Consider the following 41477-nt stretch of genomic DNA (forward strand, 5'->3'; position numbering starts at 1 on the left):
TTTCTCGGCGAGTTCGTCGCAAATCGCTCCACGCTACTTGCGTGAAATTGCAATGCAATCACCGCATCGCGTCGCGGAGTTGTGGAGCACTCGTTTTCTTCAACTGAGTGGTCCGTTTATCCCTTTGTTTGTCGAAAACGCCCTTCCCCCGGCTTCTCGAAAGATCTTTTGGGGAACCCCAATTTGGAAGATTGGTTTCACTTTCTTCTTCTTAATGATCTCTCTGGCACTTCTTTACGGGCTTAGATTTCTGCTTAACCGTCGCGTTGCTTCGGGACAAATGCCAGAGTCGACACGGAAGTTCGTTTTTGCTGGCGCTGTTCTTGTGATCTTACTCGCGCTAAACAATTTCTTTAACAACCAACTCTTTTTGACAGGTTCTTTCGCTCTAACGGAGACCTTCTTTGCTACAATCACGATCTATGCAGCTGCGGCCTTAACCTTCTGGCGGTTTATGTCGCTCTTAAGCGACAGGGTAGCCGAGAAAAAAACGTCCATCGTGCGTCAGTATGATGAAAGTATGATGCGGTTGCTCAACCATATTATCGCTCTTGTTGGAGCCACATGGATTCTCGCCTATGGTGCGCAAACCCTCGGGTTCCCGCTCTTAAGCATTATCGCAGGACTTGGCGTTGGCGGGCTTGCAGTCGCGCTCGCGATCCGCCCGACCCTTGAGAACCTGATCAGCGGCTTTGTGATCTATATGGAAAAGGCTGTGAAGGTTGGTGATTATTGCTCGTTCCTCGACAAGGAAGGAACAATTGAAAGCATTGGAGTACGATCAACCCACGTTCGTGGCTTGGACCGAACCACGATAGCCATTCCGAATTCAAAGTTTGTTAATATGGAGCTCGTCAACTGGGCCCGTTGTGATGAAATGATGATCCGGACAACGCTCGGCTTGCGACTTGAAACGGATACCGACCAGTTGAGGTACGTTCTCGCCGAAATTCGTTCAATGATGTATGCACACCCACGTATCACTTCAGATACAGCGCGGGTAAGGTTTATTGGTTATGGAGACTCATCTCTGAATATTGAAATCCGTGTTTACGCTCAAACCCGCGAGTGGAACGCATTTTATGCAATTCAGGAAGATGTCTTGTTCAGAACGAAGGAAATTGTCGAAGCTTCGGGTACTGGCTTCGCGTTTCCCAGCCAAACTGTTTACATGTCTCAGGACGGAGGGCTTGATGCGGCAAAGTCGAAGCATGCTGTTGAACAGGTTGAACAGTGGCGCGGCCGACGTGATCTTCCATTCCCGGATTTTTCAACTGCCGAACGCGACAGGCTTGAGGGCACGTTACGTTACCCCCCAAGAGGATCTCCGGAATTTGATGGCCCGGATGATGAGAAGAGCAGTGTTGAGGAACCGTTGTCCGTTGAAGAGCCTGAAGCTGAAGAGACAAGCAACGGCGAGGATAGTGCACCTAACGATGAAGAAAATAGCCCACTCCCTCAAACGCGAGATGACAAACCCTCATGAACGAGCGCCGTGGGAAGTCCTACTTTCAAACTCCCATTTGGTCTCAGGAACTTAGCTACAAACAACCGGAAACCAATTGAACCTTCAAATAATCGGCTCAGGAGATTGATGTTATGAGCGATGACGTGGAATCTCGCACCACCAGTTCTTTGATCGCCTCGCTCGTAACCGTCGGCGGAATGGTGGCACTGATATTCGCATCAGTTTTACTGTTCGGTGAAAAGGCCGAAGATGGTCCATTACAGATTGCCATGACACTTGGTCTCACACTTGCACTTGTGATCGCCATCACGACTGGCAATTCCGCCGAAGACCTCGCGGCGGTCATGTCCGATAGTATCAATTCAGCTCTGGGAACAATTTTTGTGCTGATTGCGGTGGGTGCTCTAATTGGAGCACTTTTTATGTCTGGGACGATTGCTTCAGTGATTTATTTCGGAGCTCAATACGGTTCGCCGCGCTTTCTGTACATAATCGTCTTTGTGGTCGCATCTGGTCTTTCGTATGCAATTGGAAGTTCATTCACCACGATAGCCGCTGTGGGTTTGCCGTTTGTGGCTCTCGCACCAGCTATGCAAGTTTCTCCACTGGTCACAGCAGCCGCTGCCGTTTGTGGAGCGTTTACGGGTGATAGCCTAGGTCGAATTTCGGATACCTTCATTCTCACGGCATCGGTGGTGGGTGCCGAAGCTAAGGACCACGCACGCGCGCTACGTACTGTCCTTGCGCCTGGCTGGATTGCTAGCGCAGTGCTTTTCCTTTTTCTTGGTTGGCGACACGGTATGTCTGACAATTATGACAGTGCTCAAATACTCCAGGCTATTGACGAGCATTTTACCGTGTCTTTCATCTCATTCTTGCCACTCATCTTGGTTCTCGTGCTGTCGGCGCGGACGACCGCGTTCTTGTCGCTGATGGCAGGAGCAATAACTGCGGCAGTACTCGCTGCATTTACACAGCAGGATCTGATTGACGCATTAATGATCGACGAGGGCCTTGGAGCGTTAGGAGGCTGGGGTAAGCTTTCACTTGAAGTATTGGGCAACGGTTTTTTAAACAGCGGGAGTGCAACACTCGATTCCACGTTCGTAGGCGGTGGCGTTGTGTCCATGTTGCCGACTATTTGGTTGATACTCGTTGCGGCTGCATTTGGAGCGCTGGTCGAGTTTACCGGGATGCTTAGGCGCTTGCTTGCTCCGCTGCTGGCATGGGCCACTGGCGGCGCACGTCTGATTGTCGCTACAGCAGTAACTGGAATTGGCTTGAACGCGGCTACGGCAGATCCTTACATGTCGATAATACTAAATTCAGCGACCTATCGAGAACGCTATATAAAGGCTCGTCTGGAACCATATGTCGCCTCAGCAGCAATAGCGGGATCAGGGTCCATTTTTCACCATTGATTCCGTGGAACGTTCATGGCGCCTTTGTGGCGGGCACAATGGGCATAGGCGTTCTTTCGATAGCGCCTTACGCCGTCCTGCTCTGGATCACACCCGTCGTTTTGATTGGTATTGGAATTACAAAGTTCAAGCGGGATGAAATCCCAGATTCCGTGACCGCGGAAGAGTCCTATGGTTCCGAACCCAGCGAACTACCGCAGCGGCGAACCTCAACTTAGAGGGCCGAAAATTTTCCGGCTTGGGGTCGCTTTCTGGAACGCGTTGAGACTTCGGCGACTATGCGGCTAACTGCATGATTAAAAAACTTTTCATACAAATGCATATGTGAGATGCCAATGAAAAATGGACTTATGCTATCTGAGAAGGGCAGGGCGGTATCAGTCAAAGCTCTCTCAAGCCAATAAATGATTGGAGCTAAAAACAAAAAACCCGCCGGGTGTGACGGGGTGCCGGCCAGTGGCGAAATTTTGCATCGGTTCAACCCATCGAAAGAGCCGGAATGACTGCCCAGCGGCGCAGTCTTACAAATGACGCACTAAAAACGGAGTCCTGCGTCTGCCCTCAGGCGCAGGGAAAACCAAGAAGCAAAAGCGATTTTGTTGCTATTTTTGTGCGACGGTGTGCAGACTGTCGAACATGAGTGTATGCATGTCAGTCGCTTCGTAACCTTTTTCTGTTAGGAAGCCGAGGGCGTCCACATTCTGCTTGTCACGAATGGGGCTTGCGACCCATTGCTCGTAGGCGGCTTTATCCGTCCAGTTGCACATAACGCAAAGCTGCCCATCGCCTTCATGCGACACCATCAACTCGCCGTGGCGAAAGCCTGGAATGGCATCGGCGCATTCCTCGATAATGTTGCGGTGAATGAATGCTTCTGCGGTTTGCTTTGCCTTCTCCGCAGGCACTTTTATCATGAGAAGTGTCCAAAACGACATTTTAGATCCTTGTTTCCATAATCACGAGGGATAAGCCCGAAGTGGCTCATAAGAATCTGTGTCCAGTCTCATACACGATGCTGACACGGATCCTCCCACTCACGTAACTCAATATGCTTATTTTTCGTTTTAGGCGAGGATTGCGGTTGTGTGCATTGTCCGACTCTCCACAATTTACTTTGATTGCCCGATCCCGAGCATTAACCTTGTTATGGAGATATTTTAGGAGTTTGGGATGACCAAGGAAAAAGTCACGGTTTTCACCGCTAAGAAATTTTGCACGATGGACCCGGGCCGACCTGAGGCTGATGCCGTCGCGGTTTTGAACGGCCGTATCCTTTCGCTCGGAACGATAGATCAGATGCAGCCTTGGCTGTCGCGCTACGACGTGACGGTCGATGAAACTCTGAAAGACAAAATCGTCTTGCCAGGCTTGATCGAGCCGCATTCGCATTGCTGGATGTCCGCAGGCTTCATGGCGGTCGACTACATCGGGCCGCTGCCTTGGCCGGGACGCGAGGGCATGAACCCTGCGCATCCGCACTTTGACGATGTGATCGAATATCTTGGCGAACTCCACGAGACGAAAAAGGAAGGTGAACCCATCATCGCATGGGGCTTTGACCCCGCGAACCAAGGCGGGTCGATTGATCGTGACACGCTCGACAAGATCACGGCCACGCGGCCCATTTACATTTTGGGTTTTGCACCGCATTTCGCCTATCTGAACTCAGCTGCCATCGAAATGGCCAACGTGGCGGATGGTGCAAACCCGACCCACATTTTGCAGTATCCGGACGGGCGCTTGAACGGCGTTTTCACGGAGGTGGAAGGTGTTTCGATTGGCATCGCCCCGATCATGCCAATTATCGCCCAATTGGGTGGCGTGGACGGCTTGAAGTTTTTTGGTCAAATTGCTCTAAAGGCAGGCATTACGACAGTCGCCGACCTTATGTTCGGCGTGATGAACATTGACGCCGAACTGAATGACCACGTAACTGCAACAGAAGACCCGAACCTGCCTATCCGGTTCTGTCTGAAACCGCATGCCATGTCCTTTGTGGGGGCGCATGGGGACAAGGCATCGGACGTTGTTTGGGAGCTCGCCAAGCACGAAAAGGACAACCTGTTTATTGGCGGTGTTAAATTCCTGAGCGACGGGTCGTTCCCACTCATGGGAGCGCTGTTGAACTTTCCCGGCTACCTGGACGGTGGAAATGGTTTCCCGGGCGACGCCACTTATGAAGGCATGGTGCCGTTTTGGAAAGGTGGCCACCAGATCCACTGCCATGCCAATGGCGATCAGGCGGTAGACTTTACTTTGGACTTGCTTGCTCGATTACAGGCAGAACATCCTCGGTTCGATCATCGGTTTACCATCGAGCACTATGCCATGAGCAACCCGATGCAGGCGCGCCGCCTTAAGGCCCTTGGCGGTAACGCCAGTGTGAACAATTACTTCTCGCATTTCCGCGCTCTCCTGCATTCTGAAAATGCCTATGGCCCAGACCGCGCGCAGACCGAAGCCCGCCTTGGAAGTTTGGAAAAAGAGGGCGTGATTTTTGCGCTGCACTCCGATTACCCGCAGGTCGTCGTGCCAATGCATCCTTTGACAGCCGTGTATGCAGCCGTCACTCGTCTGGCCGAAGACGAAAAGACAGTCGTCGCACCTGGCGAGCGGATCAGTGTGGAGCGGGCATTGCGCGCTGTTACTATTGATGCCGCCTACATTCTCAATCTCGAAAACGAAATTGGAAGCCTTGAAGTTGGCAAGTTCGCGGATTTTTGCGTCTTGGAGGAAGACCCGATGGAAGTCGAACCAGATAAAATCAAAGACATTGGTATTTGGGGCACAGTCTTGGGTGGACGCGTTATTGAGGCGCCGAATGACTGAGCGCCCGCATGCTCAAAACACCGCGTCGCGGCATGATCAATTCATGCGAGCGCTTGACCAGAGGCAAACAATTGCTGGCTTGATCTTTGCCGCCATGTCGATGCCTCGCGAATTGGCGGCCCCTGCAAGGTCGCTGCCTTTAACAATCATCGGAGGATTTCTCGGCGCGGGGAAAACCACTCTACTCAATCGGTTACTGGCGGACCCGCAAGGCCGCAAAATCGCTGTTTTGGTGAACGACTTCGGCAAGATCAACATCGATGCGGAACTTATTGCCGAACAAACCGACGACACGATTACTTTGACCAACGGGTGCGCCTGTTGTGCTGTTGCGAGTGACCTGTCCAAATCACTCGTCGACATTGCACAGCGTAGAGATCGCCCAGATGCCATCGTTCTGGAATGTAGCGGCATTTCCGAACCCGGCTCGATTGCTCAGATCGCGCTTGCAAATGAAGCGATCCGGCTTGACGGTATCATCACAGTTGTCGACGCGGAAACACTTGAAGCACGTGCGAGCGACCCTGCGACACGCGAATTATTCAACGCCCAACTCGTGTCAGCGGACATGATTTTGCTGAGCAAACTTGATTTGCTTTCCGATGAAAGCCGCGCTCGAGCAAAGTCGCGCGTCGGGGCTCTGTATGCGGATACGCCAATACTTGAGGCTATTGAAGGCCGGATACCGACAGATGTGGCGCTTGGTATAGACACAGATCAGGACGTCTCCGCTTATGAATCCCCTGCGCCCGTAGCCGGACACGGTTTTGAAACCGTCAGTGTGGAAACCAACGACGCGCTCGACGAAAAAGCTTTGCAGCAATTCTTCTCTGATCTGCCTGATACGATACTCAGGGCAAAGGGATTCGTTTTCATTGCCCAAAAGCCGGATCAGCGTTTGATCTTCCAAAGAGTCGGTTCCAGATGGAGCATGCGAGAGGGCGACTGTTGGACAGAGACAGATCCACACACGCGTCTGGTCTTCATAGGGCCGAAAGGACAAGTCTATGGCGACACACTGCGCGGGGTGTTCTTTCTTGCAAGGCGCAAAAACAAGATAAGCGCTTCTACAGATGTCACTGTGCCCTTAATTCCCGGACGGAGTGTCCTGTGGATAAGTCGTGTGGGATGATCTTGTCTAATTAAGTAGAGAACCCAAAAGAAAGAGCGCTAGCGGTTGAACGGGCCAACGCGCCGCGTCCAAAAATGGAACTTGAGGAGGCGGGGCAGGATGCTGGGACGCGTCGTTACTTCGGTTACTATGCGACTAACTAACTGATAAAAAATATTTTTTCACATGAATCCAGATGTGAGATGCCAATGAACAATGGACTTATGCGATCTGAGAAGGGCAGGGCGTTATCAGTCAAAGCTCCCTCAAGCCAATTAATGATTGGAGCCAAAAACAAAAAACCCGCCGGGTGTGACGGGATTTCGGTGAAAACTTGGATGTCTTTTCACATTGTCAGGCCGGAAACCTCTTTATTTTCTTCGGCCCACCGACGGAATTCACTAACGACCTGCTCAGCGAGGTCTTCGACCGTGCCAGCTTCAACGAATTGAGCGGCGACCCAGTGAACCCCGACTTCTCCGTTCTCGAGCTGGTAATATGTGCGATCACCGTCACTGTTGAAATCGGCAAATGCCTCGATCTCTCGAGCCTCTAGTAGTTCGTAGGCCTTCTCTTCGATTTGGCCGTTCAGTTGAGTGTCGATGTCAGGATCATGTTCCGGCCAAACACCAGCACTGATTGTCGCCGCAAGCGCTCGACCGCTGCCAGGATTGGAATTGGCGAAGGGGGTAACGCCATTGATATTATGTGTTGTGCGCATGTTTGTACTGCTCCATTTTCCTGCGACTTATATTGTAGACTTCATTCAAACTAGTGAATTCCACGTGAGAAGCTGTCATTGTGGGATTCAGGCCAAACCCAGAAAAAATATCAGGCAACAGCTGACAGCGCAGTCGATCTGCAACTGCGATTTCGAAATTGTCCCGATGCGCCTAGGCCGCACTTACGATGTCAATCGGCATTGAACTTTAACCCCTATCGGCATCCAACTTTGACCCTTTTGTGATGAGCAGGCCCGGCGCTGCGTAGTCTCCATTTAACGCAGCGGCGACGGGCCTGCGGGGTTTGAGATTGGCGTTATGCCCGGTTCTTGAAGCGCCAGCTTTCGTTTCCGGTTTCGACGATCTCGCAGTGGTGTGTGAGCCTGTCGAGGAGTGCGGTGGTCATCTTGGCATCACCGAAGACACTTGGCCATTCGCCGAATGCCAGGTTTGTTGTGACAATGATCGAGGTGCGTTCGTAGAGCTTGCTGACAAGATGGAATAGGAGTTGACCACCGGTCTGGGCGAAGGGAGATAACCCAGTTCATCCAAGATCAGGAAGTCGAGCCGTGAGATCAGATCGGCGGTGCGCCCCTGGCGTTCTGCGCGGGCCTCAGCGTCCAATTTGTTCACCAGATCGACCACGTTGAAGAACCGGCCCCGGCGTCCGGCCCGGATGCACGCCCTGGCGATGCTGACGGCGAGATGGGTTTTGCCAGTTCCGGTGCCGCCGATCAGCACAAGGTTGCGCTGGTGATCCAGGAAGTCTCCGGTGGCCAGGTCGCGGATCAGGGTCTCGTTCGCCTCGGCGGTCTCGAAGTCGAACTCTTCCAGTTCCTTTGCCAGGGGCAGTTTGGCGATAGTCATTTGGTATTTGACAGACCGCGCCTGCTTCTCGCGGATCTCGGCGGTCAGCAGGTCACCGATGATCTGCTGCGGCTCGTGCTGCCGTTTGACGGCGGTCGTCAGAACCTCGTCATAGGCGGCTCTCATTCCGTAGAGCTTTAGCTTTCCCATCGCGTCGATCACGTCTGATCGTTCCATTTGTCCGTCTCCTCAAGCTGTCATATCGGTTGCAGTCGGCAATTGGCTCGCTGGCCAGCTTCAACGCATCTGGCGTCGCAATTGTCAGGGGCGGTGGCGGTTCGCGGTGTCGAGCCAGGATGTTCAGGACAACACCGGCGGAATGAACGTTGTGCGATAACGCCTCGGCGCAGGCCGCCTCTACCGCTTCGATCCCATCTGTCAGCACAGCACTCAGGATATCGACCATCTGCCGATCCCCGCCAGGCTGGCGTTCGAGCTTGCGCCGCACGCGGCGGATCGCAATCGGCAGGTCCCACTCCTTGAACGGTGCACCATTACGCAATGCCCCCGGCTTGCGGGCGAGAACTGGTATGTAATGCAGGGGATCGTAGACTGTGTGGTCGCGCCCGAAGGTACGCTCGTGTTGGCCGACAATCCGTCCATCCTGCCAGCATTCCAGCCGATCAGCATAGGCGCGGATCTCGACAGGTCGGCCGACCGCACGCGCATCGACCGAGTATCTGTTCTTGTCGAAGCGCACGAGGCAGGTCTTGGAGACGGAGGCCGGAACCGCGTGGAATCCATCGAACGGGCCGACATAAGGAACGAGGCTGGGACGCTCCTCTTTGAACACCTCCCAGATGGTCTTGTCGCGCATCTCCGGGTGTTTGTTTGCCTTGGCATAGGCCAGGCACCGGTCCTCCAGCCAAGCATTCAGCTCGGTGTAGGATTTGAACTTTGGGCGCGGCACGAAGAAGCGCCGCCGGATCACGCCCACCTGGTTCTCGACCTGTCCCTTCTCCCAGCCTGAAGCCGGGGTGCAGGCGACCGGATCGACCAGATAATGCCCACACATTTTCTGGAACCGCCGGTTATAGGCCCGGTCCTTGCCGACAAAGATCGCATCCACCGCAGTCTTCATGTTGTCATAGATGCCCCGCGCACAGGCCCCGCCGAAGAAGGCGAAGGCCTTGTCATGGGCATCAAAGACCATCTCTTGTGTCTCTCTGGGATAGGCCCGCACAAACGGCATCCGGCTGTGGCTCAGGCGGACATGCGCAACCTTCACCGTCACGGTCGCGCCGTCGAGTATGACAATCTCATGGCTCCAGTCGAACTGATAAGCTTCGCCGGGATCGAAGCTGAGCGGCACATAGGCCGCCGCAGACGCTTCCCGCGTTGCCTTCGACCAACGGGCCGCATAGCGCCGCACCGCATCATAGCTGCCATCATAACCGCGGTTGCGCAGGTCCTCGTAAATCCGAACAAGGGTCAGACGTTGGCGTTTCGGTTGCCGGGCGTTCTCGGCCAAGATCTCATCCAGATCGGAACGCCAGGGATCAATCTTGGGGCGGGGCTGCGTGGACCGGTCATAACTGAATTCCGTCGCTCCGGATCGCACCACTTTGCGCACCGTATTCCGCGATACCCGAAGCTCCCGGCTAATCTGCTTGATCGACTTCCTCTGGATGAAATACGCCCGCCTGATCTTCGCAATCGTCTCCACAACCAACATCCCCAAATCGCTCCCTCAAATCTGCGAGGAAGCTAACGAAACCAAATACCAGGGGGGTCAACTTTGGACGCCGATTACCCCAGTACAGGGGTCAATTTTGCATGCCGGTTCACAGCAAAGCCGCCATTGGCGAGCTGTTCTACTTTTGTCACTGAGATCGAGTAGCAAGCGAAAGCTAGGTACGAGCCAGGGAGAAGCACAGGAAGAAAGTACCCTAAGAATAACGTGCTAAGTTTCTCGATCACGGTGTCTGGCTGTTCAGGCAGGAGACACATGACATGATTGGCAAATAACTTGTGACGGTAAGCGGTGTTACAGGTGCCGACGAAGCCAATGATGGCACCACAGATACACGCGAGAAAGACCTCAGGCTCGACTATCATTTGCCTTATCTCAGGCGGTGTAAGGCGATGCAGCAAGGCTACAAAAATCGCCAGTATGACGACCAAGCTGATTGATTTAGGGTATTTCTTGAAGAACATGTAGCTCACCTCTTAGTGTCAAAAAAGTGAGCTTTGGTCCTTAAAATTGCTTTTCATGGGGTAATAAGATGAGTGAAAGTGGCCTGGACTGGGATGAAATGACCGAGGCGATGGAAATCATGGCCAAAGCAGTCGGCGCTCATGCATCAGTAAAAACAAGTATGGTCGCCTACGGGTTGAATTTCCAGTGCTCCCTGACAACGAGGAGCATGCTAAAGCACTGTATACGTTTGCAGAACTGGTCGAGGCAGCGTCCTGAGCGGCCAATATTGTAGTCGAAAACTTGAAAGTAGAAGCAATAAGATGTCTGACCAGAAAAACAAGAAATTCCAAATAGGTCTGCTGGATGGAGCGGTTGGGTCACCTCCTGATTTCATTTCTGATCAAGATAGCTCTAGTGATGAGATCAAGGCCTACAGTTCGGACATGAGCCCTGAGGAGGTCCATATCTGGGCTGAGAAAGCTCAGCTCAGAATTGATCTCTTGGAAGGTGCGCTGCGTGATGCGCGAGACACTTTTGAGGATGTGGACCGGTCGTCAAATAATCAGGGTGCAGTCAGAACAGCTGCTGGCCGAGGTATCGATGAAATATACCGAGCCCTCAGCGACAGGGTTTGAAGACCGTCGGTCAAGGCTAATAATCTAAATTATGATAAATTTGTGCGAGCCCTATCCGTGCGCTCCAATTGTTCAATCCAGAGACTTTTCCTGACGAGCTTTCCTCGATCTCGTGGGGGTCCGCTACGGCTGAGTGCAGAATGACACCCTAAGGCCGGAGATCACCTGGTTTTCCATCTGTATTCGCCTGTGAGCAGGATATGCGCTGTCCAGAAAGACCGTAACCTCGGTAGGTTTTGCTAGAATGGCCGTATCCGTCGGTTCCTCGCAACAGCGATCTTCCAGGGCCTTGGCAACCGACGCAAGCCGGATCCGGATCGTTGCGTGGTTCTGGGTGGCGCAAGGTGTGAGCTCGTTCAACAGACGCGCGGCTTCCCGAAAACTATGCCGGGCACCCAGCTCGGCTTGAAGCCTCCTAAATTCGGGTGTGGCATTGTCTTTCAAAATCCGCGTGAGCGGAGAATACGCTGCCTTGAAGGCGGGAAAGCCCGGGAAGCCGCACATACACATCCGGACCCGAGGCGCTTCGACAGTCACACGACCGAAATGAGTATCGACACGTCGCTTGCGACGATCATGCACAGGCAAATACGAATGGCAGTGACGGCATACCCGCGCGACTTCGCTGATTTCTTCCACTTGATCCTGGAGAACAGCACGCTGTTCTTCTTTCAAGATCGATTTGCCCTCAGCGAGGCTGATACCAAGGCCGTCTTCCGACGGATCGATAGAACACCGCTCAATGACGCCAATATCATGGGACCGGCACTCGCCCCACCCAAACTCCGTTTCAATCCTGATCCGAACTTTCACACCAAATCCTCCTGCGACAAAGACATCAGGATAGACCGAGATCAATTTAGGTCCCCAAGGTTTTCCACTCCCACCATACTGTACCCTTAATTGCCTTACTGTCGGAACTGTGGATGAGTGTCGGCCTATTGGGGCGGGGGATTTGCGTGGTAAATGAGCGCCTTGCGAAACACCTTGCAGCGGTTCTTCGGCCGATCCTGGTGCTTGAGAAGAGAGGTGAGCCGATCAGCGCGGCGATCGGAGATGCCGCTTGGGAACTGGGCTTGGCGAAAAGCCACACATGGTTGCTTTACCGGCGTCTGAGAGAGAACGATGCACGTGCCACGGCGTTGGAGTTGGACCGTCGCGGGCCGAAACCAGGGTCGAAACGGATTGCCGAAGGCGTCGAAATCATCATCTATGAGAGCTTGCGAAAATACTATCTGATCCGCGAGCGCTCGAGCTTTCTTCGCATCTGGCGCGAGATTCGTGCCGAGTGCGTGGCGAAGGGTTTCAGCCCCCGACCCGGAGAACGGTCAAGGCCCGTCTAGATGCTATGGATCAGCGAGAGGTCTTCCGGAAACGGCGCGGGGCAGAGGAGGCTGACAAGGTCTTTGCTGCGCGTCCGGGCCGCCTTGAAGTTTCAGCCCCGCTGGAAGTCGTTCAGATCGATCATACGACTTCGGACATCACCTTGGTCGATCACGTCAATCGACGTCCACTTGCGCGCCCCTATCTGACGGTGGCCATCGATGTCGCGAGCCGGATCGTCCTCGGGGTCCAGAAAACAGGCTGAAAACGCCATTTTTCATGTAAAGTTCGCGCGAGCCGGACAATATAGTCACTTTTATGCAGTGACCCCATCTTGCGTGGAAGGCCGTTGACCTCCAGCATTCGAGCAAAGAATTTAGTGGCGGCAGGCTTGTTCCGACGGTGTGAACGCATGAAATCGAGAGTTTTGCCGTGTTTGTCGACCGCTCGGTAGAGGTAAACCCATGATCCCTTTACTTTAATATATGTTTCGTCCATTCGCCAGGAGCGGTCGCATGGGCCTTTGCGGCGGCGTGCTGTTTCAGCGATTGCGCAAGAGTACCGTGTCACCCAGCGGTTCAGAGTGGTGTGATCGACGGAAACACCTCGCTCTGCCATGATCTCTTCCAGATCGCGGTAGGAAACGCCGTATCGAACGTAGAAGAATACTGCGAATAGGATCACATCTTTCGGGTACTGTGCACCTTTAAAAGAGATCATGGGCTGGCTTTCGACTTGATAGGACCGACGAGTCATTCACTCGTTAATTCCGAAAGCGTCAATGGCCAAAAGTTTGCAACGGAACCAGATAATCCCGCTCAAAACACGTCGATCATCAACCCTCGGCTTGCCATGGCTCTTCGGAAAGTAAGACAGAAGGTGCGCCATCTGTTCGTCACTCAGCCAGAATAGATTGCTCATGATATACCCCTGAAACTCAGGGGCTTGAATCACGCAGCCGAGATGGCGGCAACCAAATTATTAGGTCCAGAACCTAAGCAGTTGGTTCCGCGAACTGACGAAACGGACAGGTTCCGCGACTTATGAAGGAGCGCAGTCGTGCCATAAATCTGGAGAGCCTTTAGGAAATGGTGGACCTGTCTGCGGCTACACTTTTCCGCTCATCCATGATGAACATTAATCGGTAGACAGATGGAACAAACATCAGGGTCAGTGGTGAAGCGACGATCAAGCCGCCGATCATCAGTGTTGCCATCGGTTCGAACAGGGCGCCGCCATTGAGCGCCATCGGCACGAGACCGAGGGTTGTGGTCAGCGATGTCAGCATCACCGGCGTGACCCTTTTCTTTGCAGCGACCACAATCGCGTCGTCCAGAGCCAATGTTTCGCGTTCAATGTCGATCTGGTCGATCAACACAATTGCGTTGTTGATTATTATGCCCATCAAAGAGATCAGCCCCAGAATCGCAAAAAATGACAGCGGCTGTGAAGCTAGAAATAAAGCTGTAGGTGCACCGATCAGGATCATTGGAACTGTCAGAAACGTCAGCGTAACTCGTCGGACCGAATTGAACTGGAACATAAGTGCAGCAAGCATCACAAGCAAAGCCGCAGGCATGCCCGCCAGCAGCAGCCCGTTGATCTCGGCGCTACGCTCTGTCTCCCCACCCAGGTTGAGACGATATCCCGGCGGTAGTGATAGCTCCGAAAGATCCTCGGCCACCCATGCTTCGACCTCGGCGGCGGACAGATAGGCGCTTTTGCCCGATACCGTGATCTTGCGCATCTGATTTTCCCGGCGCAGCTGAGAGAATTCGAACTTGGGCGCGAAATCCGCGATCTGCGCCAATGAAATCAACCGACCATCCGCCGGGATCGACAGGTTTTCCAGGTCTTCCAGACTGTCCCGGAACGGTTCTTGCGCACGTACAACAATCGGGATGGAATCGGCGCCATCGCGGTACTCGGAATAGGGAACGCCCGAGAAATAGACCTCCATGACTTCCGAGACATCTTTAGAGGTCACGCCAAATTCACGCGCTTTGTCCTGGGCGATCTCAACAGTGAATTTGAGGGTTTTGTTGCCCCAGTCATTCTTGTTCAGAATTGCGCCGGGCACCGTGTCGAACGCATCCTGAACCTTGCGCGCAAGGCCGACCAGAACATCGGCGTTAGGGCCGGTGATTTCAACATCCACAATGCCCGATTCCTCGCCGCCCATGGCAAGGCGCGTGATGCGATAGCTGGCGGCAGGGCGCTGGGTGACCAGATAGTTGCGCGCGCGTTCGGCCGCAGCGACGGCGCTTTCGAAATCCTTGGTGTTGACCACGAAGAAGGCATTGGCCGGGTCAGAATCCGCCGGGTCCAGCGTCAGGAAAACCTGGGGCCGCCGCTGGCCACAAACAGCGTGGTGCTGACGACTTCGGGGTTCTGTTCCGGGTCGCGCAGCCATGCATCGACCGCCAGCGCCTCATCCCGCGTGGCAGTGACCGCTGTGCCGCGTGGCATCTCAAGATAGATCAGGTACTCGGCCCGTTCGGCCAGAGGGAACATCTCACCTTTGAGCGAACCAAAGACAGTCGTGCCCGCAAGGATGATCCCGTAGATCACGCCTGCTACCAAAAGGCCTTTATGCAGCAGGAAACGGGTCAGATTGCCGTAGGAGCGGATCAACCAGGTTTCTTCCGTGGCCTGCGCCTTTTTCGACGGGCGCAGAAGATAGGTCGCCAGATAGGGCAGGATGTAGTGGGCGGTGATCCACGACCCCAGCAGCATAAAGGCGACGACGGCACCCAGCGAGAAGGCGTAATCGCCCTCGGCGCCTTCAAGGATCAGCATCGGGATAAAGGCCGACGCTGTGGTGACCGAGGCCACGGCCAGCGGGATAAAGAACTGGCTGCCAGCTTGTTCAGCGGCGGCTCTTGGGGTCTCACCCGCGTCCAGCCTGCTTTGGATCTCTTCGACCACGACAAGGCCGTTATCAACCAGCAGACCCAACGAAATGATGACCGCCGCGATCGAGACCTGCTCGATCGGAATTCCGGCCTGTGACATCAGGATCAGCGAGAACATCACCGAAAAGGGCACGATGCAGGACACCACAAATGCCGGGCGCAGCCCGAGGAACACCAGCATGACCACAAAGACGGTCAGAAAGGTTTGCCCAACATTTGTCAGCGCGCCGTTGATGGCCTGGGTGACGTTGGTTTCCTGAAAAGTCGAGATCGAGAACTGAATTCCGATGGGTTGCGTCGCTTCGAACTCGGGCAGGCGCTGCTTTAGGTCATCGCCAATGGTCTGGATATCGCGGCTGTTATCCATCTCGACCGACAGCAATAGCGCCGGTTCACCGTTGAAATAGATCGGAGCATCCGGCGGATCGACATAGCCGCGCCGAACGGTCAGCAGGTCCTGCAAACGGACCAGCCCGCTTAACCCAGGAACCTTGGTCAGAACCTCGCGGATGTCCTGAACGGTTTTCAGATCGCCATTGGCCTCAAGCATGATGTTGACGCCATTTGCATCCAGATTGCCCGCAGGAACGATGACGTTCTGGGCGCTCAGGTCCGACAATAGGCGATCCAGTTGTACCCCGACCGAGGCAAGCTTGCGGGTGTCAATCTCCAGCCAGATGCGTTCTTCCTGACGGCCTTCAATGGCAACTTTGGTGATCCCGCTAAGGGTATAGATCTGCTTTTGCAGGTCTTCCACCGCATCCCAAATCTCTTCATAGGTGAACCCTTCGCCAGTAACGGCGATTGTGGCGATGGCCACCGCGTCGAAATCGGTGTTCACAAACGGGCCAATTGTGCCTTGCGGCAACTGACCCATCGAGTCGTTCATCTTGTTGCGGATGTCCTGATAGACCCGCTCAAGCTCGGAATTGGGGACCGAGTCGTAGACCTCGAACTTCAGCTCGGCTTGGCCACGGGTGATCAGCGTGACGATGGTTTCGACTTCTTCGATCTCACGGCCCGCGCGTTCCAGCGGTTCTGCGATCAGCTCTTCGACCCGTTCCGGCGACATGCCGGGATACTGGGCCACCGCAATCGCCGTGCGCAGAGAGATTTCGGGGTCTTCGCGTTTGGGAAGTTGAATATACGAAATTGCCCCAAGCAAAAGCACCCCGATCATGACCAGTACGGTCAGTCGCGACTTTTTAATGCCGAACCGAGTCAGGAACCCCATGGGAAAACCCTCGCCTTACAATTAATTTTTGCTGTCAATAAGTTTGACGGGCTGCCCGTCGCGCAGGAAGGACACCCCGGCCGAGGCCACCCGATCACCGGGCTGCAGCCCTGAAATGACGATCAGAGAGTTATCCCGAAGGCCCGCAACAACGATTTCCTGTTGCCGGATCGTGCCGCTGTCTTCGTCATAGACGAAAGCGACCAGCGTTTCGGTCTGTTCGTTTGCGTCGTGATCAAGGTTGGTCAGGTCCGTGCTGACCGCCGTCAGCGGAACCAGATATCCAACGGCTTCGGGCAGCGGGAATTCAAGCGTTGTTTCAACGGCCATACCGGCCTTGAGGATCGGGTTATTGTCGGTCACGGAAACGACGACCGGATAGGCCGAAACAACGTCGGCCCTGCTGCCGATTTCTGTCACGACGGCCTCAAGCTTGACCCGGGGACGGTCCACCAGTTTGACGATTGCGGGCCCGCCAATTTCGATCTGGCTGGCAGCATCGAAATTGACCGAGAACGAGACCTCGAAACTGTCGCTAGCATAGATCGACGCGACCGGTGTTCCCGCGCTGACTGTGGCAAAGGATCCGCGTCGACCGAGTTGACGTTCCCGGAATAGGGGCGTGAATCGTGGTTTTGGTCAGGTCTTCCTGCGCCGCCTCGACAACCTTCTTCGCCTGTGCCAGCGAGGCTTTTGAGGCCAGGAAATCAGTTTCGGCATTGTCCACCGAGACCTGCGTTACTGCCCCACGGTCCAGCAGGCTGCGCTGCCTTTTCAGTGTCCGTTCGGCATTGGTGAACTGCGCCTCGGCCTGCTCGACGGCGGCTTGTGCGTTTTCAAGCCGAATGCGCAGCAGGGTCGGATCCAGTTCGACCAGCACATCGCCTGTTTCGACCGCTTGACCGATCGACAGGTTCATCTCTTCAAGCGTTCCGCTGACCTCGAAGGACAGGGTCGTGATCGTGGCGGGTTCGAGAACACCGGGATAGTGGCGTGCGGTTGTTGACTGTGTGTCGGTGACCAGAAAGGTCTTTACCCCGCGAACAATGGCGCTTTGGTCCACTTCCTCTTCTTTACAGGCAGACAGAACGGCAAGGGTGAGAATGGGTACAAGTTTGAGGTAGCGCACCATTTTATGAGTGATCCCTTGTTGAGTGTTGTAAGTGAGCAGTTGCAGTTGTTCTGCTCCGGTAAGTTCTATTAGGGCAGGCTGCATTCACCCGGCCGCTTCAGCGCATTGAAACGTCGCAGTTCGAAAACTGCGCTAGCAGAGATGAAAGAGTGCAACATTAACAATTGTAAATTTCTTGAGTTTTCAACTGAAACGGCTTTGTTGCGCGAAGCCGTTGACCGGCCGACTGCCTCTTTCCTCAGACGAAAACCAAGGTGACAGGTTTACCAAAGATCAGGGAATTGTTTATGAGGGTATCCCGAATCTGGGTTTCTGCAACTTACCTTTCAAAGCCTCTCGCCGGAAGCGACTGCCTGAGTGACATGGTACAGTCTATCTGGCGCACGACACGGCGTCGGCGGTCTTATCCGATCCATCGTTGCCAAATATCGCAGTCCACGTATCGCGATGCATTGACGATTTCACTTCGGTCGATGGCTCCGGCACCGAGATCATTTCAAGATCAAATAGTATCGAAAGTGATCCCCGTTTTTATGCAATGGTGTACGAAGACCAGTTGGTGGTCTTTTGCTCCTTAAGGGTTTGACTGCTCATTCTGAAACTTTTTGGTGGGTGGGATTATCCATCGAATGGAGACCACCGGTATAGGAATGGCCGCGCGGAAGAGAAGAGCCATTGTCCGCAGCGTAAAGAGTGTCAGCTCAGAGCGGACCGCGTCAGGCACACTGCCATTTCAAAACGGTTTTTCCTTTGGCGCGACCAGTGCCAAGGTGCTCGTAGCCGTCAATGATATCCGCCATCGATAATTCGCGATCAATTACAGGCTTTATTTGGCCGCTAGCTACCTTAGTCATTATATGCTCGATACCTTCTTCATTGGGCTGCGCGATGGACCAAGCGTATTTTTTACCTGACAGGCCATAGCGAACTTTCTTGCTCAAAACTCGCCCTAGAGCATGCAGCCCGCCGATAACGAGCCCGCTGCGGTCTGTATAGGGCATAAGCTGGTGTACGATGGAAACATAACCGCCACCTTCCTTAACCAGGGCTGCTGTGTCCTTTTCATATGACCCGCCGAGCGTGTCATAGGCAAAGTCTACGTCTTTGACGATTTCGCGATAGTCCTGCGTGCGATAGTTAACAACAACGTCCGCGCCCAGGCCTTTGACCCAGCCAATGTTGGAGGGTCCACAAGTCGTCGAAACTTTCATTCCAAGGGATTTTCCCCATTGTATTGCAAAGCTACCAACGCCACCTGAACCCGCGTGGACAAACAGATGTTTATCGGATGCGTTTTGGGGATCGAGTTTCAGCCGATCCACCAAGGCACTCCAGGTTGTCATGGCAACATACGGAATTGAAGCCAGTTCGGTAGGAGAAACATTGGACGGTGCCGCCGCCAAACAAGTTTCGGTGATTGCAGAGAACTGGGCGTGGGCGCCGGATTCCTTGATATCATTTACCCCAGCGACCTTGTCACCGACTTTGAACTTGATTGCTTCCGGACCCATGGCAACGATTTCTCCCACGATGTCACGACCGGCGATAAAGGGAAATTCTTCCGGCGCGGCCAGGCGCCGCAACCGTGATCCGTAACCCTGTACCATTCTCAGGTCGATAGGGTTTAGCGAGGATGCCAGAATTCGCACAAGAACCTGGTTCCCCTTAGGTTCGGGTATTGTCACCTCTTCGAGGTTAAGAACATTTTTTGGCTCGCCGTAAGAACGGGCAACCCATGCATGCATGGTGTTCATGCTATGAAGTCTCCTACAAGAAAGTTCACGTGTGATTTTTTATGACGTTTGGCACGAGACGGATTCAGGCTTCACGCGAGAAACAGAGGAAAAGGCTGACCATACCAAGTATCCCCGCCCCCCGGTGCGATACCGTGTGAACAACTTCGATGCGCTACAGGCGACGATCCTAATTGTCGCACTGAATGAGATGCCTCTTTCCGGGAACTTTAGCTGCTTCGCATGCTGAATGGGCTCATGCATGTTTTGCTCTTCAGTTTACAAGTGAGTGCAAGTCCAAATAGTCAGATCTAAAATCTCCGACTAAGGGAATATGCCAAATTTCAACCCGACCCGCGTTATCATTTGTTAAGGAAAGCCAACCTTTTTTCTGATTCTGCTGAGTGATACTGGAGTGATCCCCAGATACGATGCCAAATAGTGCAGCGGCACCGTTTCCAAAAGCTCAGGAGAGTGTTCCAAAAGGTGGCGATATCGGTTTTCTGGGTTATCCATAATCCGATTGAGGAAAAGGTTTTGGTAGTCAGTAAGGCGATCAACGAGCGCGCGGAACATGAACTCTCTGAACTCTGTCGAGTGGGCCATCAGTTTATTAAATGTGGTTCGCTCAATAGCTCTGACAACCGTCGGCGTAACGGCCTCGATCCCGAATTTGCTCGGGCGACCGTGAAAAAAGCTTTCAAGCGAAGAAACAATATCATTCTCAAAGAAGAACTGAAGCGTAACATCCGTCCCATCATTGTTATGCCAAATACGTAGGCACCCTTCTTCAACGATGTAGGCAAGATTGCTAATTTCCCCCTGCAAAAGAAGAGTTTCTTTTTTGCCTACTTCAATGCGACGAAGCGATTGGAGATATTTCGTCCGTATATCTGGCGAAATTCGCATTCTTCGCTGTCTTCTTTCAAAGCGTGGGTAGTTACCTATCAACATACGATAAGGAAAGAGAGTTTCAAAGAGGATGATGGCGACGGCCTGCGCCAGATGCAGAATCCACACCGGGCTGCCTGGATCCGCGCAGAAAGCGGCATACAAGCCCGACAAACAACAGATGTTTTGAGAGCTTACAAAATTAAGGCGAAACATTTAGTGCAGATCGGCGTCTGCGGCTGACCGGTATGCTGGTTCCGTCGCGTAGGATACAGGTATAAGCGCTTCCTGAGCGGTGGATTTCCTGGATATGGCTGAAACTGACCCAATGCGATCTGTGACATTGCGCACCGCTGAAATCCTGCAATCGGTCAACACAATCGGAGAACGACATTTTTAACGTCGCTTGTCCGGATGATGTGAACACGCTGATATAGTGGTCCTGCGCTTCGACCCGAACAATATCTTCACCAAGGCGGGTTGGCAAAGTCGGGATTGCTTCTCTGAGACGCGGTCGTTGGACGATTTCCTCTGACTTCTCACCGCTATTGTCACTATTGGCCTGCAGAAGTTTGCCGAACCAGACAGCAAACACACAAAGCGCTGAGGACAGGAATACTGATGGCAGCGCCAGATTGGTGGCTTCGTCAAGCAGGCTGATCACAATACCATTGGAAAGAGAGCCGGAAAGCCGATCTGTTCCCGACATGAGACCAATCAGCAGAGAAAAGGGGCCAGCAACAAAGGTAGAAAAAGCACCGCACAGATTAAAGGCCAGGGCATGCTAAGGCCGGCAAGGATGCTGGCAACGGCGACCCCGATCAAAATTGCACTGCCTGCAAACAGCAGCGCCGACCACATCAGGAATGCCGCCCACATCGGCAAATCTGAATAGGGCCCAGTCTCGAACACTGTCAAAAGAAGACCCATGCTGCCCACGAACCAGCCCACGAAGTGGATGAGCTTCCAAATTGTCAAACCCTCAAACGACACGATTGAAATCAACGCGTTTTGAACGGTCTGAAGTAAAGTGCCGTAGAGTTGAACGGGTTTTGTCATGGAATCGCTGGATCTGGATCAAGAGTCTCAGCGTGAAAATTTAAGTGTTGCGAAACAGGAAAACAACGCACCTAATCGCCAACGGTTGCACACATACCGCTTACGAATACCACAGACCATTCGCGTATATTTGGCGCGTTTTGACGAACTTGCACGTGCACTGAGTATTTGATGCAACTAGCTGACGCCAAGAACTAAACAACTCAACGCGGCGATGGCTGACGACGCGCACTCGCAGGTCTTTGTGCCAAAACAAGGTTAATCTAGATGAAAATTAGTCTTCGAATACCCGGGCTGAGTTTTTGCATTTATCGGGTGGTTCAACTTGGATCTGACCGTTTGTCATTTATGTCGCCAAACCCACCACTTTAGAGTTCTCTACCCCTCGACCGATTGCTTGAGTCTGGACCACGTTCGATGCCGGCACAGAAGATCGGTCAACACAAACGCCCAAAAATTGAATCCCACGCAGAGGAAAGATTCCGTGATCAACTGTCGAGCAGTGTTCCTATCCCCGTTGGCCGTTGCCGCCTTGGCCTCTTCCGGTGCCGCGCAGGACAGCGGTCCGCCAGATGGTTGGCAGATCGGTGTAATCGCCGGTGTCGCAAACAACCCCTATATCGGTGAAGGAACGCAGGTCCAACCCTATCCGCTGGTGACATATAAGACAGGTCCGCTGTCCATCGGTACGTTGGGTCTTGAATATGAAGCTTACAAGGGCAACGGCTATACACTGTCCGTCGGCCTGTTGCCTCGCTTCTCGGGTTTGTTCAACACCGATGCCGACGAGCTTGACGGGATTGACCGTGAGATTACCGGGGATCTGGCACTTATCCTTGGTTATGATCTTGGTGCAGGCTTCAATACCGGCCTGCGCTTCCGTCAGGAAGTCACGGGCGAGCATGATGGTCAGGAAGTGATCTTTGATTTCGGGTATGGCACGCAGATCGGCAAGTCGATGCTGCAACTGCGCGCCGGTGCCGGCTGGCAGAGCGAAGATCTGAGCGGCTATGTCTGGGGGGTTTCCGCGGATGAGGCACGCCCGGGGCGCCCGGAATATGCGCCCGGCGATGTGATCATCCCGTTTGTCGAAGCCCGCATGGTGCGGCCGATCAACGAAAGCTGGTCCCTGATGGGCGGTCTGCGCGCCGACTTCCTGCCCAGCGATGTTTCGAACAGCCCGATCGTGGATGAAGACAATATCTACAGCGCTACATTCGGTGTGATGTTCAATTTCTGATCCCTCGGACCGGGCTTGCCATGTGTTGGCCCGGTCGGTTCCCGACCATACGTGGTTCTGAGCGCAGGTAAATCCGATCGCATAGGGCGACCAGCTTTTGGACCCACATCCTCCGTCCTCAGGCGTACTGTGTACTGTGAGCCAAAAAACGGCGCGCCTGCAATGTGGGGAGGAGCATCAGACGCGCCGCAGGAGAGGCCAGATCAACGCTGATTGCTCTCCCAATCCGGATGGGTCCAGGGTTTGGCATTGGACGGTGCCAGACGCTTGCCAAGGATGTGGTCCGCCGCTTTTTCACCGGTCATGATCGATGGGGCATTCAGGTTGCCGTTGGTAATGCGCGGGAAGATCGAACTGTCGGCCACGCGCAGCCCCTCGACGCCGATCACGCGGCAATCCGGGTCGACAACGGCCATCGGATCATCTGCAGCCCCCATTTTGCAGGTACCGCAGGGGTGGTAGGCGCTTTCGACCTCATGGCGGATGAAATCGTCCAGTTCGTCGTCGCTCTGGACCGCGTTTCCGGGCTGGATCTCGTGTTTCACATAAGGCTTGAACGCGTCCTGCGCGAAGATTTCCCTGGTCAGACGGATGCAGGTCCGGAACTCTGCCCAGTCATCCTCATGACTCATGTAGTTGAACAGGATCTTGGGGGCCTCTTTGGGGTCGGCGCTGCGCAGGGTGACAGTGCCGCGCGATTTCGATCGCATGGGCCCCACATGCGCCTGGAAACCGTGCCCTTCGGCAGCGGCCTGACCGTCATAGCGTACCGCCATCGGCAGGAAGTGGTACTGGATATCTGGATAATCGACGCCCGCTGCCGACCGGATGAAGGCCGCGCTTTCGAACTGGTTTGATGCCCCCAGGCCAGTCTTTGTGAACAACCACTGCGCACCCAGCGCACCTTTCCAGAACAAGTTCCAGTATTTGTACAGCGTGATCGGTTGGCTGGCCGCCATCTGCAGATACAGTTCCAGATGATCCTGCAGGTTCTGTCCCACGCCGGGGCGGTCCGCGACGACATCAATCCCGTGTTCGGCCAGATGCGCCGCCGGTCCGATGCCCGACAGCATCAGCAGTTTTGGCGAATTGATGGACGAGGCCGAGATGATCACCTCGCGTTTGGCGCGGATGGTCTCGGTTTTCGATCCGCGTTGCAGCTCGGCACCGGTTGCCCGGCCGTCTTCGATGATCACCCGGTTTGCCAGCCCCTTGACCAGCGTGCAGTTCGGGCGTTGCAGGGCAGGTTTCAGATAGGCATTTGCCACCGACCAGCGCCGTCCTTTCCAGACGGTCTGCTCCATCGGGCCAAAGCCTTCTTGTTGTTCCCCGTTATAGTCGCCGGTGACCTGATACCCGGCCTGCTTCCCGGCATCGACAAAGGCGTGGAACAGCGGGTTCTTTCGCGGGCGCGGGTGACATGCAAGGGGCCGTCATTGCCGCGCCATTCTGGGTCGCCGCCATGGCCGCCGTCATGCCAGTTTTCCATCCGCTTGAAATAGGGCAGGACGTCGGCATAGCTCCAGCCCGCAGCGCCGCTGTCGGCCCAGTGATCAAAATCCTTGGCATGGCCCCGGACATAGACCATCCCGTTGATCGACGACGATCCCCCGATCACCTTGCCGCGCGGGCAGGCCAGTTCGCGCCCGCCAAGATGTGGCTCGGGCTCGGACGAAAAGCCCCAATCATAGATCGACATGTTCATCGGATAAGACAGGGCCGCGGGCATCTGGATGAACGGGCCCGCATCGGTGCCACCATATTCGATGACGATCACGGATGATCCGGCCTCGGACAGGCGGTACGCCATGGCGCATCCCGCCGACCCTGCACCAACTATGACAAAATCTGCCTCCATGGAATCCTCCTTAGAACGGTGCTTCGAGCGAGGTCATGCGGACATAGACCGACTTGACCTGGCTGTAATGTTCGATCGCGGCCTTCGAGTTTTCCCGGCCCACGCCTGATTGCTTGACGCCGCCAAACGGCGCTTCGACCGGGGCATCGTTATAGGAATTGAGAAAGCAGCTGCCGGCTTCAAGCTGGGCGATCACACGGTGACCGCGCTTGAGGTCATTGGTGAACACCCCGGCGGCCAGACCGAAATCGGTGGCGTTGGCGCGGGTGATCACCTCGTCTTCGGTGTCGAAATCCAGCACTGCCATCACGGGTCCGAAAATCTCTTCCCGGGCGATTTTCATGTCGTCTTTGACATCGGCGAAAACCGCAGGCGTGATCCAGTTGCCCGGTTTGTCGATCCGCTCGCCGCCACAGACCAGCCGTGCGCCTTCTTCCTTGCCCGAGGCAATGTAGCTGAGCGAAATCTCAAGCTGACGGGCGCTGACCAGAGGGCCGAAATTCGTCGCCTCATCCTGCGGGTCGCCGATGATGGCACCGGCCAGCCGTTCTTGCAGGCGGGCCAGAAACGCCTCTTTGATGCCGTTCTGCACGAACACGCGGGTGCCGTTGGAACAGACCTGACCTGAGGAATAGAAATTCCCCAGAATGGCACCGCTGACGGCCTCTTCCAGATCAGCGTCGTCGAAAACGATCATCGGTGACTTGCCGCCCAGCTCCATGGTGACATGTTTCATGCCTTCGGCGGCGGCGGCATAGACTTTGCGCCCGGTCGGGACCGACCCGGTCAGCGAGACCTTGTCCACCCTGGGATCCGTGACCAGCGCCGCGCCGATCTCGCCCCGGCCCTGCAACACGTTGAACAGGCCAGCGGGCAGGCCCGCCTCGATCAGGATTTCGGCCACTTTCAGCGCGCATAGCGGGGTTTCCTCGGACGGTTTGAAGATCACCGCATTGCCACAGGCCAGCGCGGGCGCGGCTTTCCAGCAGGCGATCTGGGTGGGGTAGTTCCAGGCGCCGATACCAACGCACAGGCCCAGCGGCTCGCGCCGCGTATAGACCCAGTCTTCGCCCAGCTGGATATGTTCGCCGGTCAGGCTGGCGGCCAGCCCGCCGAAGTATTCCAGCGCATCGGCCCCCGACGTGGCATCTGCGACAGTGGTTTCCTGCAGCGGCTTGCCAGTGTCATAGGTTTCTAGCACTGACAATTCGTGATTGCGCGTGCGCATGATGTCGGCGGCCCGGCGCAGGATGCGCCCGCGCTCGGCGCCGGACATCGCAGCCCAGTCCTTTGTGCTGCCCGCGCCTGTGCAATGGTGCGATCAACGAGTTCGGCCGATGCTTCGTGCAGATTGGCAATCACCCCGCCGGTTGCCGGATAGATGACATCCAGCGCCTCTCCGCTTTCGTCCTCGACATAAGCCCCATTGACGAAATGGCTGGCAGTGGGTTGCGCGATCATGGTCGACACCTCCGATGCAAATTGGTCAGCGACGCCAGAGAGATAGCCCCCGGCGCCGGTTGTTACGCCGCGACTTCGGCCTGTTGTGTGCGCAACAGGCAGCTCAGCGCGGCCTTGACGTCAATCTTGCCGATTGGCCCGTCCGCCCCCAGAACAATGATTTCGCTTTGCTCTTCTATGAGCATCGAAATGATGTCCTTTAGGGGCGTCGTGTCAGCGATAACCCGGGCGTCCGCAGGAACGGGGCCGGAATGCTCAATCATGATCTCCATCGCGCGCAAGACGTTCAGCGGGTTCATATGGGCCACAAACTCGGCGACATACGGCGTCGCGGGATTCAGGACGATGTCCTGAGGTTCCGCACATTGCACGATGCGACCGCCTTCCATGATGGCAATGCGAGACCCAATTTTCAGCGCCTCATCCAGATCGTGGCTGACGAAAACAATCGTACGGCCCAGCTTTTGCTGAAACTCCAGCAATTCATCCTGAAGCTTGTTGCGGATCAGCGGATCAAGGGCCGAGAACGGCTCGTCCATCAGCAGGATCGGCGCTTCGGTGGCAAAGGCGCGGGCCAGGCCCACACGCTGTTGCATGCCGCCGGACAGTTCCTGAACCTTGCGGTCGGCCCAATCCTCAAGATGCACCAGTTCCAGCTGTTCGCGGGCGCGTCGCAGACGCTCGTCTTTGTCGACACCAGCGACCTCAAGCCCATAGGCGACATTGTCGATCACAGTGCGCCAGGGCAGCAGCCCGAATTGCTGAAAGACCATGGCAACGCGATCCCGGCGAATTCCGCGCAGAGCCTTTTCGTTGGCCTGCACGATATCCACCAGGCCGTTTCCGGTGTTGACCTCAACTTTGCCGCGCACCACCGGGTTCAACCCGTTTACCGCCCGCAGCAGGGTTGATTTACCGGATCCCGACAGGCCCATAAGCACCAGAATCTCGCCGTTCTTGATATCGATTGAGCAATCATGAACGCCCAGAACCTGTCCGGTCTGTTCCTGAATTTCCGCGCGCGACATCCCCTTGTCCATCATCGGCAGGGCGGTCTTCGGTTCATTGCCAAAGACGATGTTCACGTTGTCGAAACGTACCATTGTGTCAGTCATCGGTCACGGGCTCCCTCTTTTGAACATCCGGTCGAAGATGATGGCGACCAGAACGATTGCGATGCCGACTTCGAACCCTTTGGCGATATTGACCGAATTCAGCGCCCGCAGCGTCGGAACACCCAAGCCGTCGGCTCCCACAAGGGCGGCGATCACCACCATGGACAGTGACAGCATGATGGTCTGCGTCAGACCGGCCATGATCTGTGGCAGCGCATAAGGCAGTTCCACCTTCCACATCAGCTGCAGCGGGGTCGACCCAAAGGCCTTGCCGGCTTCGATCAGTGACGTGGGCGTCGAGGTGATCCCCAGATGGGTCAGACGGATCGGAGCGGGTATGGCAAAGATCACCGTGGCGATCAGGCCGGGCACCATACCCAGACCGAACAGGATCAGCGCCGGGATCAGGTAGACGAATGTGGGGATCGTCTGCATCAGGTCCAGGATGGGTTCCATGATCCGGTACAGCCAGGGTTTGCGAGCGGCGGCAATGCCAAGCGGCACGCCCAGCCCCATGCAGACCACGGCAGCAGCAAAGACCAACGCCAGAGTTTCAGTCGTTTCGACCCAGTATCCCTGGTTGACGATCAGCAGCAGCCCAAGCGCCGTGAACAGGGTAAAGCCGATGGATTTCCGAACCAGCCAGGACAGCGCGGTTATAACCGCGATCACCACAAAGGTGTTTGGTGCTTGCAGCAACCAGAGCAGGGCGAGGATGATCCCCTCAAGAACTGCGGAAAGGCCATCGAAAAACCAGAAAAAGTTATCGGTCAGCCATTCGACAAAGATCTTTGCCCATTTCCCAATCGGAATTTTATAGGATTCCAACCACTCCATTTCAGGTCCTCCCTCCTGCATGTGCCGTTGTTTGCTGGTCCTGAGGGTCAAGTGTCTTCCTCAGCCAGTTTTCGAGATATTTGATGGCCTGCGGATCCAGGGCATGGCCCATGTCTTCGCACAGTACGAATTCGGAATTGGCGATAAGCGCATGCGCCTGATACGAGCTTTCGGGCATCACGCAGCGGTCCTGCGCACCGGCGACGATCAGGGTTGGTGCCGTGATCGACTTTAGTTCGGGCGTCCGGTCGCCGGACCCATTGAGCGCAAGCAACTGCCGGGCATATCCCCCGGACGAGAACCCGCCCTGGATCATGTCCAGCGCCGTCGCGCGGGCGTCTTCTTTGGTCAGCGGTGTCGGATCGGACCACCAGATGAGGTCATCGGTCAGCCAATCGACAAATTCGGTTTCAGATACGAACGGGCGCGCGGTGCGCTTAAAACGGTCCCATGCACCGGGCGGCGCTGGGATTTCTGCCTCGCCTGCGCTGCTGCAGATCTGTGCCAACCCGGTGACGCGCGAACCAAGCTTGGCTGCGACCAGCTGGGCGATCATGCCCCCCATGGAAAACCCAACCGCGGCAAATTGATCAACGCCCAGGGCATCGACGCAGCGCAGGACATCGTCGCGCATGTCGAACAGCGTGTAGGGGGAGCGGTGTACGGTTGGCTGCGATTCCAGCAGTCTGAAGGCTTCGGGGTCGATATCCGGCCCTGCCCGACCAGACCGCCCCATATCGCGGTTTTCGACGCAAACGACGTGAAAGTCCCGGGCCAGGCTGTCAATCAGGCCCTGGGGCCATTCCGGCAGCTGCATTCCCAGCCCGAGGATCATCACGATGCACGGCGCGGCTTTGTCGCCGTGCATCTCGACATAGATGGGGCAGTTTCCGGCGATTGTCTGTTGGATAGGCATCGCTCACCCCGCTTTGATTACAGGCCCAGATGCGCCCGGACTGCGTCCAGACCGCTGCTGCCATCCAAGGTGGTCACGCCATCAAGCCAAGCGTCCAGATACTCGGGATGCGCCTTCAGAAGCGCGGCACCAGCCTCGTTCGGGTCCATGCCATCTTCCAGGATATAGCCCATGCCTTCGCTTTCCATCGGGATGTCGAAGGTCATCTGGGTTACCAGCTTGCCGATATTCGGGCACTCTTCCAGATAGCCCTTACGCACTTGGGTATGCACGGTTGCGCCACCGAAGTTCGGGCCATAGAATTCGTCGCCACCGGTCAGGTACTCGATTTCAAACTGGGTGTTCATCGGGTGCGGCGCCCATGCCAGGAACACGATCCAGTCTTCTTTGCGCTGGTTCTTCTTGACCTGTGCCAGCATGCCCTGTTCCGAGCTTTCGACGACTTTCCAGCTGCCCAGACCGAAGGCGTCCTTGCCTACGATGTCCAGCATGATGTCGTTCGAACCGGGTTCGATCCCGTACATCTGGCTGTCGAACTTGTCGGCGTTTTCCACCAGATGTGAAAAATCGGTCACGCCCGCTTCGTAGACGTATTTCGGTACCGCAAAGGTGAATTTCGCGCCTTCCAGATTCTGGTGCACCGTCTCGATGTCGCCGGTATCGCGATAGGCCTGATAATAGGTTTCCATCGCCGGGTCCCAGTAGCCCAGGAATACATCCAGATCCTTGCCGACCATTGATTCATAGATCACTGGAATACCCAGAACATCGCTTTCCGGCGTATATCCCAAACCCTCCAGCACGGTACTCGCGACACCGGTTGTCAGGGCCAGATCGGTCCAGCCTGGCTCGGCCATACGCACAGTGTCACAATTGGCGGCGGCTTGATGGGCGCAAACGGCCAGTACGGAGGCCATGGTTGCGCTGCGGAGTGTCATTTGCATTCGTAATTCCTCCCAGTGGTCTTTATACTGACCCTATAGTCAATAAACAGACCATACGTTTAAATTGACCGCAGAGTCAACTAAATCTATTCTCGGTCAAAAAGAGGGCCCAATGGGACGTAAAAGCATTGCCGAAATTCGCCGTGAAGAATTCGCTGCCGCAGCATTCGAAGTGCTGTCCTTACACGGTATGCAAGGCACGACCTTGCAGCGTGTCGCCGAACATACCGGCGCCTCCAAGGCCAGCGTGCTGCACTATTTTTCGAACAAACAGGCCCTCATCGAAACCGCCATGCGCCGTGCTAATGCTACGCTGCGCAAAGAGGCGGTCGCCTTCCTGTCTTTGGCAGCGACGCCCTGGGAACGCTTCTATGCAATTATCGAAGCGAATTTCTCTCCTACCACCTTCAGACCAGAGGTCGCGCATGGATGGATTGCCATGTGTGCCGAGGTTCCGCACAACCCCCAATTTCAACGCCTGCAAAACGCGATTTATCACCGCCTGCACAGCAACCTCTATTCAGCGCTGAAGGAGACCGGGGCAGAAGCGGCAAAGGCCCATGTTACCGCGCATACAGTCAGCTTGCTGATTGACGGGTTATGGATGCGCTGCGGTTTGCAGATTGGCGGGCTCAACCGGGACGAAGCAATGACTCAGATTGAAACTGTGATTGAACAAAGCTTTCCAAATGACATGGACCGAATGGCGGCCAGGGAAAAGATGTGCACCATCGCCCAGGCATTTGTGGCGAGCAAAGTCTAGATCAAAGATTGGGTAGCTTTTGCTGAGATACTGAGAATTGGATTCTTTAATCTCCTCTAGGCTTCAGTAAGACACCGTATATCGGAATTGGAAGTAGACAGCGTAAAAACCGCTTTTTTCGAGAAGTGGCAGCCTTTCAAATAAATCATGCATAATCCTGTTTTGCGGCACACATGCAAAACAATTTCGAAACTCGCATCCGCTTCAACCTAACTTGAAGCTTGCAAGTCAGCCACCAAATGGCGCGTAGTTGAAATTATGTGAAACTTACGCCTGAGGTCTTGTCAAAGACGAAGCAGCACGTTTTAGCCAATTCAGAGATACCTGATCCGCAATCTTTGATCGCGGTTGCACCCAAGTTGGGGTCGACTCCGGCTCAGTGCAGAATAGGGCGCTAAGAGCTTCTAGCCCACATCTCGCCGCTCGGGTGGGCGCACATCTTGCTCACAGGCGAAAAACCCGGATCGGGGTACTGTCGTCGCGCTCAGCCTTCGTTTTCGGTGAGATAGCGGTAGATGGTGGCCTTCGAGAGGCTGTATTCCGCCATGAGGTCCTTGATCAGAGTGCCACTTGCGCGTTTGTCGCGCAGTTCTATGATCTGATCATCAGTAAGCGCGGGGCGCTTTCCGAACTGAACACCTCGATCCTTCGCCTTCTTGATCCCGTCCATTTGCCGCTCTGCGCGGATCTCGGTCTCAAACTGGCCGATGGCCCCAAGCATATTGAACAAAAGCCGTCCAGTGGCATCGGATGTGTCGATGTTCTGATCAAGGACGACGAGATCGACGCCTTTATCCCGCAAGGTCTCGGCAATCTGGCAGAGATGCAAGGTGGATCGAGCCAGACGGTCGATCCGGGTCACGATGAGCTGGTCACCATCGCGGACGTAATTCAGGCATTCTTTGAGCTGAGGTCGGGCGTCGGTGGTGCCGCTGCGCTTTTCTTCAAACAGTTTGTCGCAGTCACTCAGCTTTTCCCGCTGCACGTCCAGGGATTGTCCGACTGAGCTGACACGGGCATATCCGACTTTGGCCATTGGGTCTCATATAAGTTAAGGAATTGTGCGACCGCCATATTGAGACATTGAAAAAGACATGGCAAGCGGACGGTCTCAATATGTCTACTTTCAAAGACCCCATTTCATAAAGAAAGTACAATCCGATGGCACACCGAGCGGTTCTGACCGCGCGACAACGCGCGGCGCTTTTTGATCTTCCAACAGACGAGATGGCGTTGCTTCGGCATTACACCCTGGATGATGAAGACATTGAGCACATCCGCACACGGCGACGGCCAGAAAACCAAGTTGGCTTTGCGCTTCAACTTTGTGCCTTCCGGTATCCAGGTCGCTTGCTCAAGTCTGGCGAGGTGATCCCGGAGCCGGTTTCCCGTTTTGTGGCCGCGCAACTCGGACTGAAGCCGGATGATCTCCTGCCATATGCCGCACGGGAGAAGACCCGCCGGGAACATCTGGAAGCTCTGCGCAAGATGTACGGGTTCAAGATGTTCTCCGGCAAGCGCGCCAAGAAAATGCGGAAATGGCTGGATCAGAATGCTGAAGCGGCGCAGTCCAGCGAGTTTCTGGTGAGAGAGTTCGTGGAAGAATGCCGCAGACGGCAGATCATTCTGCCCGGTATATCGGTCATAGAGCGTTACTGCGCGGATGCGTTGGTTGCAGCTGAACGCAGGGTAGAGGCTCGCATTACGGCTCAGCTCGACGCAGAAATGCGCGCACGCCTTGATTGTTTGCTCAGCGAAGAGGTGGATGCGCGAGTCAGCCGTTTCATCTGGCTGCGGCAGTTCGAGGTCGGAAAAAATTCTGCCGACATCAACCGTCAGCTTGACCGGCTGGAGTTTCTTCAACGGATTGGGTTGCCACCAGCTGTCCTGGACGACATTCCGGCGCACCGGGTCGCGCAATTGCGTCGTCAGGGGGAGCGCTATTTTACAGATGGGCTGCGGGACATCACCAGTGATCGCCGTTTGGCCATTCTTGCCACCTGCATTGTGGAATGGTCAGCCGCCATCGCTGATACCGTAGTCGAAACCCATGACCGGATCGTTGGATCAATCTGGCGGGAAGCAAAGAGAATTTGCGACGCCCGTGTTACCGACGCGCAATCGGAGATCGCAGCGACCTTGGCCGGGTTTGAGGCTTTGGGCACGACATTGTTGTTGACCAAAGGTGATGAGGTGGCTGTCGCCAGTGCCGTAGATGCATCCTGTGGCTGGGATGCTCTGGAACGCCTCGTCGCAACGGCGGGGGCACTCGGTAAGACCGTCAAGGCGGATGCACTGGGCTATGTCGAGCAGGGCTATCATCGGTTCAAGCTCTATGCCCCACGCATGCTGGCAGCATTGGACATCGCGGGGGCCAGTGTGGCTGAGCCGTTGCTGGCGGCGACCGATGTGATCCGCGCCAAGCGCGATATTCCAAGCCGCTCTGCGCCCTTTCTTCAGCCACAGTCGAAATGGCGAAGTCACTTGCGGAATCCAGAAAGCAATCGAGACCGACTATGGGTCGTTGCGGTATTGTTCCATCTGCGCGAAGCCTTCAGATCCGGGGATGTTTGGCTTGCCCACTCGCGCCGCTATTCTGATATGAAACAGGCTTTGGTTCCGGTCGAGGCCGCGCAGACCATGGGCTTGTCGATGCCATTGGAACCGGAAGTCTGGATCGCAGATCGAAAACAACGCCTGGAAGACGGGCTGCACAGGCTTGCGATGGCAGTCAAAAACGGAAGCCTTCCCGGCGGTGTTATCGAGGATGGCAGATTGCGCGTTGACCGGCTTGAAGCTGATGTACCCGCTGAGGCCGATAGCCTCATCCTTGATCTTTATCGCCGCCTGCCGGAGGTGCGGATCACGGACATCCTTATGGACGTGGACAATGACACGGGGTTCACTGATGCCTTCACCCATCTGCGCACCGGGGCACCGTGCAAAGACAGGCTTGGCCTTTTGAATGTCATTCTGGCAGAGGGCCTGAATCTCGGCTTGAGCAAAATGGCCGGGGCCAGCAGCACGCACAGCTTTACTCAGTTGGCACGGCTCTCGAACTGGCATGTGGAAAGCGAGGCCATCAATCGGGCATTGGCCATTGTGATCGAAGCGCAGGCACAGTTGCCAATGGCCAAATACTGGGGTGCCGGTGAAACCGCTTCCAGTGATGGGCAATTCTTCCCCACCACGCGACAGGGCGAAGCGATGAATCTGATCAATGCGAAGTACGGTCACGAACCTGGCCTGAAAGCCTATACCCATGTATCAGATCAATATGGCCCCTTCGCCACGCAGGTCATCCCGGCAACGGTGAACGAAGCACCCTACATCCTGGATGGCTTGCTGATGAACCCAACGGGAAAACAGATCAAAGAGCAATATGCCGACACGGGCGGCTTCACAGATCTTGTTTTTGCTGCGACCTCGCTTCTCGGGTATCTGTTTATCCCGCGCATCAGGGATTTACCGTCTAAACGGTTGCATGTCTTTGATCGGCGCAGTGTCCCGACTGAGCTGAAGGGCTTGGTGGGCGACAAAATCCGAGAAAATACGATTATCGCAAACTGGCCAGATGTGCTGCGCTGCATTGCGACCATGCTCTCTGGCAGGATGCAGCCAAGCCAACTTTTGAAGAAACTGGCGGCACGGCCACGGCAACATGATCTGGCCATCGCCCTTCGGGAGATCGGGCGTATCGAGCGCACACTGTTCATCATCGAATGGTCGCTCGATACCGATATGCAGCGTCGCGCCAATATTGGCCTTAACAAAGGCGAGGCGCATCATGCCTTGAAAAGTGCTCTTCGGATCGGCAGGCAGGGAGAAATCAGAGATCGCACCACAGAGGGCCAACACTTCCGGATCGCCGGATTGAACCTGCTCACCGCCATCATCATCTACTGGAACACCAAGCAACTCGGGTCTGCGGTCATCGCACGGGAAAAAGCCGGATTGGAAACACCCGCCTATCTCCTTGCGCACATCTCACCCCTTGGATGGGCGCATATTATCCTGACCGGCGAATACAGATGGCGGAAGATGAAAGCGGAAAACCCATGAAACCTGGCGCGGCGGCAACACCGGACATTCATCCAGCATGCGGCGAAATCGGCCAGAGAGCCATTTTACCGATGCTGCGCCGGGAACCAATGGCCGCTATGCTACGTCAGCTGCTTGTCATGCCCGCAAACATTGCGCCAAGAGCCACAAGGTGAACCAACATCAATGCCTTGTCATTCCATAGTGCGCCAACGGCAAACCATCCCAGAACACCGACAAGGAAAAGGTAAAGGTTCCAAGGCGTCCATCCAAATCCTGTGGCGGTATATCCCAGGATTTGAATGGCCGATGCGCCCCATTTGACCGCAAAGATGAGGCGTTCACGGGATGTCGCAATGACAATGGTGTCAGACGGCACGGGTCAATCCTCCATCGACGCGCAGGTTTTGACCGGTCATGTAACCGCCTTGTTCCGAGGCGAGCCATGAAATCAGGGAGGAAACTTCAGCGGCATATCCATAGCGCCCCATTGGGATACGCGCTTTGCGATCTTCGGTTTCCGGCAGGCTGTCGATGAAGCCTGGAAGAACATTGTTTATACGGATGTTTTCTGCCGCATATTTGTCAGAATACAGCTTGGTGAATGCAGCAAGCCCGGCCCTGAAGACACCAGATGTAGGAAAGAGCGGATCAGGTTCGAACGCCGCAAAGGTCGAAATGTTGATGATTGCCCCGCTGCCCTGCGCTTGCATCACGGGTGTGACCAGCCTGGTCGGGCGGATCACATTCATAAGGTAGACTTCCATGCCTTGGTGCCAATCCTCGTCGCTTATCTCCAGGACCGGACCTTTTGGTCCGTGACCAGCAGAGTTCACCAAGACGTCGACGCGGCCCCAGCGATCCGTCGCCCCTCGACCAACGCAGTCAGCGCATCGCTGTCGAGATTGGAACCCGTAACGCCAAAGCCGCCGAGTTCAACGCCGAGAGCCTCCCCCTTTCCGGAAGACGACAAGATACCGACCTTAAACCCGTCCTGCGCCAATTTGCGTGCTGCATCTGCTCCCATGCCGCTGCCACCTGCCGTAATGAGAGCTACTTTTTCTACTGACATCTCTGGAATCCTTCTATGTTTGGAGCCATTATTGTGGACAACTGGCTGGAGTGCGATTGAGAATTGATGCTTTATGACAATAGAAATACTATTGCGATATGACCGAACTCCCTCCTCTCAATGGTTTACGTGCCTTTGATGCTGCTGGCCGTCGTCTTAGCTTTCGTGCTGCCGCCGATGAGTTGGGCGTGACGCAAGGGGCTGTTGCGCAGCATGTTCGCCAGCTCGAAGCGCATCTGGAACTAACCCTGTTTGAGCGGGTGCCGAAGGGTCTGGCGTTCACGTCGGTCGGGCGCAGCTTTCACAGCCGGATTGCGGCAGTGTTCGCGGACCTGAGATCCGCAACAGCCGAACTGAAGCCGGAGCCGCACAAGGTTATCATCAGTGTCACCCCTACCTTTGCGGCGAAATGGCTGATCCCCAATCTTCCGGACTTCACTGAAACTCATCCGAGCATTGATTTGCGGATATTGGCCACGGAGAAGGTGTCCAGCTTCCACAGCGACGGGATCGACCTTGCGGTGCGTCAAGGATCGCCGCCATTTGGCGCGTCGCTGGACGCTACATTGTTGTTCAAGCAATCTCTGGTCGCAGTGGCTGCGCCATCACTCGCAGGCGATGGACGCAACCCTCCCGATCCAGAAGCTCTGCCCAAGCTGCCGAAAATACATGACACCCATCATCTTTGGCCGAGGTATCTTGAGTATTTGGGGATGAGTGAACAGGCACCGCGTAGCCTTCGCCTGAGCCAGACGTCACTCGCAGTTGATGCGGCCATCGCCGGGCAAGGTGTAGCGTTGGTAAGCCGCTTTCTGGTGGCTCATGACCTCGAAACCAGTCGCCTCGTAGAGGTGGGCAAGACATGGGAAGCCGGTGGAAGAGACTTCTACGTCCTCATGCCGCGAACCGTGAGAACGAACCGGGCCGTTGCCGAAGTTATGACTTGGTTAAAGGAACGTTCTGACTCTCATCTCTGAGTGCCAGAAAACTCAAAGCAGCCTTTTGGGCCGCAATCGCGAAAGCACCCTTTGTCCGCATCTCACAAGTTCGAGCATCGTGCAGCGAAGGGTCAACGGGGCTAGAAGCTCTTAGCGCCCTATTCTGCACTGAGCCGGAGTCGACCCCACAGTGTCAAAACTTATGTTGATGCCTGTCAAAAAATTCTGCCTCTGGCAATGCGGTCTCGACTTCACACACGAACCGCTGTGTCTCCGCGAACGCATCCGAAAACGTCATTCCAATCCGCTCTGGCATAGCTCTTTCAAAGAAGGCCTTAACTTCAGGGGATGTCAGCTCCGGCAGGTTCAAGTGTGGCATCCGTGGATAACAGAGCGCGTTGAGTGGCGCAGCAAAGGATGCGCGCCATTCTTCCAGTTCCGGACTTGTGCCATATGAGGGCAGTATCCGGGTTCCCATCGTGTCAAAGTGACGAATGATTTCGTTGCTGTCCTGGATCAGCGTTTCACCATCGACCAGAATGGGAACAGTCAGCCTATCGACTCGGCCCTCCAGTTCGGGCGGAATACGGCCCGGTGAAACATAGATGAGCTCAGGCGACAGCCGTTTCCAGCCAGCCAAAATGCGGGTACGCACACAGAACGGGCAAGTTTCAAAGATGTAGAAGGTATGCATCATGCGCTTAGAGCAAGGGTTCCAGTTCAGATTTGTGTGGACTATGCCAGTTGAAGCCTTAATCCACTAAATTGTTATTTTGGACTTCGGGCAACGAGTTAGGGATCGAGTGCGTGCGCTTGATCACCTTGCCTCTGCGGTTCTTATGCTCGGTAATCTGAGGGTGCAAAAGCACTATTGGCTGAGCGTAAGCGGCTGATAGCACTGGCACGGCAAGTGGAGCATGCAGGGGCGTGAATCTGGCAGAGTGTAGTTAGCCCCTGAATACCCAACAATATCGATGCCAGTTCCCGCGTATCCAGAATAGAAGTCGAGATGACCGTGCACAGCTAGGGACTACAAGCCGGATCGATGCTTGAACCCAATGGCGCAACCAACAGTGGACCAATACGCAAATCTGTTGCTATTCCTGTGTCTGTCGTAACTCGGGCCGTTGCAAACTCGAAATCACTGGGTTCAAGTAATTTTGGGTCAATACTCGGCCCGCAAGTTCGAGTTTCTTCGTTGATATCAATCTGGACGTTGACGCCGTCAAATCCGAGTGGAGAGAAGTCTTCGCCTGTATCAAGGGGACGCTAAATTCTATTGCGCTATCAGTTTGTGAATTTATTCTGCCCGAAATAATGACCAAGTCATGGGATTGCCCATACCAAACATCGACGCCAACTGAGCGGACCATCATATCAGATAAGCTCAGAACACTATTTCCCTCGGGCATCGGGCCAGCATGGGACCCCCAAGAATACGATACAAAGGGCAGGTCCGACACATGCAGTTGGTCTAGCGTTACATTTTCCGCGAGTGAAGTTGATGCCAAGCCAAGAACTGAAATCAAACCTATTGTGGCTCCAGCCCACTGTTCCATTGTATCTGTCCAATAGTCCATCGATTAACCAAAGATTCCTGTCGATACGGTACCAGATTGAGCTTCTTCGGTCATCGGCAACATGTTTCTCAGTTCTATTGCACGTCAATTTTGACCACCTCACACGGAGCTTCATGCCAAACTCCATCGAGTGGATTTAGCAGGGAGTCATGCCCAAATCTGAGTTTCTGGAAGCCGATCAATACCGGGAAATACCGCACTTCCTTGAACAATGATGCACTATCTAAGCTGTTGTTGTCTCAACGAACTTCGAATGCCCCAGACTATCCGACCTAACTTGACAATTTGACTAGCCAAGCTTTTGTTACGTCCAGTTTGATTTGGTTTTAGGTTTTTCCCAAATGCGCTTGGCGAAAAGCCTTTTAAGGTGTGAGATGAAAAAGCCAGCACTCAATGCCCTGCTACTGTTTGGCGTATATATCTCATCCTTTGTTTACATTGCGTGGCGGCACTACAAAACTATTCGAGATGGTGGTCACTACTACCTGCAAGGGGATTGGCTGATAAACTTTGCCGCTGGTCCAGTCAGACGCGGTATTTCGGGTGAGACCTTTCTGTTTCTTAGTGAACTCACAGGCATCGGTCCCGTTTATCTGCTCGGCTTCGCTCAATTCGGAATGCTTGTCTTACTTTTGTGCGGGCTCCTCTACCTCGCAGTTTCAAGAGGCTTGACTGATGGCTTAACGCTTGCGTTGCTAAGCCCGGCGCTTGTCGTTTTTGGGTAACCGACCCGGATGCACCGTTTCGAAAGGAGTGGCTCGGTTACCTGGTTTTCTTACCATTGCTGCTCCCAAGAAGAGCTCCACCATCAAATATTTGCCTGGCATCCTCAGCCTTGCTGCTTGGCATTGCTATCTCATTCCACGAAGCCAACGCCGCCTTTGTTGTTCCTGCGGCAGTCGTTCTTTGGTTACTTCTTGAGCGTGGTAAGGCTTATGTCTGGATTGGCACATTGGGGCTAATAACCGCCGCCGTAACAATCTTTTCGCTTCTCAATGTGAGCGTTTCGGATGTGAGCCCGATATGCCAGCGTTTAGTGGCAACCGGTGTGAAACAAGAAATTTGCGGGGGCGCAATCGCCTGGCTGGAACTGGACTTTCGATCCGTTGTCAATGAAGGACAGAATCTCGTAGCAATATTTGGTGGAGTTAAGAATTTTGGACTTGCGGCACTGTGGGTTTCATTTCTTTTCGGGTCGCTGATTTGGCTTTTGCGTAAGCACGTTTCTAACTCCAGTGCGGTATTTGCCCTGGCGTTGAGCTTCGCTGCATTTCTGCCCTTGTATCTGCTAGGCGCGGATTGGGGGCGATGGGTATCTATTCAAATCTTTGCGCTGCTTTTCGTCGTCTTCGCACTGGCAAAACAACAAGGTGATCCGACTGTGGGAGGAGAAGTTCGTACTTCGGTCTACTTTCCGCTGTTAGCTGTGTACCTATCAGTGGGCGTCTACCATATGGTGCCAGTACCGACTTGGGGTTTCCTCCACACCTATGTCACAGGCATAAACAACCTTCTTAACTGATGCCCATAGCGGCAAGCAATTGTGCTGATGAAACCAAGGCCAACCGTGCACTAACAATCAATTTGGACCAGTCAGATGAGGCTGCTCATAGGCCCCTGCCATTCCTTGGCTTTGCGCGTCCATCAACTCGTTGCCCAAAGGCTGGAAATTGGAACTGCGAACATGTTGTCCGCGAAGGGTATAACCTGATCGTGGTCGAAGAGAACAGATCCCTGGATGAATTTGTCACCGCAAGCCTGTGCCAATCTACGCATCCCGGAAAAGTCGCTGGAAGTAACTGTTGCAGATGACTTCACCTCAATCCCAACGATCTCGCCACGCCTGTTTTCGAGAACGATATCCACCTCGTTTCTGTCTTTATCGCGGAAGTGCGAGAACGTGCATCTTTGCTCGCTCCAGGTGGCAATCTTGCGCAACTCGCTGAACACAAATGTTTCGAGGATCGACCCGAAGGGTGTCTTGTCCTTTTTGACGGTGCCCGGCGTAATGCTGCGCATGGCCGCCAAAAGGCCTGCATCCAGGAAGTGCAACTTGGGGGACTTGGTCAGCCGCTTCAGGCGATTGGTGAACCACGGCTGCAAACTGTGCACGAGAAAAAGGTTTTCAAAAACCCGCACGTATTTCTGAGTGGTTACGTGATTCAGACCTATGGCAGCACCGATCCCTGAGTAATTGACCAGTTGACCAGAATGCTCTGCCAGAACTGCCAGTAGTTTTGGCATGATTGCGAGCTGTTCGATCTGGGCCACATCGCGAACGTCTCGTTGTACAATCGCATCAAGATAATCATGGTACCAATCCTGCTTTCGCCCCCATCTTTTCCGTCCAAGAGCCTCAGGGTAGCCACCGGAAAGAACTGTCTCAACAAGTTCATCGCCAATGACCGGCTGGTCTACGACAGGGGCTTTGGCTTCGAATGCCCGGTCGATAAAGCCCGATTTCGTTTCAAGGATTTCCGTCTGGCTGAGAGGTAGGAGACGGACAATTTCCATTCTCCCGGCAAGAGAGTCCGCGACCTTGGGAATGGTCATTAGGTTGGCGGAACCGGTCAGCAGAAACCTCCTGCCCTTTTGTCATCATCCACCGTTTTTGATTGCCAGAAGGAGGTCTGGGGCTCGCTGAATCTCATCGATAACCGCCCGGTCCAACCCGCGAACAAAACCGGCAGGATCATCTATAGCTGATTGCAACACAGTCGCATCGTCCAATGTTAGAAAGGGCTTTGTCAGAGGCGATTTCTGTTGCCAGGGTTGTTTTGCCAGACTGTCGAGGTCCGGAGATCAGAACAACACGCGTGTCAGACAACGCTTCTTCTATTCTGGTTTTAGCAAATCTTGGATACATGTTCGAATGACTTCTTCTCGTCCGATTGAAAGTACGGCACCGACCAATTGAAAGTCAACATCCGACCAACTGAAATCGAAGACCCTGCAAACTGAAAGCAATACTTGAACTTCACCATCACAACACATGCACTTTTTTCGTGGGTTCTTTCAGTAGACAGGGTGAGATTTTTTCGAATATCGGCCTTTGTTGCCACTTTGAAACACAGCCCATGTTTCAAAGCTGTTTCAAACTATCCATGGTCTTCGAATACACCCGGTTCCAGCTCTTCCCAGAACGCGAAAATCGCCGTTGCGTTCAATGCCGACCTCCACCCATGCGCGCGGAAGTGTTCGCGATCCAGATCGTCAGTCAGGCCAGACAAAA

General features: G+C 54.6%; 33 protein-coding genes and 7 pseudogenes. 13 read left to right on the plus strand and 27 right to left on the minus strand.

Annotated elements, in window-relative coordinates:
* The coding region (locus ACR3E4_RS22300; RefSeq protein ID WP_480567345.1) for a mechanosensitive ion channel family protein at positions 1-1486 on the plus strand (1486 nt) is incomplete at its 5' end.
* 113 nt (positions 1487-1599) lie between these two features.
* A complete protein-coding gene (locus tag ACR3E4_RS22305; protein WP_480567347.1) occupies positions 1600-2889 on the plus strand; it encodes a Na+/H+ antiporter NhaC family protein in 1290 nt (429 codons plus the stop codon).
* 602 nt (positions 2890-3491) lie between these two features.
* Here the strand turns inward: ACR3E4_RS22305 and ACR3E4_RS22310 are convergent.
* Positions 3492-3803 carry an antibiotic biosynthesis monooxygenase family protein gene (locus ACR3E4_RS22310; RefSeq protein ID WP_353392269.1) on the minus strand — a complete coding sequence of 104 codons (312 nt, stop codon included), beginning with the start codon at positions 3801-3803 and terminating at the stop codon, positions 3492-3494.
* A 256-nt stretch (positions 3804-4059) separates the two neighbouring features.
* Between ACR3E4_RS22310 and ACR3E4_RS22315 the strand changes: the two genes are divergently transcribed.
* Entirely contained in the window at positions 4060-5718 is a 1659-nt protein-coding gene (locus ACR3E4_RS22315; protein WP_480535169.1) for an amidohydrolase, read from the plus strand.
* On the plus strand, positions 5711-6850 hold the full coding sequence (locus tag ACR3E4_RS22320) for a CobW family GTP-binding protein (RefSeq protein ID WP_480567348.1): 1140 nt from the start codon (positions 5711-5713) through the stop codon (positions 6848-6850). Before ACR3E4_RS22315 ends, ACR3E4_RS22320 begins: the two co-directional genes overlap by 8 nt.
* 325 nt (positions 6851-7175) lie before the next feature.
* Here ACR3E4_RS22320 and ACR3E4_RS22325 read toward each other — a convergent pair whose 3' ends face one another.
* From ACR3E4_RS22325 to ACR3E4_RS22340, 4 genes and pseudogenes are all read right to left on the minus strand, one after another.
* Positions 7176-7550: a hypothetical protein gene (locus ACR3E4_RS22325; RefSeq protein WP_480535167.1), complete on the minus strand. Its 375-nt coding sequence runs from the start codon at positions 7548-7550 to the stop codon at positions 7176-7178.
* Between the two features lie 317 nt (positions 7551-7867).
* Positions 7868-8595 (minus strand): annotated as a pseudogene (istB, locus tag ACR3E4_RS22330) (IS21-like element helper ATPase IstB).
* Entirely contained in the window at positions 8528-10093 is a 1566-nt protein-coding gene (gene istA, locus ACR3E4_RS22335) for an IS21 family transposase (RefSeq protein WP_480535165.1), read from the minus strand. The pseudogene istB and the gene istA overlap by 68 nt, the downstream one beginning before the upstream one ends.
* 74 nt (positions 10094-10167) lie before the next feature.
* Positions 10168-10575 (minus strand): hypothetical protein, encoded by a 408-nt coding sequence (locus tag ACR3E4_RS22340; RefSeq protein WP_480535164.1) that lies wholly within the window; start codon positions 10573-10575, stop codon positions 10168-10170.
* 303 nt (positions 10576-10878) lie between these two features.
* Here ACR3E4_RS22340 and ACR3E4_RS22345 point away from each other — a divergent pair, with 303 nt between their 5' ends.
* Positions 10879-11193, plus strand: a complete 315-nt coding sequence (locus tag ACR3E4_RS22345; RefSeq protein WP_480535163.1) for a hypothetical protein — start codon at positions 10879-10881, stop codon at positions 11191-11193.
* A gap of 186 nt (positions 11194-11379) precedes the next feature.
* Here the strand turns inward: ACR3E4_RS22345 and ACR3E4_RS22350 are convergent.
* A pseudogene (locus ACR3E4_RS22350) lies at positions 11380-12006 on the minus strand (ISKra4 family transposase); the annotation flags it as partial.
* A gap of 200 nt (positions 12007-12206) precedes the next feature.
* On the opposite strand from ACR3E4_RS22350, the gene ACR3E4_RS22355 reads away from it, so the two are divergent.
* Entirely contained in the window at positions 12207-12536 is a 330-nt protein-coding gene (locus tag ACR3E4_RS22355) for a hypothetical protein (protein WP_480567287.1), read from the plus strand.
* 5 nt (positions 12537-12541) lie between these two features.
* Positions 12542-12781, plus strand: a complete 240-nt coding sequence (locus ACR3E4_RS22360; RefSeq protein WP_480567342.1) for a hypothetical protein — start codon at positions 12542-12544, stop codon at positions 12779-12781.
* Positions 12782-12846: 65 nt separating this feature from the next.
* Here the strand turns inward: ACR3E4_RS22360 and ACR3E4_RS22365 are convergent.
* From ACR3E4_RS22365 to ACR3E4_RS22410, 10 genes and pseudogenes are all read right to left on the minus strand, one after another.
* A pseudogene (locus tag ACR3E4_RS22365) lies at positions 12847-13236 on the minus strand (IS6 family transposase); the annotation flags it as partial.
* Between the two features lie 84 nt (positions 13237-13320).
* Positions 13321-13437: pseudogene (locus tag ACR3E4_RS22370) on the minus strand (IS5/IS1182 family transposase); the annotation flags it as partial.
* A 160-nt stretch (positions 13438-13597) separates the two neighbouring features.
* On the minus strand, positions 13598-14929 hold the full coding sequence (locus tag ACR3E4_RS22375; RefSeq protein WP_480567328.1) for an efflux RND transporter permease subunit: 1332 nt from the start codon (positions 14927-14929) through the stop codon (positions 13598-13600).
* The gene (locus tag ACR3E4_RS22380) at positions 14848-16665 is read right to left on the minus strand and encodes an efflux RND transporter permease subunit (RefSeq protein ID WP_480567330.1); all 1818 of its coding nucleotides are present in this window, start codon (positions 16663-16665) and stop codon (positions 14848-14850) included. The genes ACR3E4_RS22375 and ACR3E4_RS22380 overlap by 82 nt, the downstream gene beginning before the upstream one ends.
* 21 nt (positions 16666-16686) lie before the next feature.
* Entirely contained in the window at positions 16687-17085 is a 399-nt protein-coding gene (locus tag ACR3E4_RS22385) for an efflux RND transporter periplasmic adaptor subunit (protein ID WP_480567350.1), read from the minus strand.
* A 115-nt stretch (positions 17086-17200) separates the two neighbouring features.
* Complete coding sequence (locus tag ACR3E4_RS22390) at positions 17201-17881, minus strand: efflux RND transporter periplasmic adaptor subunit (protein WP_480567352.1); 681 nt, start codon at positions 17879-17881, stop codon at positions 17201-17203.
* 632 nt (positions 17882-18513) lie between these two features.
* Positions 18514-19551 (minus strand): zinc-binding dehydrogenase, encoded by a 1038-nt coding sequence (locus ACR3E4_RS22395; protein WP_480535159.1) that lies wholly within the window; start codon positions 19549-19551, stop codon positions 18514-18516.
* Between the two features lie 348 nt (positions 19552-19899).
* Positions 19900-20637, minus strand: coding sequence for a Crp/Fnr family transcriptional regulator (locus ACR3E4_RS22400; protein ID WP_480535158.1), 738 nt, complete (start codon positions 20635-20637; stop codon positions 19900-19902).
* The gene (locus ACR3E4_RS22405; RefSeq protein ID WP_480567298.1) at positions 20624-21130 is read right to left on the minus strand and encodes a LytTR family DNA-binding domain-containing protein; all 507 of its coding nucleotides are present in this window, start codon (positions 21128-21130) and stop codon (positions 20624-20626) included. Before ACR3E4_RS22405 ends, ACR3E4_RS22400 begins: the two co-directional genes overlap by 14 nt.
* A gap of 8 nt (positions 21131-21138) precedes the next feature.
* The gene (locus tag ACR3E4_RS22410) at positions 21139-21480 is read right to left on the minus strand and encodes a hypothetical protein (RefSeq protein ID WP_480567300.1); all 342 of its coding nucleotides are present in this window, start codon (positions 21478-21480) and stop codon (positions 21139-21141) included.
* A gap of 484 nt (positions 21481-21964) precedes the next feature.
* Here ACR3E4_RS22410 and ACR3E4_RS22415 point away from each other — a divergent pair, with 484 nt between their 5' ends.
* A complete protein-coding gene (locus tag ACR3E4_RS22415; RefSeq protein WP_480535156.1) occupies positions 21965-22720 on the plus strand; it encodes a MipA/OmpV family protein in 756 nt (251 codons plus the stop codon).
* Between the two features lie 203 nt (positions 22721-22923).
* Here the strand turns inward: ACR3E4_RS22415 and betA are convergent.
* The 6 genes and pseudogenes from betA to choX all read right to left on the minus strand — a co-directional run bounded on the left by betA (position 22924) and on the right by choX (position 29851).
* A pseudogene (betA, locus tag ACR3E4_RS22420) lies at positions 22924-24578 on the minus strand (choline dehydrogenase).
* Positions 24579-24588: 10 nt separating this feature from the next.
* Positions 24589-26039: pseudogene (gene betB / locus ACR3E4_RS22425) on the minus strand (betaine-aldehyde dehydrogenase).
* Positions 26040-26101: 62 nt separating this feature from the next.
* Entirely contained in the window at positions 26102-27154 is a 1053-nt protein-coding gene (gene choV / locus ACR3E4_RS22430; protein ID WP_480535153.1) for a choline ABC transporter ATP-binding protein, read from the minus strand.
* Positions 27155-27157: 3 nt separating this feature from the next.
* Complete coding sequence (gene choW / locus ACR3E4_RS22435) at positions 27158-27991, minus strand: choline ABC transporter permease subunit (protein WP_480535152.1); 834 nt, start codon at positions 27989-27991, stop codon at positions 27158-27160.
* Position 27992: 1 nt separating this feature from the next.
* A complete protein-coding gene (locus ACR3E4_RS22440; protein WP_480535151.1) occupies positions 27993-28907 on the minus strand; it encodes an alpha/beta fold hydrolase in 915 nt (304 codons plus the stop codon).
* A 17-nt stretch (positions 28908-28924) separates the two neighbouring features.
* On the minus strand, positions 28925-29851 hold the full coding sequence (gene choX, locus ACR3E4_RS22445; RefSeq protein ID WP_480535150.1) for a choline ABC transporter substrate-binding protein: 927 nt from the start codon (positions 29849-29851) through the stop codon (positions 28925-28927).
* A gap of 64 nt (positions 29852-29915) precedes the next feature.
* On the opposite strand from choX, the gene betI reads away from it, so the two are divergent.
* Positions 29916-30614 carry a transcriptional regulator BetI gene (gene betI / locus ACR3E4_RS22450; RefSeq protein WP_480567335.1) on the plus strand — a complete coding sequence of 233 codons (699 nt, stop codon included), beginning with the start codon at positions 29916-29918 and terminating at the stop codon, positions 30612-30614.
* Positions 30615-31098: 484 nt separating this feature from the next.
* Here the strand turns inward: betI and ACR3E4_RS22455 are convergent, their stop codons facing one another.
* Positions 31099-31650 carry a recombinase family protein gene (locus ACR3E4_RS22455; RefSeq protein WP_480535148.1) on the minus strand — a complete coding sequence of 184 codons (552 nt, stop codon included), beginning with the start codon at positions 31648-31650 and terminating at the stop codon, positions 31099-31101.
* 125 nt (positions 31651-31775) lie between these two features.
* On the opposite strand from ACR3E4_RS22455, the gene ACR3E4_RS22460 reads away from it, so the two are divergent.
* Positions 31776-34676, plus strand: a complete 2901-nt coding sequence (locus ACR3E4_RS22460) for a Tn3 family transposase (protein ID WP_480535147.1) — start codon at positions 31776-31778, stop codon at positions 34674-34676.
* A 106-nt stretch (positions 34677-34782) separates the two neighbouring features.
* On the opposite strand, the gene ACR3E4_RS22465 is transcribed toward ACR3E4_RS22460, so the two are convergent.
* Complete coding sequence (locus ACR3E4_RS22465) at positions 34783-35034, minus strand: DUF6552 family protein (protein WP_480535146.1); 252 nt, start codon at positions 35032-35034, stop codon at positions 34783-34785.
* Positions 35024-35727: pseudogene (locus ACR3E4_RS22470) on the minus strand (SDR family oxidoreductase). The gene ACR3E4_RS22465 and the pseudogene ACR3E4_RS22470 overlap by 11 nt, the downstream one beginning before the upstream one ends.
* A gap of 98 nt (positions 35728-35825) precedes the next feature.
* Between ACR3E4_RS22470 and ACR3E4_RS22475 the strand changes: the two are divergent.
* Positions 35826-36704 carry a LysR substrate-binding domain-containing protein gene (locus ACR3E4_RS22475; protein WP_480535144.1) on the plus strand — a complete coding sequence of 293 codons (879 nt, stop codon included), beginning with the start codon at positions 35826-35828 and terminating at the stop codon, positions 36702-36704.
* Between the two features lie 154 nt (positions 36705-36858).
* Here the strand turns inward: ACR3E4_RS22475 and ACR3E4_RS22480 are convergent, their stop codons facing one another.
* On the minus strand, positions 36859-37362 hold the full coding sequence (locus ACR3E4_RS22480; protein ID WP_480567355.1) for a glutathione S-transferase N-terminal domain-containing protein: 504 nt from the start codon (positions 37360-37362) through the stop codon (positions 36859-36861).
* Between the two features lie 1257 nt (positions 37363-38619).
* On the opposite strand from ACR3E4_RS22480, the gene ACR3E4_RS22485 reads away from it, so the two are divergent.
* Together ACR3E4_RS22485 and ACR3E4_RS22490 are read left to right on the plus strand one after the other, a co-directional pair.
* Entirely contained in the window at positions 38620-38970 is a 351-nt protein-coding gene (locus tag ACR3E4_RS22485; RefSeq protein ID WP_480567357.1) for a hypothetical protein, read from the plus strand.
* A gap of 110 nt (positions 38971-39080) precedes the next feature.
* Entirely contained in the window at positions 39081-39767 is a 687-nt protein-coding gene (locus ACR3E4_RS22490; protein WP_480567359.1) for a hypothetical protein, read from the plus strand.
* 122 nt (positions 39768-39889) lie between these two features.
* Here ACR3E4_RS22490 and ACR3E4_RS22495 read toward each other — a convergent pair whose 3' ends face one another.
* On the minus strand, positions 39890-40798 hold the full coding sequence (locus ACR3E4_RS22495) for an ATP-binding protein (RefSeq protein ID WP_480567362.1): 909 nt from the start codon (positions 40796-40798) through the stop codon (positions 39890-39892).
* Positions 40799-41477: the final 679 nt, after the last annotated feature.

The sequence above is a fragment of the Ruegeria sp. AP11 genome (assembly GCF_056535865.1).

Bases quoted from the DNA above. Each gene is read 5' to 3' on its own strand.
- ACR3E4_RS22305 (WP_480567347.1), top strand. From the start codon at position 1,600: ATGAGCGATGACGTGGAATCTCGCACCACCAGTTCTTTGATCGCCTCG.
- ACR3E4_RS22310 (WP_353392269.1), bottom strand. From the start codon at position 3,803: ATGATAAAAGTGCCTGCGGAGAAGGCAAAGCAAACCGCAGAAGCATTC.
- ACR3E4_RS22315 (WP_480535169.1), top strand. From the start codon at position 4,060: ATGACCAAGGAAAAAGTCACGGTTTTCACCGCTAAGAAATTTTGCACG.
- ACR3E4_RS22320 (WP_480567348.1), top strand. From the start codon at position 5,711: ATGACTGAGCGCCCGCATGCTCAAAACACCGCGTCGCGGCATGATCAA.
- ACR3E4_RS22325 (WP_480535167.1), bottom strand. From the start codon at position 7,550: ATGCGCACAACACATAATATCAATGGCGTTACCCCCTTCGCCAATTCC.
- istA (WP_480535165.1), bottom strand. From the start codon at position 10,093: ATGTTGGTTGTGGAGACGATTGCGAAGATCAGGCGGGCGTATTTCATC.
- ACR3E4_RS22340 (WP_480535164.1), bottom strand. From the start codon at position 10,575: ATGTTCTTCAAGAAATACCCTAAATCAATCAGCTTGGTCGTCATACTG.
- ACR3E4_RS22345 (WP_480535163.1), top strand. From the start codon at position 10,879: ATGTCTGACCAGAAAAACAAGAAATTCCAAATAGGTCTGCTGGATGGA.
- ACR3E4_RS22360 (WP_480567342.1), top strand. From the start codon at position 12,542: ATGGATCAGCGAGAGGTCTTCCGGAAACGGCGCGGGGCAGAGGAGGCT.
- ACR3E4_RS22375 (WP_480567328.1), bottom strand. From the start codon at position 14,929: ATGGCTGCGCGACCCGGAACAGAACCCCGAAGTCGTCAGCACCACGCT.
- ACR3E4_RS22380 (WP_480567330.1), bottom strand. From the start codon at position 16,665: ATGGGGTTCCTGACTCGGTTCGGCATTAAAAAGTCGCGACTGACCGTA.
- ACR3E4_RS22390 (WP_480567352.1), bottom strand. From the start codon at position 17,881: ATGCAGCCTGCCCTAATAGAACTTACCGGAGCAGAACAACTGCAACTG.
- ACR3E4_RS22395 (WP_480535159.1), bottom strand. From the start codon at position 19,551: ATGAACACCATGCATGCATGGGTTGCCCGTTCTTACGGCGAGCCAAAA.
- ACR3E4_RS22400 (WP_480535158.1), bottom strand. From the start codon at position 20,637: ATGTTTCGCCTTAATTTTGTAAGCTCTCAAAACATCTGTTGTTTGTCG.
- ACR3E4_RS22405 (WP_480567298.1), bottom strand. From the start codon at position 21,130: ATGTCGGGAACAGATCGGCTTTCCGGCTCTCTTTCCAATGGTATTGTG.
- ACR3E4_RS22410 (WP_480567300.1), bottom strand. From the start codon at position 21,480: ATGACAAAACCCGTTCAACTCTACGGCACTTTACTTCAGACCGTTCAA.
- choV (WP_480535153.1), bottom strand. From the start codon at position 27,154: ATGACTGACACAATGGTACGTTTCGACAACGTGAACATCGTCTTTGGC.
- choW (WP_480535152.1), bottom strand. From the start codon at position 27,991: ATGGAGTGGTTGGAATCCTATAAAATTCCGATTGGGAAATGGGCAAAG.
- ACR3E4_RS22440 (WP_480535151.1), bottom strand. From the start codon at position 28,907: ATGCCTATCCAACAGACAATCGCCGGAAACTGCCCCATCTATGTCGAG.
- choX (WP_480535150.1), bottom strand. From the start codon at position 29,851: ATGCAAATGACACTCCGCAGCGCAACCATGGCCTCCGTACTGGCCGTT.
- ACR3E4_RS22455 (WP_480535148.1), bottom strand. From the start codon at position 31,650: ATGGCCAAAGTCGGATATGCCCGTGTCAGCTCAGTCGGACAATCCCTG.
- ACR3E4_RS22460 (WP_480535147.1), top strand. From the start codon at position 31,776: ATGGCACACCGAGCGGTTCTGACCGCGCGACAACGCGCGGCGCTTTTT.
- ACR3E4_RS22475 (WP_480535144.1), top strand. From the start codon at position 35,826: ATGACCGAACTCCCTCCTCTCAATGGTTTACGTGCCTTTGATGCTGCT.
- ACR3E4_RS22480 (WP_480567355.1), bottom strand. From the start codon at position 37,362: ATGATGCATACCTTCTACATCTTTGAAACTTGCCCGTTCTGTGTGCGT.
- ACR3E4_RS22485 (WP_480567357.1), top strand. From the start codon at position 38,620: ATGAAAAAGCCAGCACTCAATGCCCTGCTACTGTTTGGCGTATATATC.
- ACR3E4_RS22495 (WP_480567362.1), bottom strand. From the start codon at position 40,798: ATGACCATTCCCAAGGTCGCGGACTCTCTTGCCGGGAGAATGGAAATT.